51 protein-coding genes (2 of these 51 only partly in view) are annotated in these 56497 nt (G+C 73.7%); 25 read left to right on the top strand and 26 right to left on the bottom strand.

All coding sequences use genetic code 11. The annotated features are described in order from the left end of the window. Window positions 1–1942: the 3' portion of an AAA family ATPase gene (locus SGA01_RS03005; protein WP_141293015.1), read on the top strand. The gene continues 1031 nt to the left of window position 1, outside the view; the window shows 1942 of its 2973 coding nt (coding positions 1032–2973); its start codon lies off the left edge, out of view; its stop codon occupies window positions 1940–1942. On the opposite strand, the gene SGA01_RS03010 is transcribed toward SGA01_RS03005, so the two are convergent. Together SGA01_RS03010 and SGA01_RS40830 are read right to left on the bottom strand one after the other, a co-directional pair. Continuing rightward, window positions 1924–3642: a serine/threonine-protein kinase gene (locus tag SGA01_RS03010; RefSeq protein WP_229917959.1), complete on the bottom strand. Its 1719-nt coding sequence runs from the start codon at window positions 3640–3642 to the stop codon at window positions 1924–1926. The genes SGA01_RS03005 and SGA01_RS03010 overlap by 19 nt on opposite strands. 53 nt (window positions 3643–3695) lie before the next feature. After that, window positions 3696–5471 carry a hypothetical protein gene (locus tag SGA01_RS40830; protein ID WP_167533990.1) on the bottom strand — a complete coding sequence of 592 codons (1776 nt, stop codon included), beginning with the start codon at window positions 5469–5471 and terminating at the stop codon, window positions 3696–3698. A 390-nt stretch (window positions 5472–5861) separates the two neighbouring features. Between SGA01_RS40830 and SGA01_RS03020 the strand changes: the two genes are divergently transcribed. After that, a complete protein-coding gene (locus SGA01_RS03020; RefSeq protein WP_308699032.1) occupies window positions 5862–7859 on the top strand; it encodes a SpoIIE family protein phosphatase in 1998 nt (665 codons plus the stop codon). Between the two features lie 111 nt (window positions 7860–7970). Here SGA01_RS03020 and SGA01_RS03025 read toward each other — a convergent pair whose 3' ends face one another. The 6 genes from SGA01_RS03025 to SGA01_RS03050 all read right to left on the bottom strand — a co-directional run bounded on the left by SGA01_RS03025 (window position 7971) and on the right by SGA01_RS03050 (window position 14661). Beyond that, complete coding sequence (locus SGA01_RS03025) at window positions 7971–9938, bottom strand: ABC transporter permease (protein ID WP_141293019.1); 1968 nt, start codon at window positions 9936–9938, stop codon at window positions 7971–7973. Between the two features lie 55 nt (window positions 9939–9993). Beyond that, window positions 9994–10392, bottom strand: coding sequence for a TOBE domain-containing protein (locus SGA01_RS03030; RefSeq protein WP_055646479.1), 399 nt, complete (start codon window positions 10390–10392; stop codon window positions 9994–9996). A gap of 108 nt (window positions 10393–10500) precedes the next feature. Beyond that, window positions 10501–10980 (bottom strand): Lrp/AsnC family transcriptional regulator, encoded by a 480-nt coding sequence (locus tag SGA01_RS03035; RefSeq protein WP_055644841.1) that lies wholly within the window; start codon window positions 10978–10980, stop codon window positions 10501–10503. A 157-nt stretch (window positions 10981–11137) separates the two neighbouring features. Then, window positions 11138–12445 carry an SUKH-4 family immunity protein gene (locus SGA01_RS03040; RefSeq protein WP_141293021.1) on the bottom strand — a complete coding sequence of 436 codons (1308 nt, stop codon included), beginning with the start codon at window positions 12443–12445 and terminating at the stop codon, window positions 11138–11140. Window positions 12446–12504: 59 nt separating this feature from the next. Further along, a complete protein-coding gene (locus tag SGA01_RS03045; protein WP_141293479.1) occupies window positions 12505–13587 on the bottom strand; it encodes a magnesium and cobalt transport protein CorA in 1083 nt (360 codons plus the stop codon). Window positions 13588–13701: 114 nt separating this feature from the next. Further along, window positions 13702–14661, bottom strand: coding sequence for a serine/threonine dehydratase (locus tag SGA01_RS03050; RefSeq protein ID WP_141293023.1), 960 nt, complete (start codon window positions 14659–14661; stop codon window positions 13702–13704). 181 nt (window positions 14662–14842) lie between these two features. Here SGA01_RS03050 and SGA01_RS03055 point away from each other — a divergent pair, with 181 nt between their 5' ends. Continuing rightward, on the top strand, window positions 14843–15418 hold the full coding sequence (locus tag SGA01_RS03055; protein ID WP_141293025.1) for a hypothetical protein: 576 nt from the start codon (window positions 14843–14845) through the stop codon (window positions 15416–15418). 10 nt (window positions 15419–15428) lie between these two features. Here SGA01_RS03055 and SGA01_RS03060 read toward each other — a convergent pair whose 3' ends face one another. Both SGA01_RS03060 and SGA01_RS03065 read right to left on the bottom strand, forming a co-directional pair. After that, the gene (locus SGA01_RS03060; protein ID WP_141293027.1) at window positions 15429–17450 is read right to left on the bottom strand and encodes an alkyl/aryl-sulfatase; all 2022 of its coding nucleotides are present in this window, start codon (window positions 17448–17450) and stop codon (window positions 15429–15431) included. A 60-nt stretch (window positions 17451–17510) separates the two neighbouring features. After that, window positions 17511–18155, bottom strand: coding sequence for a TetR/AcrR family transcriptional regulator (locus tag SGA01_RS03065; protein ID WP_141293029.1), 645 nt, complete (start codon window positions 18153–18155; stop codon window positions 17511–17513). Window positions 18156–18505: 350 nt separating this feature from the next. Here SGA01_RS03065 and SGA01_RS03070 point away from each other — a divergent pair, with 350 nt between their 5' ends. Both SGA01_RS03070 and SGA01_RS03075 read left to right on the top strand, forming a co-directional pair. Further along, window positions 18506–20002: an FUSC family protein gene (locus SGA01_RS03070; protein WP_141293480.1), complete on the top strand. Its 1497-nt coding sequence runs from the start codon at window positions 18506–18508 to the stop codon at window positions 20000–20002. 267 nt (window positions 20003–20269) lie between these two features. Further along, on the top strand, window positions 20270–21325 hold the full coding sequence (locus SGA01_RS03075) for a lactonase family protein (RefSeq protein ID WP_141293031.1): 1056 nt from the start codon (window positions 20270–20272) through the stop codon (window positions 21323–21325). Window positions 21326–21494: 169 nt separating this feature from the next. On the opposite strand, the gene SGA01_RS03080 is transcribed toward SGA01_RS03075, so the two are convergent. Together SGA01_RS03080 and SGA01_RS03085 are read right to left on the bottom strand one after the other, a co-directional pair. Beyond that, on the bottom strand, window positions 21495–22418 hold the full coding sequence (locus SGA01_RS03080; RefSeq protein WP_141293032.1) for a sirohydrochlorin chelatase: 924 nt from the start codon (window positions 22416–22418) through the stop codon (window positions 21495–21497). A 146-nt stretch (window positions 22419–22564) separates the two neighbouring features. After that, on the bottom strand, window positions 22565–23587 hold the full coding sequence (locus SGA01_RS03085; RefSeq protein ID WP_141293034.1) for an N-acetylglucosamine kinase: 1023 nt from the start codon (window positions 23585–23587) through the stop codon (window positions 22565–22567). A gap of 121 nt (window positions 23588–23708) precedes the next feature. On the opposite strand from SGA01_RS03085, the gene SGA01_RS03090 reads away from it, so the two are divergent. Further along, a complete protein-coding gene (locus tag SGA01_RS03090; RefSeq protein WP_141293036.1) occupies window positions 23709–24386 on the top strand; it encodes a uracil-DNA glycosylase in 678 nt (225 codons plus the stop codon). A 64-nt stretch (window positions 24387–24450) separates the two neighbouring features. Here the strand turns inward: SGA01_RS03090 and SGA01_RS03095 are convergent, their stop codons facing one another. Together SGA01_RS03095 and SGA01_RS03100 are read right to left on the bottom strand one after the other, a co-directional pair. After that, window positions 24451–25533, bottom strand: a complete 1083-nt coding sequence (locus SGA01_RS03095) for a WD40/YVTN/BNR-like repeat-containing protein (RefSeq protein ID WP_141293038.1) — start codon at window positions 25531–25533, stop codon at window positions 24451–24453. A 120-nt stretch (window positions 25534–25653) separates the two neighbouring features. Continuing rightward, window positions 25654–26736: an NADH:flavin oxidoreductase/NADH oxidase gene (locus SGA01_RS03100; RefSeq protein ID WP_141293040.1), complete on the bottom strand. Its 1083-nt coding sequence runs from the start codon at window positions 26734–26736 to the stop codon at window positions 25654–25656. A gap of 122 nt (window positions 26737–26858) precedes the next feature. On the opposite strand from SGA01_RS03100, the gene SGA01_RS03105 reads away from it, so the two are divergent. Beyond that, window positions 26859–27218, top strand: a complete 360-nt coding sequence (locus SGA01_RS03105) for an ArsR/SmtB family transcription factor (RefSeq protein WP_141293042.1) — start codon at window positions 26859–26861, stop codon at window positions 27216–27218. A 37-nt stretch (window positions 27219–27255) separates the two neighbouring features. Here SGA01_RS03105 and SGA01_RS03110 read toward each other — a convergent pair whose 3' ends face one another. Continuing rightward, window positions 27256–27906: a DUF305 domain-containing protein gene (locus SGA01_RS03110; RefSeq protein WP_141293044.1), complete on the bottom strand. Its 651-nt coding sequence runs from the start codon at window positions 27904–27906 to the stop codon at window positions 27256–27258. A gap of 272 nt (window positions 27907–28178) precedes the next feature. On the opposite strand from SGA01_RS03110, the gene SGA01_RS03115 reads away from it, so the two are divergent. Beyond that, complete coding sequence (locus SGA01_RS03115; protein ID WP_167534004.1) at window positions 28179–29609, top strand: LVIVD repeat-containing protein; 1431 nt, start codon at window positions 28179–28181, stop codon at window positions 29607–29609. Here SGA01_RS03115 and SGA01_RS03120 read toward each other — a convergent pair. From SGA01_RS03120 to SGA01_RS03135, 4 genes are all read right to left on the bottom strand, one after another. Then, window positions 29588–30238, bottom strand: a complete 651-nt coding sequence (locus SGA01_RS03120; protein ID WP_141293048.1) for a TetR/AcrR family transcriptional regulator — start codon at window positions 30236–30238, stop codon at window positions 29588–29590. The two genes, SGA01_RS03115 and SGA01_RS03120, sit on opposite strands and share 22 nt — an antisense overlap. A 129-nt stretch (window positions 30239–30367) precedes the next feature. After that, window positions 30368–31000, bottom strand: a complete 633-nt coding sequence (locus SGA01_RS03125; protein ID WP_141293050.1) for a phosphatase PAP2 family protein — start codon at window positions 30998–31000, stop codon at window positions 30368–30370. A 70-nt stretch (window positions 31001–31070) separates the two neighbouring features. Beyond that, a complete protein-coding gene (locus SGA01_RS03130; RefSeq protein WP_055644858.1) occupies window positions 31071–32006 on the bottom strand; it encodes a M56 family metallopeptidase in 936 nt (311 codons plus the stop codon). Between the two features lie 140 nt (window positions 32007–32146). Further along, entirely contained in the window at window positions 32147–32743 is a 597-nt protein-coding gene (locus SGA01_RS03135; protein WP_174867197.1) for a DUF5134 domain-containing protein, read from the bottom strand. A gap of 159 nt (window positions 32744–32902) precedes the next feature. Between SGA01_RS03135 and SGA01_RS03140 the strand changes: the two genes are divergently transcribed. The 5 genes from SGA01_RS03140 (at window position 32903) to SGA01_RS03160 (ending at window position 37625) form a co-directional block, all read left to right on the top strand. After that, window positions 32903–33454 carry a GNAT family N-acetyltransferase gene (locus tag SGA01_RS03140; protein ID WP_141293052.1) on the top strand — a complete coding sequence of 184 codons (552 nt, stop codon included), beginning with the start codon at window positions 32903–32905 and terminating at the stop codon, window positions 33452–33454. Between the two features lie 190 nt (window positions 33455–33644). Continuing rightward, window positions 33645–35051: a DUF6421 family protein gene (locus SGA01_RS03145; RefSeq protein WP_141293053.1), complete on the top strand. Its 1407-nt coding sequence runs from the start codon at window positions 33645–33647 to the stop codon at window positions 35049–35051. Between the two features lie 35 nt (window positions 35052–35086). Continuing rightward, window positions 35087–35848 carry an SDR family NAD(P)-dependent oxidoreductase gene (locus SGA01_RS03150; RefSeq protein WP_141293482.1) on the top strand — a complete coding sequence of 254 codons (762 nt, stop codon included), beginning with the start codon at window positions 35087–35089 and terminating at the stop codon, window positions 35846–35848. Beyond that, on the top strand, window positions 35845–36927 hold the full coding sequence (locus SGA01_RS03155; protein WP_055644862.1) for a threonine aldolase family protein: 1083 nt from the start codon (window positions 35845–35847) through the stop codon (window positions 36925–36927). The genes SGA01_RS03150 and SGA01_RS03155 overlap by 4 nt, the downstream gene beginning before the upstream one ends. 98 nt (window positions 36928–37025) lie before the next feature. Continuing rightward, window positions 37026–37625, top strand: coding sequence for a transglutaminase-like domain-containing protein (locus SGA01_RS03160; RefSeq protein WP_141293055.1), 600 nt, complete (start codon window positions 37026–37028; stop codon window positions 37623–37625). Between the two features lie 55 nt (window positions 37626–37680). Here SGA01_RS03160 and SGA01_RS03165 read toward each other — a convergent pair whose 3' ends face one another. After that, a complete protein-coding gene (locus tag SGA01_RS03165; protein WP_141293057.1) occupies window positions 37681–38403 on the bottom strand; it encodes a lysophospholipid acyltransferase family protein in 723 nt (240 codons plus the stop codon). A 229-nt stretch (window positions 38404–38632) separates the two neighbouring features. Here SGA01_RS03165 and SGA01_RS03170 point away from each other — a divergent pair, with 229 nt between their 5' ends. The 6 genes from SGA01_RS03170 to SGA01_RS03195 all read left to right on the top strand — a co-directional run bounded on the left by SGA01_RS03170 (window position 38633) and on the right by SGA01_RS03195 (window position 45218). Beyond that, on the top strand, window positions 38633–38959 hold the full coding sequence (locus tag SGA01_RS03170) for a TlpA family protein disulfide reductase (protein WP_141293059.1): 327 nt from the start codon (window positions 38633–38635) through the stop codon (window positions 38957–38959). Between the two features lie 221 nt (window positions 38960–39180). Further along, window positions 39181–39705 (top strand): flavin reductase family protein, encoded by a 525-nt coding sequence (locus SGA01_RS03175; protein ID WP_141293061.1) that lies wholly within the window; start codon window positions 39181–39183, stop codon window positions 39703–39705. Window positions 39706–39904: 199 nt separating this feature from the next. Then, window positions 39905–40690 carry an electron transfer flavoprotein subunit beta/FixA family protein gene (locus SGA01_RS03180; protein WP_141293063.1) on the top strand — a complete coding sequence of 262 codons (786 nt, stop codon included), beginning with the start codon at window positions 39905–39907 and terminating at the stop codon, window positions 40688–40690. 100 nt (window positions 40691–40790) lie between these two features. After that, window positions 40791–41753, top strand: coding sequence for an electron transfer flavoprotein subunit alpha/FixB family protein (locus tag SGA01_RS03185; protein ID WP_141293065.1), 963 nt, complete (start codon window positions 40791–40793; stop codon window positions 41751–41753). Between the two features lie 153 nt (window positions 41754–41906). Beyond that, a complete protein-coding gene (locus SGA01_RS03190; RefSeq protein WP_141293067.1) occupies window positions 41907–43196 on the top strand; it encodes a DUF6986 family protein in 1290 nt (429 codons plus the stop codon). Window positions 43197–43298: 102 nt separating this feature from the next. Further along, complete coding sequence (locus tag SGA01_RS03195) at window positions 43299–45218, top strand: serine/threonine-protein kinase (RefSeq protein ID WP_141293069.1); 1920 nt, start codon at window positions 43299–43301, stop codon at window positions 45216–45218. 67 nt (window positions 45219–45285) lie between these two features. Here SGA01_RS03195 and SGA01_RS03200 read toward each other — a convergent pair whose 3' ends face one another. Beyond that, window positions 45286–46320: a LacI family DNA-binding transcriptional regulator gene (locus SGA01_RS03200; RefSeq protein WP_141293071.1), complete on the bottom strand. Its 1035-nt coding sequence runs from the start codon at window positions 46318–46320 to the stop codon at window positions 45286–45288. A gap of 202 nt (window positions 46321–46522) precedes the next feature. On the opposite strand from SGA01_RS03200, the gene SGA01_RS03205 reads away from it, so the two are divergent. Continuing rightward, a complete protein-coding gene (locus SGA01_RS03205; RefSeq protein WP_141293073.1) occupies window positions 46523–47497 on the top strand; it encodes an ROK family protein in 975 nt (324 codons plus the stop codon). Window positions 47498–47633: 136 nt separating this feature from the next. Then, window positions 47634–48680, top strand: coding sequence for an NUDIX hydrolase (locus tag SGA01_RS03210; protein WP_141293075.1), 1047 nt, complete (start codon window positions 47634–47636; stop codon window positions 48678–48680). A 104-nt stretch (window positions 48681–48784) separates the two neighbouring features. Here SGA01_RS03210 and SGA01_RS03215 read toward each other — a convergent pair whose 3' ends face one another. From SGA01_RS03215 to SGA01_RS03230, 4 genes are all read right to left on the bottom strand, one after another. After that, window positions 48785–49111, bottom strand: coding sequence for a hypothetical protein (locus SGA01_RS03215; RefSeq protein ID WP_141293077.1), 327 nt, complete (start codon window positions 49109–49111; stop codon window positions 48785–48787). A 100-nt stretch (window positions 49112–49211) separates the two neighbouring features. Then, window positions 49212–49700, bottom strand: coding sequence for a MarR family winged helix-turn-helix transcriptional regulator (locus tag SGA01_RS03220; protein ID WP_141293079.1), 489 nt, complete (start codon window positions 49698–49700; stop codon window positions 49212–49214). A 17-nt stretch (window positions 49701–49717) separates the two neighbouring features. Further along, window positions 49718–50398 carry an MBL fold metallo-hydrolase gene (locus SGA01_RS03225; RefSeq protein ID WP_141293081.1) on the bottom strand — a complete coding sequence of 227 codons (681 nt, stop codon included), beginning with the start codon at window positions 50396–50398 and terminating at the stop codon, window positions 49718–49720. 137 nt (window positions 50399–50535) lie between these two features. Further along, the gene (locus SGA01_RS03230; RefSeq protein WP_055644875.1) at window positions 50536–51900 is read right to left on the bottom strand and encodes a dipeptidase; all 1365 of its coding nucleotides are present in this window, start codon (window positions 51898–51900) and stop codon (window positions 50536–50538) included. A 375-nt stretch (window positions 51901–52275) separates the two neighbouring features. Between SGA01_RS03230 and SGA01_RS03235 the strand changes: the two genes are divergently transcribed. After that, window positions 52276–53619 (top strand): geranylgeranyl reductase family protein, encoded by a 1344-nt coding sequence (locus SGA01_RS03235; RefSeq protein ID WP_174867203.1) that lies wholly within the window; start codon window positions 52276–52278, stop codon window positions 53617–53619. 73 nt (window positions 53620–53692) lie between these two features. Here the strand turns inward: SGA01_RS03235 and SGA01_RS03240 are convergent, their stop codons facing one another. After that, window positions 53693–54172, bottom strand: a complete 480-nt coding sequence (locus tag SGA01_RS03240) for a nitroreductase family deazaflavin-dependent oxidoreductase (RefSeq protein WP_055644876.1) — start codon at window positions 54170–54172, stop codon at window positions 53693–53695. 138 nt (window positions 54173–54310) lie between these two features. Here SGA01_RS03240 and SGA01_RS03245 point away from each other — a divergent pair, with 138 nt between their 5' ends. The 3 genes from SGA01_RS03245 to SGA01_RS03255 all read left to right on the top strand — a co-directional run. Continuing rightward, entirely contained in the window at window positions 54311–55006 is a 696-nt protein-coding gene (locus SGA01_RS03245) for a TetR/AcrR family transcriptional regulator (protein ID WP_141293083.1), read from the top strand. Between the two features lie 144 nt (window positions 55007–55150). Then, window positions 55151–56425 (top strand): sensor histidine kinase, encoded by a 1275-nt coding sequence (locus SGA01_RS03250; RefSeq protein WP_141293085.1) that lies wholly within the window; start codon window positions 55151–55153, stop codon window positions 56423–56425. Further along, window positions 56422–56497 carry the 5' end (the start) of a response regulator gene (locus tag SGA01_RS03255; RefSeq protein ID WP_141293087.1) on the top strand. Its footprint extends 590 nt past the window's final position, so 76 of the gene's 666 nt are visible here — the first part of the coding sequence; it begins with the start codon at window positions 56422–56424; the stop codon falls past the right edge of the window. Before SGA01_RS03250 ends, SGA01_RS03255 begins: the two co-directional genes overlap by 4 nt.

Below are 56497 nucleotides of genomic sequence, written 5' to 3' on the forward strand. Positions count from 1 at the left end.
ACTGGTCCGCGGCGCGCTCGATCCGTGGCGCCGCCGCGAGCTGCACCGGCGGGCGGCGGCCGCGCTCGCCCGGGCCGGCGCGCCCGCGACCGCCCGGGCCCCGCACCTGGTCGGCGCGGCGGCCGGCCCGGACGCCGAGACGGCGGCCGTGCTCGTCGAGGCCGCCGAGCGGACCGGGACCGTGGACCCCGCCCGCGCCGCCCACTGGCTCCAGGCCGCCCTCGACCACCTCCCCGACACCCCCGAACACCACGCGGGTCGACACGAGCTGACGCTCCGGCGGGCCCAGGCCCTCGGCGCGGCGGGACGCGTCGCGGAGAGCCGTGACGTCCTCCACCACCTCATCGACACCTGCCGCCCGGACCCGGGACGTACGGAATACATCGAGGACCCCGAGGACCCCGACGGCCCGGACGACACCACGCGCGGTGCGGGAAGCGAGCACACGGCCGGGATCCGGACCTCCGCCGTCCTCCTCTGCGCGTTCATGGAACGGCACCTCGGCCGCTACCCCGAGGCGGACGCGCTGCTCCGCCGCGAACTGGAGCGCAGCCCAGGCCCCAGGGACGGCCTGCGGACCGGACTCGTCGTCGAGTGGGGCGCCAGGGCCCTCTTCGCCACCCGCTACCCCGAGGTCCGCGAGGAGGTCGCCCGGGCACTCGACGAGGCGCGCCGCCGCCGCGACGAGGCCGGCACGGCGGAGGCCCTCACGCTCTCCGCGCTCGGCGAGGCGTACGAGGGCGAGACCGTCATCGCCCGCGCCCGCGCGAAGGAGGCCGCGGCCCTCACCGACACCTTCACGGACGGCCGCCTCGCCGACCACGTCGAGTCGCTGGTGCGCCTGGGCTGGACCGAGGCCTTCCTGGAGGAGTACGGAGCGGCCGAGCGCCACACCGCGCGGGGCATCGTGGTCGCCCGCCGCGCCGGACGGCCCTTCGCGCTCTCCCAGCTCCTCCTCTGTTCGGCGTACGTCCACTTCCTCACGGGCAACGTCGCTGCCGCGCTCGACCTGGCCGAGGAGTCCCTCACCGTCGCCCGCCCCCTCGGCGGCACCGAACTCCTCGGCTTCAGCCGGGCGATCCGCGCCACCGTCCTCCTCCACGCCCTGCCGCTCGGCGCCCCCGAGGGACTGGCCGCCGCGGAGGAGGCCGCGGCCACCGTGGGCACCGCCCAGAGCTGGTGGGCCACGCAGGCCCGCTGCATGCTCGCCCACAGCGTCCCGCTCGACCAGGACCCGCACCGGGTGCGCGGGGCGCTCCTGCGGGCGGGCGGCGACCGGGACCTGTCCCGGCTCCAGCCCTCCCTGCGCCCGGGCTATCTCGAACTCCTCGCCGGGGCGGCCCTCGCGGCCGGAGACCTCCCGGAGGCCGAGCGCGTGGCCCGGCGGGCTCTCGCGGAGGCGGCTCGGCTCGGCCTTCCCGTCCAACGCGGGGCCGCCCGGCGCGCGTGGGGGCGGGTGCTGGCCCACCGGGGCGAATCGGCCGCCGCAGCCGAGGCGTTCACCGAGGCCGCGCGGGAGAGCGCCGGTTCGGGAGCCGGGCTGCGCGAGGCCCACAGCCTGCTCCTCGCCGCCCCACACGTACAGGCCGCGGGCGACGGCGCACGGGCCGCCGCCCTCTGGCGCAGGGGCCGCCGCCTGGCGGCCGACGGCGGCGCCCGCATGCTGGTCGACCTGGCCGACCGGACCAGACCGGCGCCTCCGGACGGTGGCGCGCCCGACGGCCGGCTCTCGGTGCTCACCCCGCGCGAGCGCGAGATATCGGTCCTCGTGGCCGAAGGACTGACCAACCAGGCGGTGGCCGACCGGCTCTGCCTGAGCCCCCGCACGGTCGAGAGCCATGTCGCCCGGGTCTACCGGAAGACGGGTGTGGAGACCCGGGCGGGCCTCGCCTCCCTGGTCGTCAGGACCGGGGTGGGCGAAGGTCAGTTCTCGCGCGGATAGGTGGAGGTCACGCGGCCCTTCGCGTCGGCTTTGAGGTAGCCGACGCCGTACGTGTCGGAGAGGTAGACGGTGAAGCCCGCCCCGCTCCCGAGCAGCGTCGAGCCCGGGGTGAGGACGAGGTACCGGCTGGTGGGCCGGTCGACGCCCAGTTCCTTGTCGGCCCGCTTCAGGAGCGCGGGCAGGGTGTCCCAGTCGAAGGCGTCCAGGTCGGCCGGGACCGTGCCGGGGAAGGCGGTGCCGCCCGGGCCCTCGCGGACCGCCACGTCCTCGCCCCGGTAGACGTACCGGTCGTAGCGCTTCGTGCTGCCCTTGACCAGCGACTCGGCGACGGCGTAGTCCGGGTAGACGACGAAGCCGGTCACCTTCGCGCCGTCCGTGGCGGCGTGCACCGCGGCGATCGCGGCCCTGATTCCGGCCGGTGTGAGCAGGTTCGGCTCCTTCGGAGCCGAGGTCTTCTCCGGCGCCGACGACGTACCGGGGCGCTGTGCCGTGGGGCCTTGCTGCGAGGGCGGTGCGCTGCTCGGGCCGCTGCCCGCTTCGCCGGGCCGCCAGTCCCAGGCCGTGGCGCCGACGGGGATCCCGACGGCGAGGACCACGACGAGGGCGCCACCGAGGAACCGTCCGGCGCGCCCCCGCCGGCGCCCGCCCCCGGCGAGCCCCGCCGAGGTGGTCGGCTCCGCCCCGCTCGCCGCGTCGGAGGTGACGGGCACGGGCTCGGGCGTCTCGGGCGCGGACGTCTTCTCGGGCGCAGACGTCTTTTCGGGCGCGGAAGGCGCCGGCTCGGGACGGTCGGACGCGGAAGCCGAGGAAGTCGCGGAAGCCGAGGGAGGCGCCGGGAGTACGGGAACCGGGGGAGGCGCGAGCCGGAACGAGGTCGCGGACTCCTTCCCGGCGGACTCTTCCCCGGCGGTTCCCTCCCGGGTAGTTCCCTCCCCGTCGGCCGCCGCGGCGGCCAGGGCGCGGTCGAGTTCCGCCGTGTCCGGGCGGACGGACGGATCCCGTACCAGCAGCCGGGTCAGGATGCCGGTGAGTCCGCCGGCCCGCACGGGCGGTGGCACGTCGTCGGAGAGCACGGCGGCCAGCGTCGCCAGGGTGTTCTCCCGGCGCAGCGGGTGGTGGCCTTCCACCGCCACGTACAGCAGCATGCCCAGCGACCACAGATCGGCGGCGGGGCCGCTCGAACCGCCGCGGATCCGCTCGGGCGCCATGTAGTCGGGCGAGCCGATGATCGAACCCGAGGCCGTGAGGACGGTGGACTCGCGGATCGCGGCGATGCCGAAGTCGGTGAGGACGGGCCGCCCGTCGGGACGCAGCAGGACGTTGGCGGGCTTCACGTCGCGGTGCTCGATGTCCCGCTCGTGGGCGGCCGTCAGCGCGGCGAGCAGACGGCGTCCGAGCACGGCGGCCTCGGCGGGCGTCATCGGGCCCCGGTCGAGGCGGTCCTGGAGCGAGCCGCCGGTGACCAGTTCCATGACGAGCCAGGGGTACGTTCCCTCGCCCGCGTCGACGATGTGGTGGATCGTCACGACGCCCGGATGGTCGACCCGGGCCAGCGCCCGGGCCTCGCGGAGCACCCGGGCCCGCAGCGTCCGGGCGCCCTCGACGTCGTACTCGGCCAGCGCCGGGTCCGGCGGGCGTACCTCCTTGAGCGCCACGTCACGGTGGAGCGCCAGGTCGCGGGCGCGCCAGACGGTTCCCATGCCGCCGCCACCCAGCCGCTCCACGAGCTCGAAGCGGCCGTCGATCACTCTGCTCACACACACCCCTGTATTCGGGTCCTCGGCGTGGCGGCGGCCGACGGGCGGCCCCCGCCCACGTCGCCGTACACGTTCACCTGATAGCGCCCCGACGCCTCGTACGGATCCGGCGGCGACCACGGATCGGGACACGGCCCGGGACACGGGCCGGGACCCGTGGAGCCGGAGCCGACGGCAGCGGGACCGACGGCAGCAGGATAGGCGGCGCCGGGGCCGAGGAGCTCCGTCAGTTCCTCGCGGATCAGCACGAGTTCGGCGCGCAGCCGGTCGCGCTCCGCCGGCTCCGGAGTGCCGCGCAGGCCGCGCTGGGCCTCTCGGAGGGCCTCCTCCAGGACCACTTCGGCCCTGGCGGCGCCCCAGGCCGTCCGGACCTGCCGGGCCCGCGCACGCAGGGAACGGGCCGCCGCTCCGTGGTCGCCGGCGGACCGCCACAGGTCGGCGGCGCGTTCGTAGGCCCGGGCCGCCTTCTCGGGCGCCCCGGCCGTACCGAGGGCGTGCGCGGCACGGTGGCTCAGGGCCGCGCCGTGCTGGAGGTCGGCCCGGAGCCGGGCCTCGGCCGCCGCGAGCGCGTACTGCCGTGCGGCCCGCTCGGGTTCGCCCCGGCGCAGCGCGCAGAAGGCGAGCCAGGCCCTGGCCCGTAGGCGGGCCGCCTCGTCCCCGTCCCGCGCCGGCCCGGCCAGGACCTCCCCCAGGACGGTCGCGGCCTCCTGCCACCGGCCGCGCACCGCGTGGGCCGAGCCGAGCCGCAGCCGGGCGAGGACACCGAGGAGCGGGTCCTCGCCGGAGCGGTCGGACAGCCGGACGGCCTCGGTGAGGAGCGCCACCACCTCCTCGCCGCGCGGAGAAGCAGGCCGACCGGGCCCCTCGTGCCCGTCGAACGGCTCCAGCCCCTCGCCTCCCTCCAGCGTCCGCGCGAGCGCGAGGCGGAGGCGAGCCCCGTCGGCGGTCCTGAGCAGGGCGTTCTCCTCGCCGGAGCCGACGGCGGCACGCAGCACGGTCGCCGCCTCCGCGTGCGCCCCGGTGGTCCTGAGAACCCCGGCGAGCAGCAGCTCGGTCTCCGTGGGGGGCCAGGGCCGCCCCGAGGCGGCGTGGTCCGCGACGGCCGCCCGCAGGTGGGCGAGGGCCGCGGCCGGGTCCTCGGGCGCGGTGACCCGCCCGAGGAGCGCGCGGGAGTCGGCGAGGGGGCCGAGGACCGTGGGGTCCGCGCGGTGCGGCACGGCGAAGGCGACGAGCCGGGCGAGCTCCTCGCGCAGGGCGGCGGCCTCCGCCTCCGGGTCGGCCGCGGTGTCGAGGAGGTCGGCGCGGGTCCGGGAGCGCAGCAGGAGGACCGTCGCGGTCTGGGCGACGGTCGCCCGGCCGGCCGCGTGCAGGGCGGCGGCCCGCTCGCAGAGCTCCGCGAGCCCGGCGCAGGCCGTCGCTCCCGGTTCGGGTCCGGTGGCGAGCGCCCGGGCACGCGAGATCAGCGCCTTGCCGAGCAGACCGGACCGTTCGTGCAGGTCGGCGGCGCGCGAGAAGAGGGTTTCGGCGGCGGGCCGCGCCCCGCCCCGGCAGTCGAGGGCGGTCGCGTCCAGCGCGTCGGCGTGGTCCCTGGGCGTGATGGCCCCTCCGACCCGCCGCAGGGCCTTCGCGGCCCGCTCCCAGGCCCCGCCGGCCGCCGGGTGCCCGCCGACGGCGGAAAGCCGCCGGGCCCGGTCGAGCAGGGTGTGCGGGTCCTCCGGCCCGCCGCCGGGCCCCCGGTCGTACGGACGCGCGTCGGGCGGGCGGCTGGTCATGCGGGGTACTCCGGGAACGGGAGGGCGGAACGGCGGCGCCGGTGGATGCGCGTACATGGAGGTCGCTACGACTCTCGCAGACGGCCGCTCGCCCGCACATCCGTAGAACTACGGAAGAACAGCGGAACGGTCCGCCTGCCGCCTGCCGCCTGCCGCCTGCCGCCTGCCGCCCGCCGCCCGTGCTCCCTCACCTCCGACCCCCTCCCGGCGCGGGGCCCGGAATCGGACGGACGCACTGCGCAGAGCCCGCCGTCAACGACTCCGCTAGGGTGATTCGGTAGGGATTGAGCCCTTTGGGGCCAGGCCGATGCGTAGGTCGATGCGTTGGAGACTCATCAGTCGTCGAGCAGGGTTCCGAAGCCGCCCAGGGCGGCGGTCGGGGACGCGGGCGTGCTCCGGGAGCTGCTGCCCATCGCACTCTGGCGGGAGGACGCCGAGGGCCGCATCGTCGAGTGGTCCCTCGCCGCCCAGGACCTTCTCGGCCATCGGCCCGAGCACGCGCTCGGGCGTCTCGCCACACCGCTCCTCGTCCCCGACGCCAACCGAGAGCTCGCCGACAAGCTCACCGAGCGCGTCCAGTCGGGCGAGACCATGGTCGGCACGCTGCCCGTCCGCCACCGGGACGGCCACACCATCGCCATGGAGATGTGGATCGTGCCCGCCGCCGACCCGCAGGGGCGTCCCGGAGCCATGCTCATCGCGGTGGAGACCTCCGAGGTCCTGCGCATGCGGGAGAACCTCGCGGCGATGGAGAGCCTCTTCACCCAGTCGCCCATCGGACTCGCCCTCCTCGGCCCCGACCTGCGCTTCCTCCGCATCAACGACGCCCTCGCCCGGATGAACGGCGTCTCCGCCGCCGCCCATGTCGGCCGCCGCCTCACCGAGGTCGTCCCCGGCGTCAACGCCACCGCGCTCGAATCCCTGATGCGCCAGGTCCTCGACAGCGGAACCGCCGTCGTGGACGCCCGCAGGGTCGGCCGCACCCCCGCCGACCCGGGCCGCGACCACATCTGGTCCTGCTCGTACGCACCCCTCAGCGACCGTGCCGAGGAGCCCCTCGGCCTCATCGCCTCCCTCGTCGACATCACCGAGAGCCAGGAGGCGCACATCGAGGTCGAGCGGGCCCGGCACCGCTTCGCCCTGCTCGCCGAGGCCGGCGCGCGGATCGGCACGACCCTCGACCTGGGGGAGACGGCCGAGGAGGTGGTGCGCTTCCTCGTGCCCCAGCTCGCCGACTCCGCCGACGTACAGATGCTGGAGTCGGTCCTCGAACCGGACGACCCGGCCGCCTCCACGCGCGGAGTGCTGCGCCGCCTCGCCGCAGGCTTCCCCGACCCGACCGCCCCCACCTCCGTGCTCGCCGCCGGCCAGACCTTCCAGCTCCCGCTGGACTCCGTGTACGAGCGGGTCGTCGCCGGCGGGAGACCCACGAACCTCTACACCACCGACCTGCCGGCGCTCTTCACCGACCCGCGCACCGAGGCGCTCCGCACCTACTTCGCGACCCGCATCGGCTCGGCGCGCCTCGTCCCCCTCGTGGCCCGGGGCAAGGTGCTCGGCGCGGTCACCGTGACGCGGCTGCGGACCCGTGAGCCCTTCGACGCGCAGGACTGCGTCCTCATCGACGAGGTCGTCGCCCGCGCCGCCCTCAACATCGACAACGCCCGCCTCTACACCACCCAGCGGGAGGCGGCGATCACCCTCCAGCGCAGCCTCACCAACAGCGCGCTGCCCGCCGTCACCGGACTCGAACTCACCGGCCGCTACCTCCCCGCGAGCGCCCATGACGTCGGTGGCGACTGGTTCGACGTCATCGCCCTCCCCGGCGGCAGGACGGGCCTGGTCATCGGCGACGTCATGGGCCACGGCATCCACGCGGCCGCCGTCATGGGCCAACTGCGCACCGCCGTACGGACCCTGGCCCGCCACGACATCCCCCCGGCCCGGATGCTCAGCTCGCTCGACGCCGTCGTGGCCGACCTCGGCGAGGACGAGATGGCCACCTGCGTCTACGCGGTCCACGACCCGGCGACCGGAAGCTGGGTCATCGCGCGCGCCGGGCACCCGCCCCCGGCGCTCGCCACCCCGGACGGCACCATCACCTTCCTCGAAGGCCCGCCCGGCACCCCGCTGGGCACCGGAGCCCACGACTTCGGTACGGAGGAGGTCACCCTGCCCGAGGGCGGCCTGCTCGTGCTCTACACGGACGGCCTCATCGAGGCCCGCGACCGGGACCTCGACCAGGGGATGAGCCAGCTCGCCCGCGCGCTCCGGGACCTGGACCGGCCGCTGGACACCCTGTGCGACGAGGTACTCGCCCGGCTCCTTTCCGGACCGGCGCAGGACGACGTCGCGATCCTCATGGCCCGTATGTGGACCACGGACTGAGGGCCTGGGGTCCGTACACGGACCACGGACCACGGACCGAAGCCGTCGGCCTTCGGGCCGCACACGGTGCCGCCGCCCCGGCAGTCCCGGCAGCCCCCGGGTCGCCGCCGGTCAGAGCGTCACGACGGTCACCTCGGTCGCCTTGACCCCGGTCCAGACGGACACCCCGTCCGCGAGCCCCAGCTCGGCCGCCGCCTGCGGCGTGATCTCGGCGACGAGGTCGGGGGCCCGGTCGGAGGTCACCAGGACTCGCAGCCGACTGCCGCTCGCGGTGATCTCCCGTACGGTTCCGGGCCAGACGTTACGGGGACTGCCGCCCGGCTTCTCCCGGTGCACCGCCACCGCCTCGGGCGCGATGATCGCCAGCGCCCGCGTGCCGGGCGGCGGCGGCTCGGCGGCGACCAGGGCGCCGCCCCCGTCGAGCGCGAGCCCCTCGGCGGATGCGGCACCCGGCCATGCGTTGCTGCCCAGCATCCGGGCGACCCACGGCGACCGTGGGTGGCGCGACACCTCGCCGGGGGAGGCGTCCTGGAGGGTGCGTCCGTCCTCCAGGACGAGGACCCGGTCGGCGAGGGAGACGGCCTCCACAGGGTCGTGGGTGACGATCAGACAGACACCGCCGAACCCCGCGAGATGGCTGCGCAGGGTGTGCCGCACATGGGCCCGGGTGGTCTGGTCGAGCGCGGCGAGCGGCTCGTCGAGGAGCAGCAGCCGGGGCCGGGTGGCCAGGGCGCGGGCCAGGGCGACCCGTTGGGCCTGGCCGCCGGAGAGCTGCGCGGGACGGCGGTGCGACAGCCGCCCCACGCCGAGCCGGTCGAGCCAGGTCTGTGCGGCCCGCCGCGCCTCGGCGCGCGGAACGCCGTGGGCCCGCAGGCCGTACGCGGTGTTCGAGAGCGCGGACAGGTGCGGGAACAGCGCACCGTCCTGCGGCACCCACGCGACCCGCCGCCGGTGCGGGGGCAGCTCGGTGACGTCGGCGTCGCCGAGCCGCAGCGTGGCGTGGGCGCGGGGGGTGAGGCCGAGGAGGGCCCGCAGGAGCGTCGTCTTTCCGGCGCCGTTGGGACCGACGACGGCGATGGTGGTGCCGGGGTCGGCGTCCAGCGCCAGTTCGGTGAAGCCGCCGACCTCGGCCCGCAGCGCCCAGCGCCCGCCGTCCGCTTCCCCGTCGGGGAGCGCAGCCCCCGCCGCCTCGGGGGAGGAGTCCGGCCCCGGCAGCGGCTCGGGCGCGGGCTCCGGCTCGGGGGCGGGCGCGGGCCGCCGGGGCGACGCGGGCGTTCCCGTCCAGCGACCGCGCAGGGCGACGAGTACGGCCATGGCGATGGCGAGCAGCAGCAGCGAGACGGAGGTCGCGGCTTCCGGCTCCTCCTGGAGCAGCAGGTACACCTGGAGCGGCAGGGTCTGGGTGGTGCCGGGCAGGTTCCCGGCGAAGGTGATGGTGGCGCCGAACTCGCCCAGCGCCCGCGCCCAGGTGAGCGCGGCGCCCGCGAGGAGCCCCGGGGCGACCATCGGCAGGGTGACGGTGAAGAAGACCCGTACCGGCGAGGCGCCGAGGGACGCCGCCGTCTCCTCGTAGCGGGGGCGCAGTCCCCCGAGCGCGCCCTCCAGGCTGATGACGAGGAACGGCATCGCCACGAAGGTCGCGGCGACGATCGCGCCCGAGGTGTGGAAGGGGAGCGTGATGCCGAACGTGGACTCCAGCCAGGGCCCGAGGAGTCCGCGCCGACCGAACGCGAGCAGCAGCGCCACACCGCCGACGGTCGGCGGCAGCACCATGGGCAGCAGGACGAGGGAGCGGACGAGCGCCTTGCCGCGGAACGGCACCCGCGCGAGGAGCCAGGCCAGCGGGACGCCGAGCAGCAGCGACAGACCGAGCGCCCAGAAGGAGACGAGCAGCGACAGCTTCAGGGCCTGGACGGTGCCGGGTTGCGTGAGGTGCTCGGCGAAGGAGGTCCAGTCGGTACGGGCCAGGACGCCGACGAGGGGCAGGACCAGGAACGCCACCGCGAGCAGCGCGGGGACGGCGAGGACGACGGGCGTGCGCGGGCCGTTGCCGGAGCGGCGGACGCGGAGTCGTTTCATCGGTGTTCCCTGGGAGCGAGTGGAGAGGGGGCTGTCCGTCCCCGGAAACCGTGGATCAGGCGCGGTCGATGTGGACGCTGGTCGACTTCACCCGGGCGGTGGCCCGCATGCCGACCTCGAGGCCCAGCTCCTCGACCGCCTCGCGGGTGAGGAGGGACACCAGCCGGTGCGGGCCCGCCTGGATCTCGACCTGTGCGGCGACGTCGCCGAGCTTGACGGCGGTCACGATCCCCGGGAAGGCGTTCCGGGCGGAGGTGGTGGAGGAGTCGTCGTCCTCGCCGACGCCGCTCTGGGCGATCTCGATCGAGAAGGCGGCGAGGTCGCGGCCGTCGATGAGCCGCCGGCCGCTCTCGTCGCGGTGGGTCGCGACCCGGCCCGCGTCGGCCCAGCGGCGGGCCGTGTCGGGGCTGACGCCCAGGAGACGGGCCGCCTGCCCGATGGTGTAGGACTGCATGTGCGCCACGGTAGGCGGTTCTTCCTGTCGTCTACAACGAATCGCGACGCATCTCGGCGCAATCGCCAGTCACCTTGGAGGAACCGACAAGGCCCTGGTCCGGCTCGCTCACGCCGTGCCGGACCGGCGTCCCACCGCCTCGACCAGGGGTAGCAGCCGGTGCGGCACCCGCTCGCGCAGCGCGATCTCGGTCCGGGTGCGGACGACCCCAGGCAGCTGGATCAGGCGCTGGATGACGTCCTCCAGGTGCCCGGCGTCACGGGCGACGACCCGGGTCAGCAGATCCCCGCCACCGGTGATCGAGAAGGCCTCCACGATCTCGGGGACGCCCGCGAGCGCGTCGCCGACCTCGTCGAGATGGCCCTGCGTCACCTCGACGTGGACGAAGGCTAGTACCGGGTGCCCCAGTGCGGCGGGCGAGAGGACGGGGCCGGTCGCGGTGATCACCCCGTCCCGCTCCATGCGGTCGATCCGCGCCTGGACGGTGCCCCGCGCCACGCCCAGGATCCGCGCGTACTCGCGCACGCTCGTGCGCGGCTGCTCGATGAGGAGCCGCAGGATGCGGGTGTCGAGTGCGTCCACCGCCATGGCCGGCCGGCCTCCTTCGCTCCCGACGTCCGGACGCCGGGTTCCCGACTCTACCCAGGCCGTGGCCTGCGGCGACGCGCCGAAACGGCCCCCGTCGGTGCGGCCCGCCGCCCTGGTGCCCGCCGACTCGGCAGCGGGCGACCAGCCGGCCCCCCACTCAGTAGCCGTCGACGCCGAGCTCGGTGACGGAGGCGAAGAGGTGCTCCCAGACCTCGGCACCGGGCGCGTCCTCCGCCAGCGCCTCGGCGTCCACGTCGCCCATCGCCCGCAGGAACGTCTCCGCGCCCTCCTCACCGGGGTACGGGTCCCAGCAGGCGCCCATGTGACGGCGCACGCCCTCCAGGAACCGGACGAACGACTCCAGGTCGCGTACAAGGGGGAAGGCGGCGTCCCCGCCCGGCCCGTGGCTGCCGTCGGGCTGCCGCAGGGCGACCGCACCGGTGACCGGGTGGACGAAGACCTCGCCCGGATCGCAGTAGCCGAGGTCGAACGCGCCGACGCGCAGCAGCCCGTCGGGACCGGGACCGAGCAGCTCCTCGTCCACCGCGAACGAGGTGACGCCCGCACCCCAGTGCCGGGGCAGACCGACCTGGCCGAGCAGGGTCCGGGTCGGCTCGTGCGTGAGGTTCCCGGGGAGTTCGGCGGCCGGGACCCGGACGACCCGGCCGGCCCCGAACACCCGGTCGAGCCGGCCCGCGGTGAGCGCACCGCCGCCGTCCCGCTCGTCGAAGCGGCCTCCGGGCAGGAACCAGGGTCCTTCGCCACCGGGCTCGGTCCACTTGCGCGGCTCCGTACCGCCCTGCGGCCCGTCGGCAGGCGCCCCGTCCCTCTCGGTGTTCTCCTCGACGAGCACCACACCGCGCGCGTCGAGGACGAGGAACCGTCCCCCGTCCGGCACGGCGGCGGGTTCCTCCCAGGCCTCCGGACAGAGCGGAACAAGCCCGGCTCCGTCCCCGTCCCCGTCGAAGAGCCAGGGTCCGTCCAGGTCCACGTCGTCGAGCGGCTCGGCCGTCCCGTCGGCCGGGGCGGCGCTGCGCTCCCCGGTGGCCAGGTCGAACCACGTGTCCTCGCACCACAGGGCCCACACCTTCACGAGCCGCCGGCCCTCGACCTCGTACACCTCGGCCGTGCGGTCGCCGCTCAGGTTCGGCTCGGCCGTGTACGCGCCGACCGGCCGCCACCAGGCCCACACCGTCCGCCAGGGCAGCGCCGGTTCGGCGGCGGCGACCCGCTTCGCGTAATCGTGGTGGCCCAGGACGGTCGCCGCGAAGTGCAGCCACGAGGCGAACTCGGCGGAGGGTGCGCCGGCGCCCCCGAACACGGCCTCGGCCTGGGTGAACACCTCGCGGCCCACGCCGCCGAGCCCGTCGGGCAGAGCGGTCAGCCGGGCGCGGAGCTCGGCGCGGTCGTGGCGGAGGACGAGGGCGGGGTCGTCCAGCAGGGAGCAGAAGTCATGGTCGTTCACCCCAGCAGGGTGTCAGCCACCGGGAGCCGCGGTCGCCCCGCCCCCGCGTAACTCGGCGGTCAGAGCCAGCCGTTGCGGCGGAAGCCCCGGTGGATGACGAAGCACGAGACGGCGATGACGCCGAGGACCAGCGGGTAGCCGTAGGTCCAGCGCAGCTCGGGCATGTGCTCGAAGTTCATGCCGTAGACGCCGCAGACCATGGTCGGGACGGCGACGATCGCGGCCCAGGCGGTGATCTTGCGCATGTCCTCGTTCTGGGCGACCGTCACCTGCGCGAGATGGGCCTGGAGGATCGAGTCGAGGAGGGCGTCGAAGGACGTGACCTGCTCCGCGACCCGGGCGAGGTGGTCGGCCACGTCGCGGAAGTACGCCCTGATGTCCGGGTCGACCAGCGGCATCGGGTGGGTGGCGAGGTGCTGGAGCGGTCGGCCCAGCGGCGTCACGGCCCGCTTGAGTTCGAGGAGTTCGCGCTTGAGCTGGTAGATCCGCCCGGCGTCGCGCCGGTCCGCCTGCTCGGAGAAGACCGCGCTCTCGATCGCGTCGAGGTCGTCCTGCACGGCGTCCGCGACGGCGAGGTAGTCGTCCACCACGTGGTCCACCATCGCGTGCAGCACCGCGGAGGGCCCCTTGGCCAGCTGCTCGGGCAGGTCCTCCAGGGCCTCGCGCAGCGGACCGAGCGAGCCGTGGCCGCCGTGCCGGATGGTGATGACGAAGTCCGGGCCGACGAAGGCCATCAGCTCGCCCGAGTCCACGACCTCGCTGGTCGCGGTGAGTTCCTCGTGCTCGACGTAGCGGACGGTCTTGAAGACGGCGAACAGCACGCCGTCGTACTCCTCGACCTTGGGCCGCTGATGGGCGTTGACCGCGTCCTCCACGGCCAGCGGGTGGAGCCCGAAGAGCTCGGCGAGGCCCGTGAACTCCTTCTCGTCCGGTTCGTGCAGACCGATCCAGACGAAGCCGTCGCCGGCCTTGCGGACCTGCCGCAGTGCCTCCTCGGCCGAACCGCGCCCGCTCCGCCGTACGCCGTCGGTGTAGACCACGCAGTTGACGACCGCGCTGCCGAGCGGGGAGCGGGCCGGGTGACTGAGGTCCACGGCACGCCGGTACGTCAGACGGACAGCCCTGCGCAGGCGCTGGATCATGGACACGACGTGCTCCTTCGGCGGATCGACGCGCCAGTCTGCCACCGGCGGCGACACGTCCGCGAGTGCCCGCCGGTGGCGGATGCCCCCGAAGGGTGTCCGGCGGACCAGGGTCTAGGGGGCGACGAGGTCCGTCGGGTCGGTGTTCGCGCCGCAGAGGACCACGCAGACCGTCTCGCCGGGCGCGGGGCGGTACGCGGTGTCCGGGACGTCCGCCCCGGGGCGGGCCACGGCGGCCAGGGCGGTGGCGGCGGCGTGCTCCACGGCGAGCCGGCGGTCGTCCCACAGGGTCTGCCGGGCGCGGACGATCGCGGTGTCGGGGACGAGGACCGAGTCCACGCCCTCCTGCTGTGCCGCCCGCACGGCGGTGGCGGAGGCGCGGCGGGCGCCGAGGGAGTCGGCGGCGACGGAGTCCACGGTGACGTCGACCGGCCGGCCGGCCCGGACGGCGGCGTCGAGGGCGCGGCAGTTCTCGGGTTCGACGGCGACGGTGCGGATGCCGTGGTGCCGGGCCGCGGTGGCGACCCCGGCGAAGAGACCGCCGCCGCCGACCGAGACGACGACGGTGTCGAGGCCGGGCACCTGTCGGCGGATCTCGTCGAGCAGGGTGCCCGCGCCGGCGGCGATCAGCGGATGGTCGTACGCGTGCGAGGCGAGCGCCCCGGTCTCCGAGGCGAACTCCTCGCAGGCGGCGAGGGCCTCGGCGTACTCCGTACCGACGAGCCGGACGTCCGCGCCGTACTCGCGGAGGCGGGCCACCTTCACCCGGGGCGCGGTGGCCGGCAGGAAGACGGTGGCGGGGACGCCCTGCCGGGCGGCGGCCCAGGCGCAGGCGAGACCGGCGTTCCCGCCGGAGGCGATCGTGACGCCGGCGTCGGGGAGGGTGCCGGCCTCGCGGTGGGCGAGGAGGAAGTTCTGCGCGCCGCGCGCCTTGAACGAGCCGGTGTGCTGCATCAGCTCCAGCGCGAGGTGAACACCACCGGGCTCCGTGGGCCCCGCGAGGGCGACGGGCCGGACATGGCCGGCGACGCGGTCGGCGGCGGTCGTGATGTCGTCGTAGACGAGGGTGTGCACCTGGGGCTCCCGGGGGTGATCGGCCGGGGTGATCGGCGACCCCGCTGCACGTCCCCCGAACCTACCGTGGCGCCCGTGTCGCACGTCGCTCGTCACCCGCGACCGTCATGCGTCACTCGTCATGGTGGACACGGTCCGTGCGGCGGGCGTGCCCCGGGGCGGCTCGGGCAGCGTGAGCCCCATGAACTCCCGCCGAGCGATGGTCGCTCTCCTCGCCGCGTTCCTCACCAGCGGATGCGTGGCCGTCCCCGAGGCCCCGGCCCCGAGCGCCCCACCCCGGCCCGCCGAGCTCGCCCCCGCGGCCGAACGTCCGCCCGCCGCGCTCCCGGCATGGCCGGAACCCACCCAGGCTCCGCCCCGGGAGAACCTCGCCGCCACCGATCCGCGCCCCGGCCGCCCGCCCGCGAAGTCCGCACCGGCGAAGGCCGCGCCTGCCGAGCAGGCACCTGCCGGGCGCGCACCCGCCAAGCACCGCCACACCCCGAGGCAGGCCGTCGAGAAGGCGCCCGCTCGCCCCGCCGCGCCGCGGAAGAACCCGCGGACGACGACGGAGCGGCGGAAGCCCGAGCCGGTCGGGAAGCCCGCCCGGAGGACCGTCCCGAGTCCGAAGCCCCGGCACTCACAGCCGTCCGCCCCGCGCCCGCGGCAGCCGGTGACGGGTCAGGCCCCCGAGATGCGCGCCCTCTGCCGCCAGGCCCAGGAGGTCGACGCCCCGATGGGCGCCGCCGACCTGTGCCGCGGCATGTACGGACACTGACCCGGCCCGCTCAGGGGGTCACGATCGGGAACTCCGGCTGGGGGGCTTCGAGGACCGCGAGCAGCCGGGGCAGGAGCGCGCGGTCGCCGGTCATCGTGATGCCGTCGGTGCCCTTTCCGGCGAGCAGGGAGATGAGCTGGGGCTTGGTCATCGTCAGCGTCAGGCCCGCGTCGGCGGCGGGGCGGGTGTCCCTGGTCCAGGTGAGCAGGCCGTTGACGAGACGCAGGTGCCAGTAGTCGCCGCCGATGTGCCAGTCCATGGCGATCCGCAGCGACCAGGCCTTCGGGCCGTCGACGCGGACGGCCATGCTGTCGATGATCTGGCCGACGGTGAGCGCCAGGTACATGTCGGGGCCGAGGGAGGCGGTGGCGTGCGGCGTGATGCCGTGGAGGAGCTCCTGGGCGCCGGTGAGGTAGAAGTTCCTCCAGACGGCGTTCTCGACGGCCTGCCCGAGACGGGTGTAGAGAGCGGCGAGCCGGCGCCGCGCCCGGCTGTCCCGGGGGTCGTTGAACACGGCGTGGTTGAGCAGGGTGACGGCGAAGCGCAACTCGCCCCGGTCGGCGTAGTGCCGGGCGCGGGCGAGGACCGCGGCCTGACCGCCGAGGGACTCCACGTAGAGGCGGGCCTCCTCGACCGGCGGGTGTTCCCAGAGGTGCGCCGGGTTGCCGTCGAACCAGCCCATGTAGCGCTGGTAGACCGCCTTGACGTTGTGGCTCAGCGAGCCGTAGTAGCCGCGGTTGGCCCAGACTCCTTCGAGCTGGGGCGGGAGCCGGAACGTCTCCGCGATCTCGATGCCGGTCATGCCCCGGTTGATCAGCCGGACGGTCTGGTCGTGCAGGTAGCCGTACAGGTCCCGCTGGTGGGTCAGCAGGCCGACGATGGCGTCGTTGCCCCAGGTGGGCCAGTGGTGCGAGGCGAAGGCGACGTCGGCGGTGCCGTCGTAGAGGCCGATCGACTCGGTGAGGTAGCCGGCCCAGGCGTGGGCGTCGCGCACCTGGGCGCCGCGCAGGGTCAGGATGTTGTGCATGGTGTGCGTGGCGTTCTCCGCCATGCACACCGCGCGCAGGTCGGGGAAGAGGAAGTTCATCTCCTCCTGGCACTCGGTGCCCGGGGTCATCTGGAACCGGATCCGCACCCCGTCGAGGACGACCTCCTCGCCCGTGGTGCCGATGAGCTGGGTGGGGGCGATGAGTCCGACGGTGCCGAGCGAGACCGTGAGGCCGAGCCCGCAGCCGACCTGGGCGCCCGCGTTCTTGGGGAGCGTGGAGCCGTACATGTAGGCGGCGCGGCGGGCCATCGCCGTGCCGACGTACACGTTCTCGCTGACCGCGTGCTCCATGAAGCCCTCCGGAGCGAGGACGGGGACGTCCCCGGCGCCGTTCGGCAGGACGCCCCGGCAGCCGCCGAAGTGGTCGACGTGCGGATGGGTGTAGATCATCGCCCGGACCGCGCGGTCGCCGCGGTGGGTGCGGTAGAGCCGCAGGGCCGCGGCGGCGGTCTCGGCGGAGATCAGCGGATCGATGACGATGATGCCGGTGTCGCCCTCGACGATCGTCATGTTGGACAGGTCCAGGCCCCTGACCTGGTAGATCCGGTCGGTGACCCGGTACAGGCCCTGGCGTGACAGGAGCCGCGCCTGCCGCCACAGGCTGGGGTCGACGGTGTCGGGGCCCTCGGGGCCCTCGTGGCCGGGGTGGCCGGCGTGGCCGCCGTGGTCGTCACGGCCGCCCTGGCTGTCCCGCCCGTCCGCAGCCTCGGTGAGGAAGCGGTAGGCGGCGGGGTCCCAGACGGTCTTCCCTGCGGCGGTGGTGATCGGCCCGCCGGTGAACGCGGCGATGAACCCGCGGTCCGCGTCCGCGAAGTCGGCCTCGTCGTCGTACGGGAGGCCGTCGGTCCGCGTGGGGGTCCGCGTCTCCCCGGACCGGTGCCCGGCCAGCGCCTGGGCGGTCTGCGGGTTCAGGGATACGGAGGCGGCCGCGGCGCCCATGGCGGCGGCGGCCGCGACGAAGCCGCGCCGGTTCATCGGAGTCATGGCAGTGTCACGTCCTTCTCGGGGAGGACGCCCACTATTGCAGTCTGACTGCAATACGAGTCAAGGGCTGCGCGGCGCGACCTCCAGGAGCGCCCGCACCGTACGGGCGATCGCCGCCCCGGCCGCCGCCTCGTCGAGCCCTCGGCGGGAGCGCAGATGGTCCCAGGCCGCCCAGGACGAGGCGGCCTCCAGCGCGTCGAGCGGCCCGCCGGGCTCCTCGGCCTCCGGCATCCGGCCCAGCTCCGGCGCGAACACCGCGGCCAGGTCCGCCCGGAACCAGGCGTCACCCTCCGCCATCACGCCGCGCAGGCCCGGCGAGTCCGGTTCCAGACCGAGCCCGATCCTGCGGATCGGCGTCATCACCTCGTACATCCGGCCACGCTGTGTCACGAGCGCCGCCACCTTGCGTGCCGTCTCCCACGCGGGCGGCACCGGTTCCGCGTGGGCGCGCCACCGCTCGGCCTGCCGCCGGGCAGCCGCCACGTACAGCGCCTCGCGGTCGGCGAAGTGCACGAACACCGTCCGCTCGGACACCCCCGCCCGCTCCGCGATGGCCTTCCTGGTGGGCTCCCGGCCGCTCTCCGAGGCCAACCCGAGCAGCGCGTCGAGCAGCGCCGCGTACGTCCACTCCGGGTCCCGCCGACGCCGCCCCCGCGCGCCGGTCTCCGCACGTCCGGGGCCCTTTCCCGCCTCTGTGTCGCTCACCGGCTCATCGTGGCAGAAGCCCGGATGACCGGAGGCTCGGAAGGCCTCCGAGCCTCCCGAGCGCGACGGTGTGGACCATTGGCTCCGTCCGGTCAGTCGCCCCACTGCACGGCTGGGCCAATGGCCCACCCTTTCCTCCGCCGGTTGAGCCGCTGTACCCCTCTCGGTCTATCCTTGTAGGCATCACATACCTTCGGCGCCGCGCAGCGCCGTCCGGCGACGAGGCCGGACCGGCCCGCGGTGCTTTCGTCGTGTCCGAGCCCCCACCACCCCCGGGGAGCCTCGCGCGGCGAGGATCAGGAACAAGGGGGGCGGGATTGGCCGCCGTGCAGAAGCTGCAGAAGTACTTCATGGCCCCGGATCCGGGGCGCGTCCGACTCAGGGTCTCGCTCCGTGCCGTCCTCGGCATCACGCTCGCGGTCGCCCTGGCCGAACTCCTCGGCTTCTCGCTCACCGCCTCCATCACCGCCGGCCTCGCCGCCCTGCTCGCGCTGTTCACCGTCGGTGACCCCACCGTGCGCCGTCAGGCCGTCACGACCGCCCTGCTGCCGGCGGCCGGCTTCCCCGTCCTCGCGCTCGCGACCCTCCTCCACGGCGCACCCCTGCTCAGGGACGCGGCCTGGCTGCTCGTCGTCTTCGCCGGGGTCTACGCCCGCCGCTGGGGACCGCGCGGCCACGCGCTGGGCATCTTCGCCTTCATGCAGTTCTTCGTGACCCAGTTCCTGCACGCCCTCCCCGCCCAGCTCCCCGAGCTGTACGCGGCGGTGGCCCTCGCCCTGCTCGCCGCCGGAGCCGTCCGCTTCGGCTTCTGGTGCATCGAGCGGCGCGTCCCGCCGCCCGCCGCGCCCGCCCCGCTGCCGGGGACCGGCCTGGCCCGCGCCACCACCCGGCAGGCCTTCCAGGCCACCGCGGCCTGCGCCGTCGCCCTCGCCGCGGGCCAGTTCATCTCCCACGAGCGCTGGTACTGGGCCGTCGGCACGGCCTGGTGGATCTTCGTCAACACGGCCTCGCGCGGCGAGACGCTCGTCCGCGGCTTCCGACGCGTCCTCGGCACGGTCACGGGCATCGCCGCCGGCCTCCTCATCGCCGTCCCCCTCGCGGGCGCCCCCGCCCCCACCGCCCTGCTGGTCGCCGTCTGCGTCTTCGGGATCTTCTACACGGCCCCGCTCTCGTACAGCTGGATGATGTTCTTCGTGACCGTCATGGCCGGGCTCCTCTACGGGCTGCTCGGCGTCCTGCACCCCGGTCTCCTCGTCCTGCGCTTCCAGGAGACCGCCGTCGGCGCCGTCGGTGCGGCGATTGGTGTGGCCCTGCTGCCGGTGACGACGCACGCCGCCACCAACGCCTGGATCGAACGGGCCGTGACCTGTGTGCACACCTGCACCACGGCCGCCGCCCGGCGGCTCGCGGGCGATCCGGTCGCCGATCCCGCGCCGCACGCCGCCGAGCTGGAGATCCTGCTCGGCCGCGTCCGGCTCTCCCTCGCGCCGCTCGTCCACCCGCTGAGCCCGCTGCGCGCCCGCAAGGCCCGGGCCCGCCGGGTGCTCGCGCTCCTGGACGACTGCGCCCGCGAGATCAGGGGCCTCGCCGTCGTCGCGGCCGACCCCGACGCCTCCCACGACGCCCGGCTCGCGGCCGCGGCCTGGCGGGTCGAGGCCGCCGTCCACGCCCTCGTACCCCCGGCACGTCCCGTGCGGGCGTCCGTCGGAGAGGCCGCCGCGACACCGCGCCACCACCCCGGCGCCGAGGCGGCCCTCGGGCACCTGCACGGCCTGGAGCAGGCCCTCGTCGACCTGGCGGCCCCGCTGCGCACCTCACCGAGCGCCCCGCTGGTCCCGGCGGCCTGATCCGGCGCGATCCGGCCCGATCCGGCGTGACCCGATCCGATTCGACCCGTCCGGCCTGACCCGATCGGGTCGGGCTCGTCCGGCGTGACCCCGTCGAATCCGGCCCATCCGGCCCATCCGGCGGCCTGATCCGATCGGTATCCGGCCGGATCGGAACCGACGCCGCCCGTCCGGGCCGCACGGAACGAGGCTGGTCTAGACCGCCTGCTACCGTCGGCCGGACGACGGCCGGTCGTCCGTGACCGGTCCCGCGACAGGGGAGGCGCCATGGGCGACACACGGGCGGTACAGGGCCGGAGCGCGCCGCGCGCGTACATCGGGTCGTTCACCTCGGCGGGCGGTCGCGGCGTCCTCGCCGCCGACGTCGACGCGGCGACGGGCGCCCTGACCGTCACCGGGGCCAGCGACGCCGTCGCCGACCCCTCTTTCCTCGCCCTCGCCGGCCCCGTGCTCCACGCGGTCTCCGAGACCGAGTCGGGCGCCGTCGCCGCCTTCGACGTCACCGGCCCGGCGCCCCGGCCGCTCGGCGACCCCGTCCCGGTCGAGGGCGCGGGCCCCACCCACCTCGCCCTCGCCGCCGGCCACCTCGTCACGGCCAACTACACCTCCGGCAGCGTCACCGTCCTGCCGCTGGCCGCGGACGGCACTCCCCGCCCCGCCACGGCCGTCCTGCGGCACGAGGGCCGCGGCAGCGTCCCCGGCCGCCAGAGCGGCCCCCACGCCCACCAGGTGCTCCCCGACCCCTCCGGCCGTTGGGTCGTCAGCGTGGACCTCGGCACCGACTCCGTGCGGGTCTGCGCCCTCGATCCCGCGACCGGCGCGCTCACCCTCCACCGTGAGACCACGCTGCGCCCCGGCACCGGCCCGCGTCACCTCGCCTTCCACCCGGCGGGCACCCACGCCTACGTCCTGAACGAGCTGGAGCCCACGCTCACCGTCTGCCGCTGGGACGCGGCGGCGGGCATCCTCGAACCGCTCGGCGAGACCCCCGTCGTCCCCGAGGGCACCACGGGTCCCAGCTACCCCTCCGAGGTCGTCGCGTCCCCCGACGGCCGCTTCCTGTGGGCCGCCGTCCGTGGCGACGACACCCTCGCCGTCCTCGCCCTCGGCCCGGACGGCGCGAAGGCCGACCTGGTCGCCACCGTGCCCTGCGGAGGCGCCTGGCCCCGCGACCTGACGCTCGACCCCTCCGGGCGGCGGCTGTACGCGGCCAACGAGCGCTCCGGCGACGTCACCTGGTTCGACGTCGACCCGGAGACCGGCGTACCGGTCCGGGCGGGCGCGATCGAGGTCCCGGCGGCCTCCTGCGTCGTCTTCGGCTGAGCCGCACGCGAGCCCGCAGCTGAGCCGCACGCGAGCCCGCAATCGAGCCGCACGCGAGCCCGCGACCGAGCCGCACGCGAGGCGGCGCCGCACGCGAGGCGGCGCCGCGCACGAGAAAGGGCCCGTACCGGATGTTCCCGGTGCGGGCCCTTTGCTCTCGTGTCGCGCCTCAGAGCGACGGAGCGCCCTGCGGCTGCTGCGGCGGGATGCCCAGCGCCGAGGTGTACTGCGAGAGCACCAGCTTGCCGATCGCCGGGTAGGCCCCCAGCGGCTCGGCGGCGGCGCACCCGGCCTCCTTCGAGGCCTCGTCGAGCAGACCCTCGGCCAGCTCCGGGCCGATCAGGTACGGCGCGAGCGCCAGCTGGGCCGAGCCCGCGGCGCGCAGCTGCTCGGCGATGGAGGTGATCGAACCCTCCTGGTCGAGCGCGGCGGCCATCACCGGCACCGCGAGGCGCGCGGCGAGCAGCATGCCGGTGATCCCGGCGGCCTGCACGGCCTCCTCGCCACCGACCGTGGCCAGGATGATGCCGTCGGCGGCCGTCGCGACCGTGAACAGCCGGGCGCGGTCGGCGCGGGCGAGGCCCGCCTCGGACAGGCGCACGTGCAGCGCCTCGGCGAGCAGCGGGTGCGGGCCGAGGACCTCGGTCAGCTCGGCGGTGTTGCCGCTGTCCATGACTGCCTGGCGCACCTGGCGCATCACGGCGCTGTCCGGGCCCGCGAGCAGCGGGACCACGACGGCGGCGGGACCGGTCGGGGCGGCGACCTCACGGCCGGCGGCCACGGCCAGCTGGTACCGCTGGGCGCGGAGCGCGTCGGCGCCGGTCAGCACGGTCGCGAGCGCGGGGTACTCGATGTCGTCGCCGTCCAGGAAACCGATCACGGCCTCCAGGCCGGGCAGCTCCGAGCGGGCGATGCTCACGACCTCTTCGGCCAGCGAGCGTATGGCGGCCGAAGGCACACCGGGAATGGCGAGAACCAGTGCGGGAGCGCCCTCGGGCGCCGCCGCGGGTTCGGGGCGACGGTGCCGCCCGGACTGGCGGGGTCGAGGCATTCGTACAGGCAGGCCGGAAGCAGGCCCAGTGGGGGAGCTCATGGCGCCGCATGCTACTGGTTTCGTCGGCCACGCTCTTCGGTGAGGTGCGATCGCGCGCCGTCTGTCCCCCTATGTCCGGTCTCCGTGTCCACTCCCGGCCCGGTTTTCCCTTCCGCACCACCCCCGACCTGGGCGGATGCCGCCGCCTACGCCGCTCCGCCGTCGAACAGGGCCAGCAGCGACGGATCATCCGGCAGGCGCAGTGTGCCGGTGGCGAGCGCGGAGGCCAGGCCGACCGCCCCGGCCAGCGGATCGCCCGCGGGCGCGACCGTCCGGGCGTGCGGGATCCGCTCCGCGAGAGCCGCCCGCAGGGGTACGAGGAGGGGGTCGCCCATCCTGAAGAGACCGCCCGTCAGGGCGACGAGGGCCCCCGGGCCGGCCGGGCACACGGCCTCGGCGGCGTCCGCGATGTGCGCCGCGGCGCGAGCGAGGACGTCCGCCGCGACCGGGTCGCCGGCGGCGGCGCAGGCCCCCACCTCCGGGGCGAACGAGGCGAGGACGGCGGGCCGGTCGGTTCGGGGGTAGAGCGCGCCCGGCAGGCCCGCCGCCGGCCCGAACAGCTTCTCGGCCCGGGCGAGGAGCCCCGCCGAACCGCCGCGCCGCCCGTCGTGGGCGCGCATCGCCGCCTCCAGGCCGGCCCGGCCGATCCAGGCGCCGCTGCCGCAGTCGCCGAGGAGGTGTCCCCAGCCGTCGGCCCGGCGCCAGGAGGCCAGATCCGTACCGAGCGCGATCATCCCCGTCCCGCCCGCGACGACCGCGCCCGGACGCTGGCCGAGCGCCCCGGCGTACGCGGTGACGGCGTCGGCCGCGAGCACGAGCCGTCGCACGCCCCACGCCTCGGCGAAGGCGCCCGGCAGCTCGGCGCGCAGCTCGTCCCCGAGCGTCGCCATCCCGGCGGCGCCCACGGCCACCGCGAGGACCGGCCGGCCGGTCGCCGCCTCCGCCGCCCCCGTCGCGGCGCGTTCGCGCAGGGCGCGGACGGCCGGGAGGACCTGCTCCAGGAAGTGGGCCGCCGAGATGCCGCCAGGTCCGGTCCGGACGGGTTCCCGCGAGGTGAGGGTGTCGAGAACCGTGCCGCCCGCCGCCTCGGCCAGGGCGACCCGCAGCCCGGAACCGCCGGAGTCCACACCGACGACAAGCCCCTCGGCGGGTTCGTTCACGGAATCCACGGTGCACCATCCTGACGTGAAGGGGACAAGAGGCGGGCGGGTCACGGGAGTCCAGGTCCCGGCGATCGGACCGGACCGGGGCGGACCCGGGTGTCACTGTAGGCCGGTAGAGTGACGGACCGTGACAGCGCGACCCTTGAACGAACTGGTGGAGCCCGGCTGGGCGGAGGCTCTGAGCCCCGTCGCGGGACGTGTGGCGGAGATGGGCGACTTCCTGCGCGCGGAGATCGCCGCGGGCCGGACGTACCTGCCGTCCGGTCCGAACGTCCTGCGGGCCTTCCAGCAGCCCTTCGACGACGTGCGGGTCCTGATCGTCGGTCAGGACCCCTACCCGACGCCGGGGATGGCGATCGGACTCAGCTTCGCGGTCGCTCCGGAGATCCGCTCGCTGCCGGGCAGCCTGGAGAACATCTACCGCGAGCTGAACACCGACCTGGGTCTGCCCAGGCCGTCGAACGGCGACCTGACCCCCTGGACCCGCCAGGGCGTCCTGCTGCTCAACAGGGCCCTGACCACGGCCCCGCGCAAGCCGGCCGCCCACCGCGGCAAGGGCTGGGAAGAGGTGACCGAGCAGGCCATCCGCGCCCTGGCCGCCCGGGGCAAGCCGCTGGTGTCCATCCTGTGGGGCCGGGACGCCCGGAACGCCCGGCCGCTCCTCGGGAACCTCCCCGCGATCGAGTCGGCGCACCCGTCCCCGATGTCGGCGGACCGGGGCTTCTTCGGCTCCCGCCCCTTCAGCCGCGCCAACGAACTCCTCCTGGAACAGGGCGCCCAGCCCGTGGACTGGCGCCTGCCCTGATCCGTGCGCGGCGGCCGGGCGACGGGTCACGGCTCCGGCCGGGTCGCCGCCGCGGCCGGAGCCGTCAGATCACCGCGGCCCGCACGCACAGGACGTCCGGAAGGTGCTCCGCCAGGAGCTGCCAGCTCTCCCCGTCGTCGGCGCTCGCGTACAACTCGCCGTTGCGGTTGCCGAAGTAGACGCCCGCCGGGTCCGCGTCGTCCGTACAGAGCGCGTCCCGCAGCACCGTGCCGTAGTGGTCGCCCTCGGGCAGTCCCCGGGTCAGCGGTTCCCAGGTGGCTCCGGCGTCGTTCGTCCGGTAGACGCGGCAGCGGCGGCCCGCCGGGACGCGGTCGGAGTCGGCCGTGATGGGGAAGACGTAGGCGGTGTCCGGGCGGTGCGGGTGGGCGGCGATGGCGAAACCGAAGTCGGAGGGGAGTCCGGCGCCGATGTCGGACCAGGTGCCACCCGCGTCGTCGCTGCGGAAGACGCCCCAGTGGTTCTGGAGGTACAGCCGGTCCTTGTCGGCCGCGTCCTGGGCGATCTTGTGGACGCACTGCCCGAAGTCGGGGTTCGGGTCGGGCAGGAAGACCGCGGACACCCCTTGGTTGGACGGCGCCCACGCGGCCCCGCCGTCCCGGGAGCGGAACACCCCGGCGGTCGACACCGCCACGGTGAGCGCGTCCGGATCGCGGGGGTCGGTGACGACCGTGTGGACGGCCTCGCCGCCTCCGCCGGGCACCCACCGGTCGCGGGTGGGATGCTCCCAGAGCGGGCGGACGAGCTCGAAGGACTCCCCGCCGTCCGCCGAGCGGAACAGCGCCGCCGGCTCCGTCCCCGCGTACACGACGTCGGGGGAGTGCCCGGGCGCCGGGTGCAGCTGCCAGACGCGCTCCAGCGAGGCCCCCGTGTCCTCGGGGAACTTCACCGCGGGCCGCGCGGGCTCGGTCCAGTTCTTGCCGAGGTCGTCGGAGTGGAAGACGGACGGCCCCCAGTGGGAGCTGTCCCCGCCCACGAGGAGCCGCGGGGCCGGCCGCCGGGTGTCGATCGCGACCGAGTAGACGGCCTGCGCGGGGAAGGCCGGATCGTCGAACTCCCATCGGCCGTCGTGCCGGTGGCCGATGAAGAGCCCCTTGCGGGTGCCCACGGTGAGGAGTACGTCAGGCATGGTGCGGTACCTCCAGGACGCCGTTGTCGCGGATACGGGCCAGTCTGCACCCGGCCACTGACAACGGCCCCCGGACACACCTGAGGCGCCCCGGGACACCGCCCCGGGCCCCGTACCCCCTCAGATCGCCCAGGCGTACTGCGCCGGGGCGTGGGTCTCCGCGCCGAGTTCGCGGGCCGCGCGGCGGGGCCAGGAGGCGTCGCGGAGCAGCTCGCGGCCGAGGAGGACCGCGTCGGCCTCGCCGTTGGCGAGGATCTTCTCGGCCTGCTCGCTCTCGGTGATCAGGCCGACGGCGGCCACCGGCAGCCCGGTCTCCGCCTTGACCCGGGCGGCGAAGGGCACCTGGTAGCCCGGACCCACGGGGATCCGCGCCGGTCCGCCGTTGCCGCCGCTGGAGACGTCGAGGAGGTCGACGCCGTGCTCGCGCAGCAGCGCGGCGAACCGTACGGTCTCGTCGGCCGTCCAGCCCTGCTCCTCCAGCCAGTCGGTGGCGGAGATCCGGAAGAAGACGGGCAGCTCCTCGGGCCACACGGCCCGCACCGCGTCGACGACCTCCAGGGCGAGCCGGGTCCGGTTCTCGAAGGAGCCGCCGTACTCGTCGGTGCGGTGGTTGCTGTGCGGGGAGAGGAACTCGCCGATGAGGTAGCCGTGGGCGCCGTGCACCTCGACGACCTCGAAGCCGGCGTCCAGCGCGCGGCGGGCCGCGTCGGCGAACTGCCCGGTGATCTCGTGGATCCGCTCGACGGTCAGCTCGGTCGGCACCGGGTAGCCCTCGTCGAAGGCGACCGGGCTGGGGCCGACGGGCTGCCAGCCGGGCCCGCCCGGCGCGACGGGACCGCGGCCCTGCCAGGGGCGGTTGGTCGAGGCCTTGCGCCCGGCGTGGCCGATCTGGATGCCGGGCACGGTGCCGTGGTCCTTGAGGAAGCCCGCGATCCGGCGCAGCCCCTCCGTCTGGGTGTCGTTCCACAGGCCGAGGTCCGCCGGGCTGATCCGGCCTTCGGGGGCGACGGCGGTCGCCTCGACGAGGATGAGTCCGGCGCCGCCGGTGGCCCGGGAGGCGTAGTGGGCGAAGTGCCAGTCTCCGGCCACACCCGCGTTCGGTCCGGTCATCTCGGCCGAGTACTGGCACATCGGCGCCATCCAGACCCGGTTGGGCACGGTCAGCGAACGCAGGGTGTAGGGCTGGAAGAGGGCGACGCTCATGACGGACTCCGTTTCGGGGGCCTCGAAGGATGCTCGTACGATACTCATCGTAGTACGGCATCTGTCAAACTACGAGAGTTCTCGTACAATGAGGCTCACCCGGATGAAGTGGAGCCGCCGCCATGTCGACCGCAGCCAGCCCTCGCGCACTCGAGCACCCCACGAGGGACCAGATCGGCCTCGAAGGGGTGCTGCACGCGCTCTCGGACGCCGTGCGGCTGCGCATCGTGCGGGACCTGGCGCGCGAGGATGACGCCCTCAGCTGCTCGTACTTCGACCTCCCCGTCACCAAGTCCACGACGACGCACCACTTCCGCGTCCTGCGCGAGAGCGGCGTCATCCGGCAGATGTACCAGGGCACGGCGAAGCTCAACGCCCTGCGCAAGGACGACCTGGACGCCCTCTTCCCCGGCCTCCTGGACACCGTCCTGACGGCGGCCGAAGCGCAGGCCGGCCGCCGGGACGGCGCCGAAGGGGTCTGAGCCGAAGGGGCCCGGGTCTAACGGAGTCCGGGTCGCCCTACAGCGACTGCATGCGGTTGATCTCCGAGGTCTGCTGGGCGATCACGTCGTTGGCCATCTCCTCCACCAGGACGTTGTTGCCGTCGCTCAGCACCTCGGCCGCCATCGTCACGGCCCCCTGGTGGTGCGTGATCATGAGCTTCAGGAACAGCTCGTCGAAGGCCTTGCCCTTCGCGCCCCTCAACTCCTTGAGCTGAGCCTCGGTCGCCATGCCCGGCATCGAGTGATGGTCGTGGCCGCCCTGCTCACGCGGCCCGCCGTTGTTCTTCAGCCAGCCTTCCATCGCGGCGATCTCCGGCTGCTGCGCGGCCGAGATCCGCTCGGCCACCTTCTTCACCGCCGGGGATCCCGCCCGCTGCGGGGCGAGTTCCGTCATGGTCAGCGCCTGGCGGTGGTGGACGATCATCATCTGCGTGTACGTGAAGTCGGCGCTGTTCGGGCGCTCGTCGGGGAGGAGCCGGGCGGCCTCCTCCGGCGATATCCGTTTGGCCGGCTCGCCGGGCTTCCCCGGGGCCACCACCGAGCCTCCGGCCGAGGCCTCGGCCTTCGGCGCGGCCGCGTCGGATCCCGAATCGCAGGCGCCCAGGGCGAGTACGGCGACGGCGGACAGGGCCACGGCGACGACGGCACGCTGACGGCGGATCAACAACGCGACCTCCAGATGTTCTTGCGGGGACAGTGACCGTTCCTAGCACTTTTCTCAGGGGGATCGATCAAAAACCTTCATTACGTCTGTGTTGCCATCTGTTGAGATGCGCACGCCAAGGACCATACTGCCGGGGTCCAACATCCGTTCAAGGCTGAACGGATACCAGCGAGGACGGAGTGACTTCGTTGCGAATATCGCGTACCCCGCGTAGCCCGCGTGCACGGATCAGACGCCTGGGTGTGGCGTCGGCAGCCGCCGGCCTGCTGGCCACGATGCTGGCGGCCGGACCCTCGGTCGCCACCCCCGACCCCGGAGACGCCCTCACTCAGGGCACGGTCTCCGCGGAGCAGGCCGCCGAAGCGCGTTCCGCCATCCAGAGCGGTGACATCCCCGGTGTGGACGAGATCGTCCACAGCAAGAACATCGAGCACCTCGCCAACATCCCGAAGGACGCCCTCAAGGGCACCAACTCGGACCTCGCCTTCCAGGGCAAGTACGCCTTCGCAGGCAACTACGACGGCTTCCGGATCTTCGACATCAGCAACCCGAAGGCCCCGAAGACCGTCGCCCAGGTCCTCTGCCCCGGTTCCCAGAACGACATCTCCGTCTCCGGGAACCTCGTCTTCCTCTCCACCGACTCCTCCCGAAGCGACAACTCCTGCGCCAGCACGACGCAGCCCGCCTCGGTGAAGGAATCCTGGGAGGGCGTGAAGATCTTCGACATCAGCGACATCACGAACCCGAGGTACGTCGCCGCCGTCGAGACCGCCTGCGGTTCGCACACCAACACGATCCTGCCCAAGGGCAAGAACGTGTACGTGTACGTCTCCTCCTACTCGCCCAACGCCGCCTTCCCGGACTGCCAGCCTCCGCACGACGGCATCTCGGTCATCAAGGTGCCGCGCAAGGCGCCCGAGAAGGCCGCGCTCGTCGGCTTCCCCGTCCTCTTCCCGGGCGAGGGCCCGGACGGCGGCGGCAACCCGGGCGGTCCCACCAACCCGGGCGTCTCCAAGACCACCGGCTGCCACGACATCACCGTGCTGCCGGAGAAGGACCTCGCCGCCGGCGCCTGCATGGGTGACGGCATCCTCTTCGACATCAAGGACCCCGAGCACCCGCGGGTGATCGACCAGGTCCAGGACAACGTCAACTTCGCCTTCTGGCACTCGGCCACCTTCAACCAGAAGGCCAACAAGGTCGTCTTCACCGACGAGCTCGGCGGTGGCGGCGGCGCCACCTGCAACGCCGTGGTCGGCCCGAACCGGGGCGCCGACGGCATCTACGACATCGTCGGCAAGGGCGACAAGCGCAAGCTCGTCTTCCGCAGCTACTTCAAGATCCCGCGCCACCAGGCCGACACCGAGAACTGCGTCGCCCACAACGGCTCGCTCATCCCGGTCAAGGGCAAGGACCTCATGGTCCAGGCCTGGTACCAGGGCGGCGTCTCCGTCTGGGACTTCACGGACTCCGCCAACCCGAAGGAGATCGGCTTCTTCGAGCGCGGCCCGCTGTCCGCCACCACCATCGCCACCGGCGGCTCGTGGTCCGCGTACTACTACAACGGCTACATCTACTCGAACGACATCGCCAAGGGCTTCGACGTCCTGAAGATCTCCGACCGTCGTACCGACCCCGCGAAGCGGATCCGGATGGACGAGCTCAACGTCCAGACGCAGCCGGACTACTTCGACTTCGACGACTGACCGAGCCGCACCACGGGCGCGCTGTCGGGCGGACCTCCGTCCGGCGGCGCGCCCTGCTCCCAGCCGAGCCCGTACCGCTGGAAGAGCTCCCACCGCAGCCGCGCCATCGGCATCGGGGCGCCCGGCAGCAGGACCGCCACCACCGCGCCCATCAGCAGCGCGCGCAGCAGCGGATAGTCCGTGTCCACGTCCTCGGAGCCGTACCGGGTGACCGTGTCCCGCAGCAGGAACGCGAGGCGCTGCTGCTCCTGGCACTGCACGAACCCCTCGGCCTGAAGGATTCCCGCCATGTGGGTCCGCATCAGCGTGGGGCGTGCCACCGCGAGGCCCAGGATCGCGTCGATCGCCCGCGCCAGCCGCTCCCGGCCGTCCTCCGTGCGCGGCTCGCGCTCCAGCGCCTCCTCCAGCGTCAGGTGCATCAGCCGGTGCACCGCCGCCTGCAGCAGCTGCCGCTTCCCCGGGAAGTAGTACGAGATGAGTCCGCGCGCCGTACCGGCACGCTCCGCGATGTCGCCGAGCGTGGTCGCCTCGTAGCCGTGCGTCGACACCAGGTCCACGGTGGCCTGCAGAATCCGCTCACGTGAGCGTCGTCTGAGCTCTTCATTGACCGATGGGCTGCGCGGGGACATGCTTGGCTCCTGCGTTGACTGGCTGCCGGCCAATATACTCAGCGCATCCCGTCGGCGGGCCCCTGTGGCAGGCCGGTGGGAAGGCCGTCTGTTCTGGGCGACACGGGGGATCGTCCAGAACAGGCGGCTTCATCGCTTCACTGCCATTCTCCTCCGGCGGTACGTGAGGACGGCGGCGACCACGCAGCACCAGCCGAGCAGCCAGCCGCCGACCACGTCCGACGCCCAGTGCACGCCCAGGTAGATCCGGGTCCAGCCGACCCCGAGCACCGAAACGACCGCGGCGCTCGCGAGGACGCTCCAGCCGCGCCACTCCGCCCGCCAGTGCAGCGCGAGCACCCACAGCAGCAGCCCGCAGGTCACCGTCGCGGTCATCGCGTGCCCGGAGGGGAAGGCCGCGAACCGCGCGGAGTCGACCGGGTCGGGCCACGCGGGCCGGTCCCGCCCCACCAGCGACTTCAATCCCTGCTGCAGACCCACCGCGACGAGGCTCGTGCCGGCCACCCACAGGGCGAGGAGCCGTTCCCGCCGCCACCACAGCAGCACCACGGCCACGGCGGCCAGGGCGCGCATCGTCCAGGGATCCCACACCCAGTCGCTGAGGAGGCGGTTGAGGCCCGTGACGCCCGGCCGGGCGACGGCGTCGCGGTGCAACTCCTCGGCGACCGACCGGTCGAAGGAGATCAAGGGGGACCAGCCGACGGCGACGAGCGCGAGCAGCAGGACGAACAGGACTCCGGAGACCACGGCGGAGGAGCGCATGCGCCGATCCTGCCCGACGCTCCGCCCCGGGAGACTGTCCGCCCCGCCTTTCGCGGACGATCCGCCTCCGCTACCCCAGTGCCGTGAGCGCCGGGACGAAGGCCACGAGGACCGGGACCACGGGCACCAGGGCCGCGCAGGCGGTCAGGCGCAGCCGGCGCCCCGCCGTGAGCCGCGGAGCGGCCGTGAGGAGCCGGTGCACCCGCTGGGGCAGATCCGCGTCCGGTGCGGGGCCGGGACCGAACACGCCCCGGTCCTCGTTCAGTTCGACGAGGGCGAGTGCGATCGTCAGCCGCCCGAAGCGGCGCGAGGCGACGTCGTCGGCGGCCAGCTCCACCAGCCGGTGCATCTCCTCACGGAAGGCCGCGAAGACCGGGATGCCCGGGAAGCCGCCCGCGAGCGCGGCCGAGCAGTGCAGCAGCCAGTCGTGGCGGGCCCGGGCGTGACCCTGCTCGTGCGCCAGTACCGCGTCCAGCTGCCGGCCCTTCAGGCGGCGCAGCGCGGCCGTGGTGATGACCAGTTGGGGCGCGCCCCCGGCCATCCACCAGGCGTCCGCCCGCTCGCCCTCCAGGACGACGAGCCGCTCGCTGCCGGGCTGTTCACCGGGCAGCAGGGGGGAGCGGACGAGGAGATCGCGGTGGCGCTGCCTGCGCCGGGCGCGCGCCTGGCCGATCTCCCGGCCGAGCATCGCTCCGGTCCAGAGCCCACCGCAGGCCAGGGCGACCGCGAGGACGCCCGACCACGGTCCGGTCGTGCCGAGTTCGTACGCGTCGACCACCGCGCGCGGCGCGGGCGCGAAGAGCTGGCCCCGTACCGCCTGCCAGGCCGCCGACGCGCTCAGGGTCATCGACAGCGCGAAGCTCAGCAGCACCGCCGCCACCACGCACTGCCACACCCAGAGCGCGACCACGGGTTCTCGCTCCGCCCAGTCGGCCCGCGCCAGCAGCCGGGGGGCCGCGAGGGCGGTCAGGAAGCCGAGCAGGAGCAGCGCGAGGGAGACCCACATGAGCGTCACCCTATGAGCGCGGTACTGGTCGGGGGTATGGCCCCGGACGCCAAGTGACGTACGCCACGGTTTCGTTGTGCGAACAGCGTGGATCGCCCGATCTCACAGAGCCGCAGGTCGCGCGGAGACACACGGCGCGGTCACAGCGTCACCAGCATCGCCACCGTCGCCAGGGCCATCGAGAGCCGGCATACGAGGGTGAGCTCCGGTCGGTGCGCCCAGGCCGGTCCGGGGCCGCCCGTCACCGGCACCGGCACCGGCCCCGTCTTCGGCAGCGCTGACGGCGCCGGTGCGAGCCGAGCCCCCGCGCGGAGCACGTACACCGTGTAGTAGAGGAGCAGCCCGCCCGTCAGCACGGGTATGCCGCCCGCCGTCCCCGTCGCGTGCCCCGAGTGCGCCCCCTGTGCGACGGGGGCGGCCATCGCCACCGCCATGTAGAGCATGGCGAGCGAGCCGACGAGGTGGTGCAGATGGTGCCCGCCGCGCCGGGCCGCGCCGGCCAGCCCGGACAGCGCTGCTCCGCCGAACACCGCCGCGTACACCGCCCAGCTCCACCCCGGCTGCGCCACCACCGTCGCGGGCAGCGCCATGACGGCCATGCCCAGGCCCATCAGCGCCTCGCCGCCCGCGGCCCGCCGCTCCTCCCCGGCGCACGCGCGCATCCGCAGCAGGCAGTACACGCCAGTCGCGGCGCAGAGCACGACCAGTAACCACCCCGACAGGGTCGCTCCGTGCACGGCACACCTCCCCCTCTCCCAGGGGAATGCCCGCCGCCCGGGGGCCGCACGCGGGCGCACGGGCGCGCACGGATGTACGAGGGGGAGTGCGAGATGCGCGCGTTAGGCTCGGGATGATCGCGCACGCCGATCGTCAGCGCCCGAGGGGAGCCCGTACGCATGGACACCGCCACGTCCCAGGAGACCGGCCGGATCGAGTACCGCGAGGCGGTCCTGGACGACGTCCCCGTCCTCGTCCCGCTCGTCGAGTCGGCCTACCGGGGCGACGCCAGCCGCGGCGGCTGGACCACGGAGGCGGACATCCTCCAGGGGCAGCGCACCGACCCCGAGGGCGTGGCCGCCGTCATCACCGCCCCGGGCAGCCGTCTCCTGGTCGTCGAGCGCGACGGGGAGGTCGTCGCCTGCTGCCAGCTGGAGCACCGCGGCGAGGCCGCCTACTTCGGGATGTTCGCGGTCCGTCCCGAGCTCCAGGGCGCGGGCCTCGGCAAGCGGATCATCGCGGAGGCCGAGCGGCGGGTGCGCGAGCTCTGGGAGGTCCGCGAGATGCACATGACGGTGATCTCCGTGCGCGAGGAGCTCATCGCCTGGTACGAGCGGCGCGGCTACCGGCGTACGGGGCGGATGACCCCCTTCCCGTACGGGGACGAGCGCTTCGGCGTGCCCCAGCGTGACGACCTGCGGTTCGAGCTGCTGGTCAAGCCGCTGAGCTGACGCAGCGTAGTCGGCGGGCGGGTGCCGGAGGCGGTCCGTACGGCGGAAGGGTGGCTTCCCGCCCGGCAGACAGGAAAAACTTCGGTCCCCATGGGGGTCGCACAGGATAATTTCTCTTCCTCCCCTTGTGTTGAGGAACCGTGGATGGTTACGGTGTCTTAACGCGAGGTTCTCCTGTGGAGGAAGAGGCATGACGGAAATTCTTGTGCAGGACGTGACCGGTGGGGCCATATCCGCCGATGCCCGGGTGATCGACCACCCGGCTTGGGCCGAGCTCAAGAATGCCGTGGAAGCGATCCGCCCCTGGCAGAACGCCGACGGCTCCATCGACTTCGAGGCCGAGGGCGCCCCCGCCCGCGCGCTCGTCGAGCTGACCGTGGACCGCCTGGTCGCCACCGTCGAGCAGCTCTCCCCGCTCGTCCCGCACGACGGCGCCTACCACCGCGCCCTCGTCACGGACCTGCGCAAGTGGGTCGAGAGCGGCTTCACCGTGCCGGACTTCCTGGACTCCCTGATGGAGTTCCACCCGGCCGCCGGCCGTGCCGACGGGCTCCAGCACCTCGTGCTCTTCCCGATGTACACGCAGAACGGCAACCTGGACCGCAACTTCGAGGCCGTCGTGCTGCGCATGGTCTGGCCGGAGTGGCTCTCCGAGCTGGAGCGCACCCGCTACGACAACCCGGGCTTCTGCGGCATCACCTTCGAGGACTTCACCGCCGGGTACGACACCAACTCGGCCGTCCTCTTCCCGGAGACCGTCGCCGTCCGCGAGGTCCCCGAGCGCTTCACCTGGGGCGGCATCTTCTGCGACCGCGAGGCCGCGCGCTTCCGCAAGGTCACCGAGGCCGCGGTCGACACCCTCGGCGTGAAGCTGCCCGAGGACATCGCCGTCATGCTCGGCGACCAGGAGCGCTGCCAGCAGGCCTTCGCCCTCTGGGACCTGGTCCACGACCGCGCCCACAGCCGCGGCGACCTGCCCTTCGACCCCTTCATGATCAAGCAGCGCCAGCCGTTCTGGATGTACGGCCTTGAGGAGCTCCGCTGCGACCTCACCGCCTTCAAGGAGGCCGTGAAGCTGGAGGCCGAGGGCAACAGCCACGGCCGCGACGTGCAGTACGCGGTCCTGTTCGACCGGATGTTCCGCTTCCCGCTCACCGGCGACCGCAACCGCAACTACGACGGTCTGGGCGGCCAGCTCCTCTTCGCGTTCCTCCACAAGAACGACGTGGTGCGCTGGACGGACAACGTCCTCACGATCGACTGGGACCGCGCCCCCGAGGTCACCAACCGTCTCTGCTCCGAGATCGAGACCCTCTACCGCGACGGCATCGACCGTCCGAAGCTGGTCCACTGGTTCAAGGCGTACGAGTTCGTCACCACCTACCTCTCCCCGCACCCGGGATCGAAGTGGGCCAAGGGTCCGGACGCCCTGGACCTGTCGCTGCCGCCGCGCAAGCTGGTCGACGACGTGCTTCCGGACGAGTTTCCGCTCAGCATGTTCTTTGAGGCCCTCGCCAAGAAGCTGAAGGGCGTGATCGCCGACACCAAGGGGATCACCGCCGCCGACGTCCCGAGCACCGAGCGGGTCGCCGCGTGAGCGACCTCATCGAGGACACGCAGGAGGCGACGCCCATGAACGCCAACGGAAACGGTGGACCGCTCGACGGTGCCGTCATCGCGGTGGCCGGCGCGGCCGGCCCCGCGGGCCGCGCGACACTGCTGCGTCTCGCCGAGGCGGGCGCGACCGTCGTCGGCTCCGACGCCGACCCGGCGCGCCTCGCGGAGGCCGTCGACGCCGCCCGCTACGCCCACGGCGGCGCCCGGGTCATCGGCGACACGGTCGACCTGCTCGACCTGGACGCCACCCGCGACTGGGCCGCGAAGACCGAGAAGGAGTTCGGCCGGATCGACGGCCTGGTCCACCTCGTCGGCGGCTGGCGCGGCAGCTCCTCCTTCACGGAGACCGAGCTCAAGGACTGGGACTTCCTGGAGAAGCTCCTCATCCGTACCGTCCAGCACACCTCGCTCGCCTTCCACGACGGGCTGCTGCGCGCCGGCGGACGCGGCCGGTACGCCCTGATCAGCCAGGTCGGCGCGCACAAGCCGCTCGCCAACAACGCCGCGTACAACGCCGGCAAGGCGGCCGCGGAGGCCTGGACCCTCGCCATGGCGGACTCGTTCCGCAAGCTGGGGGGCGACGACGGCCCGCAGGCGGCTGCTGCGATCCTGGTGATCAAGGCACTGGTGCACGACGCCATGCGCGCCGAGCGCCCCACCGCGAAGTTCGCGGGCTTCACCGACGTCAAGGACCTGGCCGACGAGATCGCCGGCCTGTGGGAAAAGCCCGCCCAGGAAGTGAATGGACAGCGTCTGTGGCTGACCCCCAAGCCGTGACAGCGGGCCCCGGCCCCAGGACCGACGCACGTCGTCGCCACGACCCGTCGGTCCGGGGCTTCGCCAGCGACAACTACGCCGGCGCCCACCCCGAGATCCTCGCGGCTCTCGCCCTCGCCAACGAAGGCCATCAGGTCGCCTACGGCGAGGACCAGTACACCGAGCACCTCCAGCGCGTCATCCACAGCCACTTCGGAGCCGGCGCGGAGGCCTTCCCGGTCTTCAACGGCACCGGGGCCAACGTGACCGCGCTGCAGGCGCTCACGGACCGCTGGGGCGCCGTCATCTGCGCCGAGTCCGCGCACATCAACGTGGACGAGGGCGGAGCGCCCGAGCGGATGGGCGGCCTCAAGCTGCTCACCGTGCCGACCCCGGACGGCAAGCTCACCCCCGAGCTGATCGACCGGCAGGCCTGGGGCTGGGAGGACGAGCACCGGGCGATGCCGCAGGTCGTCTCGATCACCCAGAACACCGAGCTTGGCACGGTCTACACGGTCGAGGAGATCCGCGCGATCGTCGAGCACGCCCATGCCAAGGGCATGAAGGTGCACCTCGACGGGGCCCGCATCGCCAACGCCGCCGCCTCGCTGGACGTGCCGATGCGCGCGTTCACCAACGCGGTGGGCGTGGACGTGATATCGTACGGCGGGACGAAGAACGGCATGATCTTCGGCGAGGCCGTGATCGTCCTCAACCCGGACGCGGTCAGCCACATGAAGCACCTGCGCAAGCTGTCCATGCAGCTCGCCTCCAAGATGCGCTTCGTGTCGGTGCAGCTGGAGGCGCTCCTCGCCAAGGACCTGTGGCTGCGCAACGCCCAGCACGCCAACGCGATGGCCCAGCGCCTCGCGGCGGGCGTGCGCGCGGTCGACGGGGTGGAGATCCTCTACCCGGTGCAGGCCAACGCGGTCTTCGCGCGGCTTCCGCACGAGGTGACCAGGCGCCTGCAGGAACGGTTCCGCTTCTACTTCTGGGACGAGGCCGCCGGCGACGTGCGCTGGATGTGCGCCTTCGACACCACGGAGGACGACGTGGACGCCTTCCTCCAGGCTCTCAAGGAAGAGATGGCGCGGCAGTAGTCGCCCCGCGAGTGGTCAGCCCCGCGTGACTGCATGAATATACGGCCGGACGGAAAGTCATTGACTTCCGTCCGGCCGTTTCCTTACGCTCTCACCGCATGGAACTCGTGCAGCAGCACTCTGATGTCTCGGCCTACCTGGCAGTCGGCGAGGCGGTCGATCATGACCACCCCTTGGTCGGGGAGGTCGCGACCCGGCTCGCAGACGTGCATCCCGACGCATACTCATACGCCGAAGCGGCCTTCGCGTACGTCCGCGACACCATCCCGCACTCCCAGGACTCGGGCGACCTCCGCGTCACCTGGCGCGCCTCAGACGTCCTGGAGCAGGGCACCGGTATCTGCTACGCCAAGTCCGTCGCGTACGCCGCGCTCCTGCGGGCCCGCTCCATCCCGGCCGCCCTCTGCTACCAGCGGCTCGCGGAGGACGACGGCACGAACCCCGTGATCCACGGCCTCGTCGCCGTCCTGCTGCCCGGCGAGCGGGAGTGGGCCCGGCAGGACGTGCGGGGGAACAAGCCGGGCGTCGACGCCCGGTTCTCGCTGGGGGAGGAGCGCCTCGCCTGGACCGTACGGCCGGAGCTCGGCGAGGTGGACTACCCGCAGCTGTACGCCGAACCGCACCCGGCCGTCCTGGGCGCGCTGAAGGCGGCCCCGGACCGGCTGTACCTCTGGCGGACGCTCCCTGCGGAGCTGTGACCCCGGCCGGGGCCTGTCCGGCGGGATCAGGGCCGGGTGGGCCCCAGGGGCCGGCTCAGCCCGCTTCCTTGACCTGCGCCGGCGTCGGAGCCGTGCCGCCGAGGTGCGCGGGCACCCACCACGTGTCGTTCGCGTCCTTCGGGCGGACCGGGTAGGCGCGCTGCGCGGCCTCCAGGAGCTCCTGGACGCGCTCGCGCAGCCGTCGGGTGATGGCGCCCGCGTACTGGTCGGCGGGGGCCTCCAGGGGCTCGCCGACGCGGATCGTCACCGGGATGTGGCTCCGCTTGAAGTTCCGGGGACGGCCCTTCGTCCACACCCGCTGGGTGCCCCAGAGCGCCATCGGGATCAGCGGGACGCCCGCCTCCTGCGCCAGGCGCGCGGCACCCGTCTTGAAGCTCTTGAGCGTGAAGGACTGGGAGATGGTCGCCTCGGGGAAGACGCCGATGATCTCGCCGGCCCGCAGGGACTCCAGCGCGTGCTTGTAGGCGTGCTCGCCCGCCGTGCGGTCGACGGGGATGTGCTTCATGCCGCGCATGAGCGGCCCCGAGACCTTGTGCTTGAAGACGGAGTCCTTCGCCATGAAGCGCACGAGCCGCTTCTGCGGCAGGGCCGCGAGCCCCGTGAAGATGAAGTCCAGATAGCTGATGTGGTTGCTCACGAGCACCGCGCCGCCCGTGCGGGGGATGTTCTCGGAACCCTGCGTGTCGATCTTCAGGTCGAGCGCCTTGAACAGCGTGAGCGCGGCACCGACGACCGGTCGATAGACGAGTTCTGCCATCGGAGAGGAACCTCTTCTTCGTGTGCCCGGAGCGGATTCTCCCGGCGAAGTTACGCGGCCGTAGGTTTTCGGCTTTGGGCAGATCGTGCCCCATGTGGGGCGCCGTGACCAGTCCAGACGCCTTCGTACAGAGAGATTCTCGTCACCCCCGGTGGCCGTGGCGGGAATCGAACGGTCCCGTGCGACGCTGCTGGTGGGGGAGAAGAGGCGCACGGGAAAGGGGAGAAGGATGTCGGAGGCTCTGGAGACGGAGGTCCTGCGGCCGGAGCGGCTCGGTGCCGAGCTGGGCGAGCGGGCCACCCTCGTGCAGTTCTCGACCGCCTTCTGCCAGCCCTGCCGTGCGACCCGCCGCACCCTCGCCGAGGTGGCCGCCATGGTGCCGGGCGTCGGGCACGTGGAGATCGACGCCGAGGAACGGCTCGATCTCGTACGGGAGCTGGGCATCGCCCGGACGCCCACCGTCCTCGTCCTCGACCGCACGGGCCGGGTCGTCCGCCGGGCGGCCGGGCAGCCCCGCAGGGCCGACGTCATCGCGGCGCTGGGGCGGGCGGTCTGACGCGGTGACACCCGAACGGTCTGACGCGGTGACACTTCTCCCACATCCCGGTACGCACTTGACTGTGCCCACCAACGATCGTCACTCTGACGGAGTGCCCCCAGAACTCCTTCTCTACGGCCGGGTCCACGTCGACCTGGCCCGCAACGCGAGCGCGCGCTGTCCGGGTGTCTGACCACCCCAGGACTCCCCTCATGACGCCCTCGCAGAAGGACAATTCCATGACGGTCACGCCCGACCTCCGCACTGCTCCCACGATCGGCGCACCCCGGCAGGCCTCTCCCGATCTGCTCCGCTCCGTCTTCCGCCGGCACGCCGCCGGTGTCGCGGTGATCACCGCGCACGGCGAGCGCCCGGTCGGCTTCACCGCCACCTCGCTCAACTCCGTCGCCGCCGAGCCCCCGCTGATCTCCTTCGGGGTGGGCACCTCATCCTCCAGCTGGCCCGTGGTGGCCGAGGCCGAGCACATCGGCGTACACATACTCGGCGAGCACCAGCAGGAGCTGGCGGCCACCTTCGCGCGCAGCGGCGCCGACCGCTTCGGCGGGGCGACCCGCTGGAGCCTGGGGCCGGAGGGAGTGCCCGTCCTGGACGGCGTCCTCGCCTGGCTGGTCTGCCGCGTGGTGGCCCGGGTGCCCGCGGGCGACCACCGGATCGTGATCGCTCAGGCCGTCGCCGGAGACCCGGACGGGGCGGGCCGGCCGCTGCTCTACCACCACGGGCGCTTCAACGCGCTGCGCGACTGAGAGTTCCCGTACGCGCCCCTCTCCGCGCGTTGTCAAGGTCACATGGCTGAGCGCTTGCTTACTGGTAACGGACTGGGTGTACTGACGAGTAATATTTCGGTCGGGGCGTCCGGCGCCCCGACCGGAAACCCGCCCTTCAGGCGCCTATGCTGCGAGCAACAAGGCAGCCAAGTTATGACGATGCAGTAGGAGAGCCGGCGTGAGCTTGAGGATCGTTGTCTGTGTGAAGTACGTGCCCGACGCGACCGGAGACCGTAAGTTCGCGGACGACCTGACGGTCGACCGCGACGACGTCGACGGCCTGCTGTCGGAGCTCGACGAGTACGCGGTCGAGCAGGCCCTGCAGATCGCCGAAGAGGCGGACGACGCCGAGGTCACCGTGCTGACGGTCGGCCCCGAGGACGCCAAGGACGCGCTGCGCAAGGCGCTGTCCATGGGCGCCGACAAGGCCGTCCACGTCGAGGACGACGACCTGCACGGCAGTGACGTCATGGCGACGTCGCTCGTGCTCGCCAAGGCGATCGAGAAGACCGGCTACGACGTCGTCATCGCCGGTATGGCTTCCACCGACGGCACCATGGGTGTCCTGCCGGCGATCCTCGCCGAGCGCCTGGGCGTCCCGCAGGTCACGCTGCTCTCCGAGGTCAAGATCGAGGACGGCAAGGTGACCGGCCGTCGCGACGGCGACACCGCCTCCGAGCAGCTGGAGGCCTCGCTTCCGGCCGTCGTGTCCGTGACGGACCAGTCGGGCGAGGCGCGCTACCCCTCCTTCAAGGGCATCATGGCCGCCAAGAAGAAGCCGGTGGAGTCCCTGGAGCTCGACGACCTCGACATCGACGCCGACGAGGTCGGCCTCGAGGGCTCCTGGACGAAGGTCGACTCGGCCGCCGAGCGTCCGGCGCGCACCGCGGGCACGATCGTCAAGGACGAGGGCGAGGGCGGCAAGCAGCTCGCCGAGTTCCTCGCGAGCCAGAAGTTCATTTAGTCGCTGGGGGTCCGGGGGTCGTCCCCCGGGCCGGCGCAGCATCTAAGGCTCGCGCGAGCCGTTCCGTCCGCCCCTTTCGTTCGCAGGAGACTGAAGTCCCATGGCTGAGATTCTCGTCTACGTCGACCACGTCGACGGTGCCGTCCGCAAGCCCACCCTGGAGCTGCTGACGCTCGCCCGCCGCCTCGGCGAGCCGGTCGCCGTCGCGCTGGGCAACGGCGCCGCCGACACCGCCGCCGCGCTCGCCGAGCACGGCGCCGTGAAGGTCCTCACCGCCGACGCCGCCGAGTTCGCCGAGTACCTCGTCGTCCCGAAGGTCGACGCCCTCCAGGCCGCGTACGACGCCGTGTCCCCGGCCGCCGTCCTGGTCCCGTCCTCCGCCGAGGGCAAGGAGATCGCCGCCCGCCTCGCCGTCCGCATCGGCTCCGGTGTCATCACCGACGCCGTGGACATCGAGGCCGGCGACGAGGGCCCGGTCGCGACGCAGGCCGCGTTCGCCGCCTCGTTCACCACCAAGTCCCGTGTCTCCAAGGGCACCCCGGTCATCACGGTCAAGCCGAACTCGGCCCCGGTCGAGGCCGCCCCGGCCGCCGGCGCCGTCGAGACCCTCGCGGTCTCCTTCGGCCCGCTGGCCACCGGCACCAAGGTCACCGCGCGCACCCCGCGCGAGTCGACCGGCCGCCCGGAGCTGACCGAGGCCGCGATCGTGGTCTCCGGTGGCCGTGGCGTCAACGGCGCCGAGAACTTCGGGATCATCGAGGCGCTCGCCGACTCGCTCGGTGCCGCCGTCGGCGCCTCGCGTGCCGCCGTCGACGCCGGCTGGTACCCGCACTCCAACCAGGTCGGCCAGACCGGCAAGTCGGTCTCGCCGCAGCTGTACATCGCCTCCGGCATCTCCGGCGCGATCCAGCACCGCGCGGGCATGCAGACCTCGAAGACCATCGTCGCCATCAACAAGGACGCCGAGGCTCCGATCTTCGACCTCGTCGACTACGGCGTGGTGGGCGACCTCTTCGACGTCGTCCCGCAGCTGACCGCCGAGGTTCAGGCCCGCAAGGGCTGACCTGCGGTTCTGTACGGTCCGGGGGCCGCGTGGCGATTCGTCGCCGCGCGGCCCCCAGCCGTTTCGGACACCCATTGACGTGAGTCCAGGCCGACTATTAACTTCGCTATACGGATTGTTGATTCCGTGCAGCGGAAAACAGGAGGGTGTGGAATGGGTCAGCAGGAGAAGGTGTCGACGAGCCTCGCGGGCGCGGTCAGCGAGGGCATCAGCGCCTCCCTGGCGGCGGTGGACGCGGAGCTCGACCGTCGCTACCCGGGAGACCCCGGTACCCGCCAGCCCGTCCACACGGTCTACGTCCCCGGCAACGTCTTCGACGCCGACACCGTCCGCTCCTGGGGCGACCAGGCCCTCGCCGCCCTCGACGAGCACGCCCCGGACGCCGCCTCCTTCGCGGCCGTCCTCGGCCTCACCGACGACCTCGCCGAGGACGTCTACAGCCGCGTGCGCGCCAAGCTGGAGCGCGAGCCCATCGAGGACCTCCGCGTCGACTTCGAGGACGGGTACGCCGGTCAGGACGAGGACCAGGACGCCGCCCGGGCCGCCCGGCTGATCTCGGAGGCGTACCGGAACGGCACCGCCGCCCCGTACATGGGCATCCGGATGAAGTGCATGGAGTCCGCCGTACGCGACCGCGGCATCCGCACCACCGACGTCTTCCTCACCGGCCTTCTGGAGAACGGCGGCCTCCCCGACGGCCTCGTCCTCACGCTTCCCAAGGTGACCTACCCCGAGCAGGTCTCCGCCTTCGTCCGCCTCCTGGAGGCCTTCGAGAAGGCCCACGGCCTGGACGCGGGCCGCCTCGGCTTCGAGATCCAGATCGAGACCAGCCAGTCCATCCTGGCCACCGACGGCACCGCGGCCGTCGCCCGCATGATCGGCGCCGCCGAGGGCCGCGCGACCGGCCTGCACTACGGCACCTTCGACTACAGCGCCTGTCTCGGTGTCTCCGCCGCCTACCAGGCCAGCGACCACCCCGCCGCCGACCACGCCAAGGCGATCATGCAGGTCGCCGCCGCAGGCACCGGCGTCCGCGTCTCGGACGGCTCCACCAACGTCCTCCCGGTCGGCTCGAAGGAGCACGTCCACGAGGCCTGGCGCCTGCACTACGGCCTGACCCGCCGTGCCCTCGCCCGCGCCTACTACCAGGGCTGGGACATGCACCCCGGCCACATCCCCACCCGCTACGCCGCCGTCTTCGCCTTCTACCGCGAGGGCTTCGAGGCCGCCGCCAAGCGACTCTCCGCCTACGCCAACCACGCGGGCGGCGACGTCATGGACGAGCCCGCGACCGCCAAGGCGCTCTCCTCGTACCTGCTGCGCGGCATCGACTGCGGCGCCCTCGACACGGCCGAGGTCGACGCGCTCACCGGCATGACCCGCGCCGCCCTCGACCGCTTCGCGGCCCCGCGCCGCGGCGACCTCACGGCCTCGGCCGAGTAGACACGAAGATCAGATAAGGGTCTCGATCCGGCCAACTGCCCCGTACCCTGTACGAGTTCGTGCGCATTGCGCGCACGTGCTCGACAGGGGAACGGGGCAGCGGTGTCATCGGGGGAGAACGAGCGGCTCGCGGGCCGCTACAGAATCGTGCGCAGACTCGGACGCGGCGGCATGGGAGTCGTCTGGCGTGCCGTCGACGAGGTCCTCGGGCGCGAGGTCGCCGTCAAGGAACTCCGCACGTTCACGGACGCGGCCGCGCCCGAACTGGCCGACCTGCGCCTGCGGATGACGCGCGAGGCACGCGCCGCCGCCCGGGTCCGCCACCCCGGAGTCGTGGCCGTCCACGACGTCACCGAGCACGAGGGCCGGCCCGTCATCGTCATGGAGCTCGTCGACGGGCCCTCCCTGGGCGACGTTCTGGGAGAGCGGGGCACCCTGGACCCGGCCGAGGCCGCCCGGATCGGCGCCCACGTCCTGGAGGCGCTCGCCGCCGCGCACGACGTCGGTGTGCTCCACCGGGACGTGAAGCCCGGCAATATCCTGCTCGACCGCTCGGGACGGATCGTCCTCACCGACTTCGGCATCGCGACCATGGAGGACCCGGGCGACGGCTCCGCGACCCACCTCACGCGCAGCGGCGAGATCGTCGGCTCCCTCGACTTCCTCGCCCCCGAGCGGGCGCGCGGGCAGGACCCCGGCCCCGCCTCGGACGTGTGGGCCGTCGGCGCCACCCTGTACGCGGCGGTCGAGGGCGCCTCGCCCTTCCGCCGTACGTCGACCTGGTCGACCCTCGCGGCCATCGTCGGCGAACCCCTCCCGGAACCCGTGCGCGCCGGGCCCCTCGCCCCGGTCCTGACCCGGCTGCTCGACAAGGACCCCGCCTCGCGGCCGGGCGCCCGCGAGGCGGCACGCCTCCTCGGAGCGGTGGCGGAGTCGGGGTGGGAGCCGGAGTCGGTGTCGGAATCGGTGGTGGAAGCAGAGGCAGGGCCGGTTTCGGGAGCGGACGCCGGTCCACCCGCCGTGCCGGTCGAGGGCTTCGGCCCGCCGGTGATGCCCGTGGCGCCGCTGATACCGCCCGCCCCCGTGATGGCCGCGGGAACCGTGCCGCCGGTGGTCTCCGGGCCCGACACCGTCGGCGCGAGTGGCCGACGGGCCCGTGCCGGGCGGCGTGGTGTGGCGAATCGACGCCGGGGCAGTGCGCTGGTCGCCGCCTCCGTGGCCGCCGTCCTGCTGGCCGGGGGTGGCCTCACCTACGTCCTCATGGAGCACGGCACGACGGAGCAGGTCTCCGACGGGAACCTTGCGGGCGGGGGCCCGGGGGACGTCCCGGGCGAGGACACCGGCCGCGTACTGGATCCGGGGAGCAGCGGCACGCCTTCCTCCGGCGCGACCGGTGGCACCGGGGCGCCCTCCCCTACGGGATCCGGCGGGGCGAGCCCCTCGGGCCAGGAGTCCGGGGAGCCGGGCGACGACCGGGGACCGGCCACAGACGGCACAGGGCGCGACGGCTCGGAACCCGGTGACGGGTCCAGTACGGGCACGGGCACGAGTACGAGGGACACGACGACGGGGGCGCGTGGCGGCAACGGTTCCGGCTCCGCTTCCGGGGACGGTTCGGCCACCGGCGGCACGACGACGGCCCCGAGCTCCCCCGGCCGTGGCACCGCGACGACGGACGCCCCCACCGAGGACGGCGCCGGGGCCGGCGGCACGACGGCGCCGGCCACCGAGGCCCCTGCGCCCGCGGGGTGCGAGTCCGCGGGTTCCTCCTCGACCTGCCAGGTCGTGCGGAGCGCGACGACGACCCGCTACGACGGCGGTGAGATGGGGACGGTCGGCGCGGGCCCGCACGTCCTCTACTGCCAGGTCGACCTCGACCGCAGCGAGACGTACGACGGACGGACCAGCCGATGGTTCGCCAGGACCGACGACGACAGCGGCAACACCAACGTGTACCTCAGCGTGCTGCACCTCGCGGGCGGTGCGGCCGGTGGTCCTGTGGAGGGGCTGCGGATCTGCTGACAGGGGGACGAGCCGCGGGGCCGCACGGCCTCAGGCCGCAGGGGCGCGCGGGCCGCAGGGTGCTCTCTCAGGCCGTCGGCGGTGCGATCTCGCCCGAGCCGCGGGCGAGGAGCGTCGTGCCGAGCACGACCCGCTCCGGCGCCCCGCCGGCCCCGTCCAGGCGCCGGAAGAGCCGCTCCGCGGCCGTCCGGCCGAGCGCGGCGGCGTCCTGGGCGATGACCGTGATGCCCAGCAGATCGGCCAGCTCGATGTCGTCGAAGCCGACGAGGGCGACCGGGGACGGGTGCGCGGCGAGGGTCCGCACCGCCGTCACCGTGACCCGGTTGTTCCCCGCGAACAGCGCCGTCACCGGCTCCGGCGCGGTCAGCATCTCCCGTACGGCCGCGCTCACCCGCTCCGGGTTCGTCGACCCGAGGGAGATCCACTCCTCCCGGACCGGCAGGCCCGCGTCCTCCATCGCCGCACGGTAACCGCGCAGCCGCTCGGCGCCCGTGTGGATACGCGGACGGTCGCCGACGAAACCGATCCGGCGGTGCCCGTGGGCGATCAGATGGGCCACGCCCTCGCGCGCCCCGCCGAAGCTGTCCGAGAGCACGGCGTCGGCGTCGATCCGCCCGGCCGGCCGGTCGACGAAGACCGTGGCGACACCCGCCCTGATCTCCGGCTCCAGATAGCGGTGGTCGTCGCCCGCGGGAATGACGATGAGGCCGTCGACCCGGCGCGCGCACAGCGCGAGCGCCAACTCCTGTTCCCGTTCCGGTTCCTCGGCGCTTGAACCGTTGATGAGGAGCGCGCCGTGTGCCCGCGCGACCTCCTCGACCGCGCGGCTGAGCGGCCCGTAGAAGGGGTCGGCGAGATCTTCGAGGACCAGGCCGATGGTGGCCGTCCTGCCCTTGCGCAGGACCCGCGCGCTGTCGTTGCGGCGGAAGCCGAGGGCCTCGATGGCCTCGTGGACGCGGCGCTCGGTGTCCGGCGTGACGCCCGGCTCGCCGTTGACGACCCGGGAGACCGTCTTGAGGCCGACACCGGCGCGGGCGGCCACGTCCTTCATCGTGGGCCGGTTGCCGTAGCGGTGATCGGTGCGGCGGGCGATGTCGGCCACGGTGCGGGGTTCCTCCGTCGTGTCGGTTCCGGTTCTGCTTCCGGATCAGGTTCCGGTTCGATTCCCGGTCCGGGTCCCGGTCCGGGTCTCGATTTCGGCTTAAGGTCGAGCATAGAGGCTGGACAACGTTGTCAGATCGCGAGTGACTGGGCAGACTGTACGGATCGTCCCAGGCCGCTCCCGGCCGCCGACTGGAGGATCCGTGCCCAGGCTCACCGACCCCGCCCCCCGACCCTCGCCGGGTCCCGTCGTCGCGCTCGACATCGGCGGCACCAAGATCGCCGGGGCGCTGGTCGACGGTGAGGGGCGGGTCCTCGCGCGGTCCAGGCGGCCCACCCCCGCACGGGAGGACGGCGAGACGGTGATGAAGGCGGTGGAGGCCGTCCTCGGGGAGCTCGCCGCCTCGCCGCTGTGGGAGGCGGCGGGAGCCGTCGGCATCGGCAGCGCCGGCCCGGTCGACGCCTCACGGGGAACCGTCAGTCCGGTGAACGTGCCCGGCTGGCGCGACTTCCCGCTGGTCGAGCGGGTCCACCGGGCGACGGGCGGACGCCCGGTCACGCTGGTCGGCGACGGGGTGGCCATGACCGCCGCCGAACACTGGCTCGGTGCCGCCCGCGGCCATGACAACGCCCTCTGCCTCGTGGTCTCCACGGGCGTCGGCGGCGGTCTCGTCCTCGGCGGCCGGCTCCACCCCGGACCCACCGGCAACGCCGGTCACCTCGGCCACATCTCCGTGGACCTGGACGGCGAGCCCTGCGCCTGCGGCGGGCGCGGCTGCGTCGAACGGCTCGCCGGCGGCCCGCACATCGCGCGCCGCGCCCTGGAGAACGGCTGGCGGCCGGGGCCCGACGGCGACGCCTCCGCCGCGGCGGTGGCCGCCGCCGCACGCGCCGGGGACCCGGTCGCCGTGGCCTCCTTCGAGCGGGCCGCACAGGCGCTCGCGGCGGGGATCGCCGCCACGGCGGCGCTCGTCGAGGTCGACATCGCGGTCGTCGGCGGCGGGGTGGCGGGCGCGGGCGAGGTCCTCTTCGGCCCGCTGCGGCGCAGTCTCCGGAGCTACGCGACGCTCTCCTTCGTACGGAACCTCACGGTCGTCCCGGCCGCCACGGGGACCGACGCCGGCCTCCTGGGCGCCGCGGCCGCGGCCGGGTGGGCCTCGTCCGGCCCCGACTCCTGACCGCCCGGGTCCCCCGCGCTCCGGCCGCCCCGCCAAGTGGCCCGCACCTCCCCGGACATCTGCCGGACATGTGTTCGTGGTTTTCGTGGCAGGGTGTTGCGGGCAATCCACTGGGGGCTACCCAAGAGGGGGAATCGTGATCGTCTGGATCAACGGTGCGTTCGGCGCGGGGAAGTCGAGTACCGCGCGCGAACTGGTCGATCTGATCCCGCACAGCACGCTGTACGACCCGGAACTCATCGGCGGTGCCATGACCTGGCTGCTGCCGGCCAAGCGGCTCGCCGAGGTCGAGGACTACCAGGACCTGGCGATCTGGCGGCGCATGGTCGTCGACACCGCCGCCGCTCTGCTGGCCGAGGTCGGCGGGGTGCTGATCGTCCCCATGACCCTGCTTCGACAGGAGTACCGGGACGAGATATTCGGCGCGCTGGCCGCACGCCGTATCGAGGTGCGGCATGTCCTGCTCGCTCCGGAGGAAACGATCCTGCGGCAGCGGATCGACAGCCGGACCGAGCATGGCGAGCCCGAGGCCGACGCGCGTGTACGGCGGTGGTGCCACGGCCACCTCCCGCCGTACCGCGCAGCGCTCGGTTGGCTCGCCGGGGACGCGTACGCCGTCGACACCACGGCGCTCACCGTGGCCGAGGCCGCCCGGGCCGTCGCCGACGCGGTCCTGGCCGACCTGGCCGCGCCCTGCGGGATCGTCCAGACGCCCGAACCGACCGGCGAGACCCTGGCGGCGGGCGTCCTGCTCTTCGACGAGGACGACCGCTTCCTCCTCGTCGACCCCACCTACAAGCCCGGCTGGGAGTTCCCCGGCGGTGTCGTCGAACCGGGCGAACCACCGGCCCGTGCCGGAGTGCGCGAGGTCGCGGAGGAGATCGGCCTCGAACTCGACGCCGTGCCCCGGCTGTTGCTCGTCGACTGGGAACGGCCCAAGCCCCCGGGCTACGGCGGCCTCCGCCTCCTCTTCGACGGAGGCACCCTCAGCGCCGACGACAGATCGCGCCTCCGCCTCCCCGGCGCCGAGCTCCGCGAATGGCGCTTCGTCACCGAACAGGAGGCCGCCGACCTCCTGCCACCGGTCCGCTACACCCGCCTCCGCTGGGCCCTCCGAGCCCGCGAACGCGGCACGGTACTCAACCTGGAGGCGGGGGTCCCGGTGGGAGGGGACGCCTCCTGAGTTCTGTCCGGTCGACCGCGCGGCGCCGGGCTCGGCCGGTCCCGCGCGGTCGCCGATGCCCTAAGCCTCGGCGACCGCCTCGAAACCGTCACGTCGCACCGCGCTCACGAGCCTTCTCCGTCCGGGTGGTTCGAGGCCGAGGTGACGGTGACGTCGGCGCTCCAGGACCAGGGTTCGCGGGGCGGCTTCCACGCCACCTCGACCTCGGCTCCGTGAAAGTCCCGTGCGAGTCCCATCACCATGGCGGCAGTGGCCGAACGCGCCTCGCCGGGGTCGCAGTGGACCGGAAGATCCTGGAGACTCCCGCAGAGCATGCCGCCCTCCGCGGTCAGGACGCTGTGGCGCCAGCCTTCGGGAGTGGCCAGCAGGAGGACACCCACCGGCAGACCGAAGGAAGGCCGGTTCTTGTTCTCTCTCTTCCGCCTCGCCATGTGGCCATCCAACACCCCGGCTTCATCGCTGCCGGGGCGGGGCGGGGCGGGGCGGGGCGGAGCTGGGCCGGGTGGTGTTCCCGTGCGGGGGTGTCGCCCTCTACGAGGTGACTCCCTCGATGTTGGCGACCATCCGGCGCAGGACCTTGAGGGCGGCCACGTACTCCTCGTCGCTGATGCCCTCGTGGACCTCGGCGCGTAGCTCGGTGACCAGGGAGCGGAGTCGTACGCGCGCGGTCTCGCCCGGCTCGGTGAGGTGCAGCGTGTGGGTGGCGTCCGTCCTGAGCCAGCCGCGGTGCAGCAACTGGTCGACGACGCGCGCGATCTCGTGCGGCCCGTCCGCGAGGGGCGTCAGCTGGCTGACGACCTCCTCGCGGCTCGGCGCGGCGGGGCCGCCGTTCACGCGGTTGAGCACCCAGTACTGCGGCTGCGTGACGTCGATCCGGGCCATGGCGTCCCGCAGGTGCCGGGTCACGGCCGTGTGGGCGAGGCCGCTCCAGTAGCCGATGGGCTGGGTGGCGAGGGCTTCGTCGGAGGCCGTCGGGTCGGCGGGTGCCTGGTCGGTGGCGGAAGAGGTGGGCGGTTTCATGATCGACACCCTTCCTTCTAGCCGGCCGCGGCGGCGAGCAGGTCCGCCGTGTCCTCGGTCACCGGGGCCCCGTGGCCGCAGCACAGCACCGAGGGAGCCAGCTTCGCGAGACGGCGCATCGACTCCATGGCGAGATCACGGTCTACGTGGAAGACGCCGAACGTCACGCCCTGCACGGTCGCCACCGTGTCGCCCGTGAACAGCACGCCGTGGCGCGGGAGATGGACCGCGAGCGAGCCGGGCGTGTGGCCCGGGGTGTGCACCGCCACCGCGCCGTCGCCGAAACCGAGCTCCTCGCCGTCCTCCACCTCCCGGTCCACCCGGGTCGGCGGCGCCACCGGCACGGTCAGCCCGTGCTCGTACAGAGGGAGTTCCCAGTCCAGCAGGTCGGGCTCGGGGACCGGGGCCTCACCCCGGACCACCGGGGCGTCAAGACGATGGGCGAGGATCTCGGCGCCGTGGCGGTCCGCCAACTCCTGGGCCGCGCCCACATGGTCCCGGTGACAGTGGGTCAGGACGATCCGCCGCAGCCGGTCCGGGTCGAGGCCCGCCGCCCGGATCGCCCCCGTCGTCGCGTCCGCCGAGCCCGCCCACCCGGCGTCGACGAGGGTCAACTCCTCCTCGTCCCGCCAGAGATAGGCCTGGCCTATGGAGTAGTCGAGGAGGTGCAGCCGAGGAGTGATCGGGATGAGTTCCATACGGCGAACCTACGCATCCGCGCAGGTCCGCCGCATGCTTGTCCGCTCTCGGCGAGCTTCGCCGAGCGCTGAATCCGAGCCGGATCCCACTCGGATCCGAGCCGGATCCGAGCCCGATCAGAGCCGGGACCGGTCCGTCAGGCCTGCTTCGAGCGGGCGTAGTTGACGAGGAAGTGCGCCTCGGCCACCGAGAGCCGCTCCAGCTCCTCGGGCGAGACCGACTCGTTGGGCGCGTGGATCTGCGCCTCCGGCTCGCTCAGGCCGATCAGCAGGATCTCCGCCTCCGGGTACAGCGAGGCCAGCGTGTTGCACAGCGGGATCGAGCCGCCCATGCCCGCCGTCTGCATCTCCTGACCGGGGTACGCGATCCTCATGGCGTCGGCCATCGAGGCGTACGCCGGGCTCGACGTGTCCGCCTGGAAGGCCTGGCCCTGGCCGACCTGCTCCAGGGACACCCGGGCGTTCCACGGGGTGTGCTTCTCGATGTGCGCGAAGAGCAGCTTCGTCGCCTCGGCCGCGTCCTGGCCGGGCGGCACCCGCAGGCTGATCTGGGCGCGGGCCGAGGCGGGGATCGACGGGGTCGCCCCGGCGACCGGGTGGCAGTCGATGCCGACGACGGTCACGGCCGGGCGCGCCCAGATCCGGTCGGCGACGGTGCCGGCGCCCGGCAGGTCCACGCCCGAGAGGACCTTGGCGTCCTGGCGGAAGTCCTCCTCCGGGTACTGGAGGCCCTCCCACGCCTTGTCGCCCGGCAGGCCGTCGATGACGGTGGAGCCGTCGGGGCCGCGCAGCGAGTCGAGGACGCGGATGAGCGCGGCCAGCGCGTCCGGCGCGGCGCCGCCGAACTGACCGGAGTGCAGGTTGCCCTCCAGGGTGTCGATCTGCACCCGGATCATCGTCATGCCGCGCAGCGTCGCGGTCACCGTCGGCAGGCCCACGCGGAAGTTGCCCGCGTCGCCGATGACGATCGTGTCGGCGGTCAGCACCTCGGGGTGCTGCTCCGCGTACCGCTCCAGGCCGCCGGTGCCCTGCTCCTCCGAACCCTCGACGATCATCTTGACCGTCACCGGCACGCCGCCGTTCGCCTTGAGGGCGCGCAGCGCGAGCAGGTGCAGGATGAAGCCGCCCTTGCAGTCGGCCGTGCCGCGCCCGTACCAGCGGCCGTCCCGCTCGGTGAGCTCGAACGGCGGGGTCAGCCACGCGGACTCGTCCAGCTTCGGCTGCACGTCGTAGTGCGCGTAGAGGAGGACGGTCGGCGCTCCGGCCGGGCCGGGCAGGATGCCGTACACGGCCTGCGAACCGTCGGGCGTGTCGAGCAGCGCCACGTCCTCGAAGTCCTCGGCGCGCAGCGCGTCCGCGACCCAGTTCGCCGCCGCCTCGCACTCGCTGCGGGGCGCCACGGCCTCGTCCGCCACCGACTCGAAGGCCACGAGCTCCGTGAGCTCGGCCTTGGCCCTGGGCATCAGGGACCGGACGGTCTCGGCGATCGGATTCGCGGTCATGGGCACGCTCCTGGTGGGTGCGACGTTACGACGTACGTGAGGGCGTTCGTCGTATGTCGTGGTACGGCGAACGCACCGTAGATCCTACGGCGCGGGGCTCCGGCTACCGAGCCGTAGGATGCGTCGAGAGCAGACCACCGGTCGGATCAGGAGCAGAAGCACATCGTGAGCAGCGAGCACGCAGAGAACGCCGGTCCCGAGAACGCCGCCAACGCTGACGACGCCGCCGAGTTCGGCGACGCCGCCGAAGCTGCCGCCGACGACATCGCCACCGCCGCCGAAAGTCCCCGCCCCGGCCCCGCCGTCGAGGCCGCCGATGCCGATGCGGACGCCGACACCGACAGCGGTGCGGACGAGCAGGCCGAGGTCTGGGACGTGGTCGTGGTCGGCGCCGGCCCGGCCGGCGCGTCCGCGGCCTACGCGGCGGCGGTCGCGGGCCGCCGGGTCCTGCTCCTGGAGAAGTCGGAGCTGCCCCGGTACAAGACCTGTGGCGGCGGCATCATCGGCCCCTCCCGGGACTCCCTTCCGCCCGGCTTCGAACTGCCCCTCCAGGACCGGGTGAACGCCGTCACCTTCTCCCTCGACGGCCGCTTCGCCCGCACCCGCCGCTCGCGCCGGATGCTCTTCGGGCTCATCAACCGGCCGGAGTTCGACGCCCAGCTCGTCGAGCACGCGCAGAAGGCGGGCGCCGAGCTGCGCACCGGCGCCACGGTGAGCCGGGTGGAGCAGCACGGTCCGTCCGTGCCGGACCGGCGGACCGTCGCCGTCGTCCTGGCCGACGGCGAGACCGTCCTCGCGCGCGCGGTGGTCGGGGCCGACGGCAGCGCCAGCCGCATAGGAGCGCATGTCGGGGTGAAGCTCGGTCAGGTCGACCTGGGCCTGGAGGCGGAGATCCCCGTGCCGCCGTCCGTGGCCGAGGACTGGAAGGGTCGCGTCCTCATCGACTGGGGGCCGATGCCCGGCAGTTACGGCTGGGTCTTCCCCAAGGGTGACACGCTGACCGTCGGCGTCATCTCGGCGCGCGGCGAGGGCGCCGCCACCAAGCGGTACATGGAGGACTTCGTGGCCCGGCTCGGCCTCGCCGGCTTCGAGCCCACGATCTCCTCCGGGCACCTGACGCGCTGCCGCACCGACGACTCGCCGCTCTCCCGCGGCCGGGTCCTCGTCTGTGGCGACGCGGCCGGACTCCTGGAGCCGTGGACGCGCGAGGGCATCTCGTACGCGCTCCGCTCGGGACGGCTCGCGGGGGAGTGGGCGGTCCGGGTCGCCGAGGCGAACGACGCGGTCGACGCCCGGCGCCAGGCCCTGAACTACGCGTTCGCCATCAAGGCCGGTCTCGGTGTGGAGATGGCGGTCGGACGGCGCATGCTCGCGCTGTTCGAGCGGCGCCCGGGGCTGCTGCACGCCACGATCACGGGCTTCCGCCCCGCCTGGAACGCCTTCGCGGACATCACCCGTGGCTCCGCCACGCTCGGCGGCATGGTCCGCTCGAACGGCTTGGCCCGGCGGGCGCTGGAGATCCTGGACAAGCGGATGGACACCTCCTCCGGCGTCGGCCCCGCCGGCCGGGGCGTCACCGCGCGCGAGCGCGCGGAGTCCGACGAGACGGAGACCGGGACCGAGCCGGAGACGGGGGCCGTGTCGCCGTCGGGTCCCGGGGCGAACGCGGACGGTCAGGCGACCTCGTCCTCGGCTTCGGAGGCCGCGGAGCAGGTCTGACGCCTCGACGACAGCAGGGTCGGCGACGCCATGGGCGCCGCCGGCGCGTACGGGCTCCGCTGCCCTGGCCGGTTCACACGGCCGGGGCGGCGGGGCCCGTCGTCGTGATGCGGAAGACGGGGTGCTTCGGCGCGATGGCGCGGAGTTCCTCGTCGGAGGAGTCGGGGCCGATGCCGCCGAAGAAGACGCCGACCTCGGCCTTCCAGCGCTTGAGGTAGGCGCGGAGCAGCGCGGGCTTGTCGTCGTCGGCCAGCTCCACGGCGGTGAAGCCCTCGGCGTGCTTGCCGAGGAGCAGCTGTCCGCCGCCGGCGGCCCGCATGTTGTGGGTCCACTGGACGTGGCCGCGCGGGGCCACCAGGTACTGGGCGCCGTCCACCGTCAGGAGGTTGACGGGGGTGCGGCGCCATTCGCCGCTCTTGCGGCCGCGGACCGCGAGGACGCGGGAGCCCCAGACGCTGATGCCGCGACGGGTCATCCACGCGACGGCGCGGTTGAGGACGTTGACCGTGAACCAGCCGGGCTTCATGACGTGGGCGGCGGGCTGAGCGGACATGGGTTCCTCCTGTGGAACGGTGGGAGCAAAGCGTGAGCACTGCTCTCGCTTGTCTCCAGTCTGCACGGAGCGGCGCTCTCATGCAAGAGCAGTGCTCTCGTTTCGGGGCGGTGCTCTGCAAGTGGCACACTGCTCCGCATGACAACCGTTAGAGGAGCCCGCGCCCGCGCACGTATCGAGATCACCGCGGCCATCAAGGCCGAGGCCCGTACCCAGCTCGCCGCCGAAGGCGCCGCCAAACTGTCCTTGCGCGCCGTCGCCCGTGAGCTGGGCATGGTGTCCTCCGCGCTCTACCGGTATTTCCCCAGCCGCGACGACCTGCTGACCGCCCTCATCGTCGACGCCTACGACGCCGTCGGGGCCGCCGCCGAGAGCGCCGCCCGCGAGACCGCCGGGCAGCCATCGCTGGACCGCTGGACCGCCGTCTGCCGGGCCGTCCGCGCCTGGGCCGTCGCGCACCCGCACGAGTACGCCCTGATCTATGGTTCCCCCGTCCCCGGCTACACCGCACCCCAGGACACCAACGCCCCCGCCGCCCGCGTCGGTCTCGTCCTCGTCGGCATCGCCCGCGAGGCCCATGAGGGCGAGGGCGTCGCCCTCCCCCCGCTCCCGGACGCACTCCGCCCCGAGGCCGTCCGCATCACCGCGGACATGGCCCCGGACCTCCCCCCGGCGCTCGTCGTCGCACTGGTCGCGGCCTGGTCCCAGCTCTTCGGCACGATCTCCTTCGAGGTCTTCGGCCAGTTCCACCGGCTCGTCGAGGACCGCGACGCCTTCTTCGCGACGGCGGCCCGCCGCCTGGGCCAGGACGTGGGGCTCCTCCCTCGCGGCTGAGCACGCCGAGCTCGTACGCCGACCTCGTACGACGCCCCCCCCCGGACGTGCCCCCCGTACACAGCCCTGTACTCCGGCGGGAGTACGGGCGACCACCTCGCCGGGCTGACGTACTCGGGGGCCGGGCGCGGCTAGCGTGGCGGTATGGACGAGGAGCGGACCGCCGGGCGCGGTGTCGGAGGCATCGGCCGGGCGCCGTGGGGGCCCTCGGGGTGGTGGGCCGGCGAGCGGGACACCGGCGGCGGCCTGCCGTGGCGGTCCACGCTGGTGATCGCCGTGCTCGTCATGGCGGGGACCGGGTTCGCCGCGCGGAACCAGCCCGACCGGGAGACGCTCGACGCCCTCGGGCGGGCCCTGCTGCTCCTCGGGGCGGCGGCGCTGGTGCTGCGTCACCGGTGGCCCGTTCCCGTGGTGTTCGGCGTGGCGGCCGTCACCCTCGCCTATCTGGCGGCCGGTTACCCGTACGGCCCGGTCTTCGTCCTGATCGCCGTCGCCTGCTTCGCCGCCGTCGTCCAGGGTCACCGGATCGCCGCCGGGTGCGCCCTCGGCCTGTTGTGGGCGGGGCACCTGCTGCTCTCGCACTGGCTCTACCGGTGGCTGCCCCCGGCCGGCGACGGCCCCGCGCCCTGGGGCCAGGAGCTGCCCGCCGGTGCGTTCGCCGTCGCCGTGCTCGCCGCCTCCGAGCTCGTACGGGTGCGGCGCGAGCAGTGGGCGCAGCAGCGGGCCGAGCGTGCCGCCGCCGAGCGCCGCCGCGCCGACGAGGAGCGGCTCCGCATCGCCCGCGAACTCCACGACGTGCTCGCCCACTCGATCTCCGTGATCAATGTGCAGGCGGGGGTCGGTCTCGCTCTCCTCGACGCCGACCCCGAGCAGGCCCGCACCGCGCTGACCACCATCAAGGCGGCCAGCAAGGAGGCGCTCGGCGAGGTGCGGCAGGTCCTCGACACGCTCCGTACCCCCGGCGACGCCCCGCGCGCACCGGCCCCCGGCCTCGCCCGCCTCCCCGAACTCGTCGAGCAGGCCGCCGCCGCGGGCCTGACCGTCACCGTCACGACGAGCGGCCCGCCCGCCGCTGCAGGGAAGGCCGGGAAAGCCGCCACCGGGAAAGCCGCCGCCCTGCCGCCCGGCGCCGACCTCGCCGCCTTCCGGATCGTGCAGGAGGCGCTCACCAACGTGGTCCGGCACTCCGGTTCCCGTACCGCCCGGGTGGAGATCGCACACGGCCCCGCCCGCCTAGACCTGCGCGTCGACGACGACGGTCCGGCCACCGGCACCGAGGCGGGCGGCAGCGGCAACGGACTTGCCGGGATGCGGGAGCGCGCCGCCGCCCTCGGTGGCACGATCGACGCGGGCGTCCGGCCGGACGGTGGCTTCCGCGTCCACGCCGTCCTTCCGCTCCGCCCCGAGGAGACCCCGTGATCCGTGTCCTGCTCGCCGACGACCAGTCGCTGGTCCGCGCGGGATTCCGGGCGCTGCTCGACGCCCAGCCGG

This window comes from Streptomyces gardneri, assembly GCF_006539185.1.
In the GTDB taxonomy this organism is placed as follows: domain Bacteria; phylum Actinomycetota; class Actinomycetes; order Streptomycetales; family Streptomycetaceae; genus Streptomyces; species Streptomyces gardneri.

Excerpts from the sequence above, each read along its gene's own strand:
- SGA01_RS03010 (WP_229917959.1), bottom strand. The coding sequence starts at position 3,642 with ATGGGAACCGTCTGGCGCGCCCGCGACCTGGCGCTCCACCGTGACGTG.
- SGA01_RS40830 (WP_167533990.1), bottom strand. The coding sequence starts at position 5,471 with ATGACCAGCCGCCCGCCCGACGCGCGTCCGTACGACCGGGGGCCCGGC.
- SGA01_RS03025 (WP_141293019.1), bottom strand. The coding sequence starts at position 9,938 with ATGAAACGACTCCGCGTCCGCCGCTCCGGCAACGGCCCGCGCACGCCC.
- SGA01_RS03030 (WP_055646479.1), bottom strand. The coding sequence starts at position 10,392 with ATGCAGTCCTACACCATCGGGCAGGCGGCCCGTCTCCTGGGCGTCAGC.
- SGA01_RS03035 (WP_055644841.1), bottom strand. The coding sequence starts at position 10,980 with ATGGCGGTGGACGCACTCGACACCCGCATCCTGCGGCTCCTCATCGAG.
- SGA01_RS03045 (WP_141293479.1), bottom strand. The coding sequence starts at position 13,587 with ATGATCCAGCGCCTGCGCAGGGCTGTCCGTCTGACGTACCGGCGTGCC.
- SGA01_RS03055 (WP_141293025.1), top strand. The coding sequence starts at position 14,843 with ATGAACTCCCGCCGAGCGATGGTCGCTCTCCTCGCCGCGTTCCTCACC.
- SGA01_RS03060 (WP_141293027.1), bottom strand. The coding sequence starts at position 17,450 with ATGACTCCGATGAACCGGCGCGGCTTCGTCGCGGCCGCCGCCGCCATG.
- SGA01_RS03070 (WP_141293480.1), top strand. The coding sequence starts at position 18,506 with ATGGCCCCGGATCCGGGGCGCGTCCGACTCAGGGTCTCGCTCCGTGCC.
- SGA01_RS03075 (WP_141293031.1), top strand. The coding sequence starts at position 20,270 with ATGGGCGACACACGGGCGGTACAGGGCCGGAGCGCGCCGCGCGCGTAC.
- SGA01_RS03080 (WP_141293032.1), bottom strand. The coding sequence starts at position 22,418 with ATGAGCTCCCCCACTGGGCCTGCTTCCGGCCTGCCTGTACGAATGCCT.
- SGA01_RS03095 (WP_141293038.1), bottom strand. The coding sequence starts at position 25,533 with ATGCCTGACGTACTCCTCACCGTGGGCACCCGCAAGGGGCTCTTCATC.
- SGA01_RS03100 (WP_141293040.1), bottom strand. The coding sequence starts at position 26,736 with ATGAGCGTCGCCCTCTTCCAGCCCTACACCCTGCGTTCGCTGACCGTG.
- SGA01_RS03105 (WP_141293042.1), top strand. The coding sequence starts at position 26,859 with ATGTCGACCGCAGCCAGCCCTCGCGCACTCGAGCACCCCACGAGGGAC.
- SGA01_RS03115 (WP_167534004.1), top strand. The coding sequence starts at position 28,179 with ATGCTGGCGGCCGGACCCTCGGTCGCCACCCCCGACCCCGGAGACGCC.
- SGA01_RS03120 (WP_141293048.1), bottom strand. The coding sequence starts at position 30,238 with ATGTCCCCGCGCAGCCCATCGGTCAATGAAGAGCTCAGACGACGCTCA.
- SGA01_RS03125 (WP_141293050.1), bottom strand. The coding sequence starts at position 31,000 with ATGCGCTCCTCCGCCGTGGTCTCCGGAGTCCTGTTCGTCCTGCTGCTC.
- SGA01_RS03130 (WP_055644858.1), bottom strand. The coding sequence starts at position 32,006 with ATGTGGGTCTCCCTCGCGCTGCTCCTGCTCGGCTTCCTGACCGCCCTC.
- SGA01_RS03140 (WP_141293052.1), top strand. The coding sequence starts at position 32,903 with ATGGACACCGCCACGTCCCAGGAGACCGGCCGGATCGAGTACCGCGAG.
- SGA01_RS03145 (WP_141293053.1), top strand. The coding sequence starts at position 33,645 with ATGACGGAAATTCTTGTGCAGGACGTGACCGGTGGGGCCATATCCGCC.
- SGA01_RS03150 (WP_141293482.1), top strand. The coding sequence starts at position 35,087 with ATGAACGCCAACGGAAACGGTGGACCGCTCGACGGTGCCGTCATCGCG.
- SGA01_RS03160 (WP_141293055.1), top strand. The coding sequence starts at position 37,026 with ATGGAACTCGTGCAGCAGCACTCTGATGTCTCGGCCTACCTGGCAGTC.
- SGA01_RS03165 (WP_141293057.1), bottom strand. The coding sequence starts at position 38,403 with ATGGCAGAACTCGTCTATCGACCGGTCGTCGGTGCCGCGCTCACGCTG.
- SGA01_RS03170 (WP_141293059.1), top strand. The coding sequence starts at position 38,633 with ATGTCGGAGGCTCTGGAGACGGAGGTCCTGCGGCCGGAGCGGCTCGGT.
- SGA01_RS03175 (WP_141293061.1), top strand. The coding sequence starts at position 39,181 with ATGACGGTCACGCCCGACCTCCGCACTGCTCCCACGATCGGCGCACCC.
- SGA01_RS03185 (WP_141293065.1), top strand. The coding sequence starts at position 40,791 with ATGGCTGAGATTCTCGTCTACGTCGACCACGTCGACGGTGCCGTCCGC.
- SGA01_RS03190 (WP_141293067.1), top strand. The coding sequence starts at position 41,907 with ATGGGTCAGCAGGAGAAGGTGTCGACGAGCCTCGCGGGCGCGGTCAGC.
- SGA01_RS03215 (WP_141293077.1), bottom strand. The coding sequence starts at position 49,111 with ATGGCGAGGCGGAAGAGAGAGAACAAGAACCGGCCTTCCTTCGGTCTG.
- SGA01_RS03220 (WP_141293079.1), bottom strand. The coding sequence starts at position 49,700 with ATGAAACCGCCCACCTCTTCCGCCACCGACCAGGCACCCGCCGACCCG.
- SGA01_RS03225 (WP_141293081.1), bottom strand. The coding sequence starts at position 50,398 with ATGGAACTCATCCCGATCACTCCTCGGCTGCACCTCCTCGACTACTCC.
- SGA01_RS03230 (WP_055644875.1), bottom strand. The coding sequence starts at position 51,900 with ATGACCGCGAATCCGATCGCCGAGACCGTCCGGTCCCTGATGCCCAGG.
- SGA01_RS03240 (WP_055644876.1), bottom strand. The coding sequence starts at position 54,172 with ATGTCCGCTCAGCCCGCCGCCCACGTCATGAAGCCCGGCTGGTTCACG.
- SGA01_RS03245 (WP_141293083.1), top strand. The coding sequence starts at position 54,311 with ATGACAACCGTTAGAGGAGCCCGCGCCCGCGCACGTATCGAGATCACC.
- SGA01_RS03250 (WP_141293085.1), top strand. The coding sequence starts at position 55,151 with ATGGACGAGGAGCGGACCGCCGGGCGCGGTGTCGGAGGCATCGGCCGG.